Annotated in this window: 43 protein-coding genes and 1 pseudogene; 19 read left to right on the forward strand and 25 right to left on the reverse strand. The window is 71.5% G+C overall.

The window, feature by feature from the left end; translation table 11 throughout:
- From ACFTWP_RS00005 to ACFTWP_RS00015, 3 genes and pseudogenes are all read right to left on the reverse strand, one after another.
- Positions 1-673 (reverse strand): substrate-binding domain-containing protein (locus tag ACFTWP_RS00005; protein WP_380260868.1); only part of this gene is annotated, 673 nt, incomplete at its 3' end.
- 123 nt (positions 674-796) lie between these two features.
- Positions 797-1,852: an ABC transporter permease gene (locus tag ACFTWP_RS00010; RefSeq protein ID WP_380260870.1), complete on the reverse strand. Its 1,056-nt coding sequence runs from the start codon at positions 1,850-1,852 to the stop codon at positions 797-799.
- Between the two features lie 149 nt (positions 1,853-2,001).
- A pseudogene (locus tag ACFTWP_RS00015) lies at positions 2,002-2,745 on the reverse strand (ATP-binding cassette domain-containing protein); the annotation flags it as partial.
- Positions 2,746-3,033: 288 nt separating this feature from the next.
- Between ACFTWP_RS00015 and ACFTWP_RS00020 the strand changes: the two are divergent.
- Positions 3,034-6,156, forward strand: a complete 3,123-nt coding sequence (locus tag ACFTWP_RS00020) for a GH92 family glycosyl hydrolase (RefSeq protein ID WP_380260872.1) — start codon at positions 3,034-3,036, stop codon at positions 6,154-6,156.
- Between the two features lie 189 nt (positions 6,157-6,345).
- Here ACFTWP_RS00020 and ACFTWP_RS00025 read toward each other — a convergent pair whose 3' ends face one another.
- Together ACFTWP_RS00025 and ACFTWP_RS00030 are read right to left on the reverse strand one after the other, a co-directional pair.
- Positions 6,346-6,951: an HAAS signaling domain-containing protein gene (locus ACFTWP_RS00025; protein ID WP_380260874.1), complete on the reverse strand. Its 606-nt coding sequence runs from the start codon at positions 6,949-6,951 to the stop codon at positions 6,346-6,348.
- Entirely contained in the window at positions 6,948-7,316 is a 369-nt protein-coding gene (locus ACFTWP_RS00030; protein ID WP_380260876.1) for a PadR family transcriptional regulator, read from the reverse strand. Before ACFTWP_RS00030 ends, ACFTWP_RS00025 begins: the two co-directional genes overlap by 4 nt.
- A 94-nt stretch (positions 7,317-7,410) precedes the next feature.
- Between ACFTWP_RS00030 and ACFTWP_RS00035 the strand changes: the two genes are divergently transcribed.
- A complete protein-coding gene (locus ACFTWP_RS00035) occupies positions 7,411-7,980 on the forward strand; it encodes a GNAT family N-acetyltransferase (RefSeq protein WP_380260878.1) in 570 nt (189 codons plus the stop codon).
- A 69-nt stretch (positions 7,981-8,049) separates the two neighbouring features.
- Here ACFTWP_RS00035 and ACFTWP_RS00040 read toward each other — a convergent pair whose 3' ends face one another.
- Positions 8,050-10,206 carry a SpoIIE family protein phosphatase gene (locus tag ACFTWP_RS00040; RefSeq protein ID WP_380260880.1) on the reverse strand — a complete coding sequence of 719 codons (2,157 nt, stop codon included), beginning with the start codon at positions 10,204-10,206 and terminating at the stop codon, positions 8,050-8,052.
- 172 nt (positions 10,207-10,378) lie between these two features.
- Positions 10,379-10,783, reverse strand: a complete 405-nt coding sequence (locus tag ACFTWP_RS00045; RefSeq protein WP_380260882.1) for a hypothetical protein — start codon at positions 10,781-10,783, stop codon at positions 10,379-10,381.
- A gap of 188 nt (positions 10,784-10,971) precedes the next feature.
- On the opposite strand from ACFTWP_RS00045, the gene ACFTWP_RS00050 reads away from it, so the two are divergent.
- A complete protein-coding gene (locus tag ACFTWP_RS00050) occupies positions 10,972-11,781 on the forward strand; it encodes an aminoglycoside adenylyltransferase domain-containing protein (protein WP_380260884.1) in 810 nt (269 codons plus the stop codon).
- Positions 11,782-11,824: 43 nt separating this feature from the next.
- Here the strand turns inward: ACFTWP_RS00050 and ACFTWP_RS00055 are convergent, their stop codons facing one another.
- Together ACFTWP_RS00055 and ACFTWP_RS00060 are read right to left on the reverse strand one after the other, a co-directional pair.
- Complete coding sequence (locus tag ACFTWP_RS00055; protein WP_380260886.1) at positions 11,825-13,264, reverse strand: hypothetical protein; 1,440 nt, start codon at positions 13,262-13,264, stop codon at positions 11,825-11,827.
- A 149-nt stretch (positions 13,265-13,413) separates the two neighbouring features.
- Positions 13,414-14,214 (reverse strand): alpha/beta fold hydrolase, encoded by an 801-nt coding sequence (locus ACFTWP_RS00060; protein WP_380260888.1) that lies wholly within the window; start codon positions 14,212-14,214, stop codon positions 13,414-13,416.
- Between the two features lie 410 nt (positions 14,215-14,624).
- Here ACFTWP_RS00060 and ACFTWP_RS00065 point away from each other — a divergent pair, with 410 nt between their 5' ends.
- Positions 14,625-15,488, forward strand: coding sequence for a hypothetical protein (locus ACFTWP_RS00065; RefSeq protein WP_380260890.1), 864 nt, complete (start codon positions 14,625-14,627; stop codon positions 15,486-15,488).
- A gap of 74 nt (positions 15,489-15,562) precedes the next feature.
- The gene (locus tag ACFTWP_RS00070) at positions 15,563-15,991 is read left to right on the forward strand and encodes a hypothetical protein (protein WP_380260892.1); all 429 of its coding nucleotides are present in this window, start codon (positions 15,563-15,565) and stop codon (positions 15,989-15,991) included.
- Positions 15,992-16,058: 67 nt separating this feature from the next.
- Here the strand turns inward: ACFTWP_RS00070 and ACFTWP_RS00075 are convergent, their stop codons facing one another.
- Positions 16,059-18,170: an N-acetylmuramoyl-L-alanine amidase gene (locus tag ACFTWP_RS00075; protein WP_380260894.1), complete on the reverse strand. Its 2,112-nt coding sequence runs from the start codon at positions 18,168-18,170 to the stop codon at positions 16,059-16,061.
- 217 nt (positions 18,171-18,387) lie between these two features.
- On the opposite strand from ACFTWP_RS00075, the gene ACFTWP_RS00080 reads away from it, so the two are divergent.
- Positions 18,388-19,320, forward strand: coding sequence for a GNAT family N-acetyltransferase (locus ACFTWP_RS00080; protein WP_380260896.1), 933 nt, complete (start codon positions 18,388-18,390; stop codon positions 19,318-19,320).
- Between the two features lie 182 nt (positions 19,321-19,502).
- On the opposite strand, the gene ACFTWP_RS00085 is transcribed toward ACFTWP_RS00080, so the two are convergent.
- The 4 genes from ACFTWP_RS00085 to ACFTWP_RS00100 form a co-directional block, all read right to left on the reverse strand.
- Positions 19,503-20,048 carry an SMI1/KNR4 family protein gene (locus ACFTWP_RS00085; protein ID WP_380260898.1) on the reverse strand — a complete coding sequence of 182 codons (546 nt, stop codon included), beginning with the start codon at positions 20,046-20,048 and terminating at the stop codon, positions 19,503-19,505.
- A 467-nt stretch (positions 20,049-20,515) separates the two neighbouring features.
- Positions 20,516-20,872 carry a hypothetical protein gene (locus tag ACFTWP_RS00090; protein ID WP_380260900.1) on the reverse strand — a complete coding sequence of 119 codons (357 nt, stop codon included), beginning with the start codon at positions 20,870-20,872 and terminating at the stop codon, positions 20,516-20,518.
- Positions 20,873-21,243: 371 nt separating this feature from the next.
- On the reverse strand, positions 21,244-21,564 hold the full coding sequence (locus ACFTWP_RS00095) for a hypothetical protein (protein ID WP_380260902.1): 321 nt from the start codon (positions 21,562-21,564) through the stop codon (positions 21,244-21,246).
- Between the two features lie 12 nt (positions 21,565-21,576).
- Entirely contained in the window at positions 21,577-28,818 is a 7,242-nt protein-coding gene (locus ACFTWP_RS00100) for an RHS repeat-associated core domain-containing protein (RefSeq protein WP_380260904.1), read from the reverse strand.
- A 361-nt stretch (positions 28,819-29,179) separates the two neighbouring features.
- On the opposite strand from ACFTWP_RS00100, the gene ACFTWP_RS00105 reads away from it, so the two are divergent.
- The gene (locus ACFTWP_RS00105; RefSeq protein WP_380260906.1) at positions 29,180-32,953 is read left to right on the forward strand and encodes a ricin-type beta-trefoil lectin domain protein; all 3,774 of its coding nucleotides are present in this window, start codon (positions 29,180-29,182) and stop codon (positions 32,951-32,953) included.
- Positions 32,954-33,378: 425 nt separating this feature from the next.
- On the opposite strand, the gene ACFTWP_RS00110 is transcribed toward ACFTWP_RS00105, so the two are convergent.
- A complete protein-coding gene (locus ACFTWP_RS00110) occupies positions 33,379-34,146 on the reverse strand; it encodes a TetR/AcrR family transcriptional regulator (protein ID WP_380260908.1) in 768 nt (255 codons plus the stop codon).
- 156 nt (positions 34,147-34,302) lie between these two features.
- On the opposite strand from ACFTWP_RS00110, the gene ACFTWP_RS00115 reads away from it, so the two are divergent.
- Complete coding sequence (locus ACFTWP_RS00115; RefSeq protein WP_380260910.1) at positions 34,303-35,826, forward strand: FAD-dependent monooxygenase; 1,524 nt, start codon at positions 34,303-34,305, stop codon at positions 35,824-35,826.
- Positions 35,827-36,499: 673 nt separating this feature from the next.
- On the opposite strand, the gene ACFTWP_RS00120 is transcribed toward ACFTWP_RS00115, so the two are convergent.
- The gene (locus tag ACFTWP_RS00120; RefSeq protein ID WP_380260912.1) at positions 36,500-36,919 is read right to left on the reverse strand and encodes a hypothetical protein; all 420 of its coding nucleotides are present in this window, start codon (positions 36,917-36,919) and stop codon (positions 36,500-36,502) included.
- Positions 36,920-37,390: 471 nt separating this feature from the next.
- On the opposite strand from ACFTWP_RS00120, the gene ACFTWP_RS00125 reads away from it, so the two are divergent.
- The 3 genes from ACFTWP_RS00125 to ACFTWP_RS00135 are packed head-to-tail and all read left to right on the forward strand — an operon-like array spanning position 37,391 to position 40,979.
- Positions 37,391-37,873 carry a (2Fe-2S)-binding protein gene (locus ACFTWP_RS00125; protein ID WP_380260914.1) on the forward strand — a complete coding sequence of 161 codons (483 nt, stop codon included), beginning with the start codon at positions 37,391-37,393 and terminating at the stop codon, positions 37,871-37,873.
- Positions 37,870-38,865, forward strand: a complete 996-nt coding sequence (locus ACFTWP_RS00130) for an FAD binding domain-containing protein (protein ID WP_380260916.1) — start codon at positions 37,870-37,872, stop codon at positions 38,863-38,865. Before ACFTWP_RS00125 ends, ACFTWP_RS00130 begins: the two co-directional genes overlap by 4 nt.
- Positions 38,862-40,979 carry a xanthine dehydrogenase family protein molybdopterin-binding subunit gene (locus ACFTWP_RS00135; RefSeq protein ID WP_380260918.1) on the forward strand — a complete coding sequence of 706 codons (2,118 nt, stop codon included), beginning with the start codon at positions 38,862-38,864 and terminating at the stop codon, positions 40,977-40,979. The genes ACFTWP_RS00130 and ACFTWP_RS00135 overlap by 4 nt, the downstream gene beginning before the upstream one ends.
- 105 nt (positions 40,980-41,084) lie before the next feature.
- On the opposite strand, the gene ACFTWP_RS00140 is transcribed toward ACFTWP_RS00135, so the two are convergent.
- Entirely contained in the window at positions 41,085-41,408 is a 324-nt protein-coding gene (locus tag ACFTWP_RS00140) for a DUF3040 domain-containing protein (RefSeq protein WP_380260920.1), read from the reverse strand.
- 82 nt (positions 41,409-41,490) lie between these two features.
- The gene (locus ACFTWP_RS00145; protein ID WP_380260922.1) at positions 41,491-42,459 is read right to left on the reverse strand and encodes an NmrA/HSCARG family protein; all 969 of its coding nucleotides are present in this window, start codon (positions 42,457-42,459) and stop codon (positions 41,491-41,493) included.
- Positions 42,460-42,788: 329 nt separating this feature from the next.
- Between ACFTWP_RS00145 and ACFTWP_RS00150 the strand changes: the two genes are divergently transcribed.
- Both ACFTWP_RS00150 and katG read left to right on the forward strand, forming a co-directional pair.
- Positions 42,789-43,160 carry a hypothetical protein gene (locus tag ACFTWP_RS00150; protein ID WP_380260924.1) on the forward strand — a complete coding sequence of 124 codons (372 nt, stop codon included), beginning with the start codon at positions 42,789-42,791 and terminating at the stop codon, positions 43,158-43,160.
- A gap of 219 nt (positions 43,161-43,379) precedes the next feature.
- Entirely contained in the window at positions 43,380-45,569 is a 2,190-nt protein-coding gene (gene katG, locus ACFTWP_RS00155; protein ID WP_380260926.1) for a catalase/peroxidase HPI, read from the forward strand.
- A 238-nt stretch (positions 45,570-45,807) separates the two neighbouring features.
- Here the strand turns inward: katG and ACFTWP_RS00160 are convergent, their stop codons facing one another.
- The gene (locus ACFTWP_RS00160) at positions 45,808-46,164 is read right to left on the reverse strand and encodes a PRC-barrel domain-containing protein (protein WP_380260927.1); all 357 of its coding nucleotides are present in this window, start codon (positions 46,162-46,164) and stop codon (positions 45,808-45,810) included.
- 433 nt (positions 46,165-46,597) lie between these two features.
- Here ACFTWP_RS00160 and ACFTWP_RS00165 point away from each other — a divergent pair, with 433 nt between their 5' ends.
- Positions 46,598-47,083, forward strand: coding sequence for a cysteine/serine endopeptidase inhibitor (locus ACFTWP_RS00165; protein WP_380260929.1), 486 nt, complete (start codon positions 46,598-46,600; stop codon positions 47,081-47,083).
- Between the two features lie 293 nt (positions 47,084-47,376).
- Complete coding sequence (locus tag ACFTWP_RS00170; protein WP_380261582.1) at positions 47,377-48,369, forward strand: endonuclease/exonuclease/phosphatase family protein; 993 nt, start codon at positions 47,377-47,379, stop codon at positions 48,367-48,369.
- Between the two features lie 28 nt (positions 48,370-48,397).
- On the opposite strand, the gene ACFTWP_RS00175 is transcribed toward ACFTWP_RS00170, so the two are convergent.
- Positions 48,398-49,249, reverse strand: coding sequence for an aldo/keto reductase (locus tag ACFTWP_RS00175; RefSeq protein WP_380260931.1), 852 nt, complete (start codon positions 49,247-49,249; stop codon positions 48,398-48,400).
- A 210-nt stretch (positions 49,250-49,459) separates the two neighbouring features.
- Complete coding sequence (locus ACFTWP_RS00180) at positions 49,460-50,350, reverse strand: helix-turn-helix transcriptional regulator (RefSeq protein ID WP_380260933.1); 891 nt, start codon at positions 50,348-50,350, stop codon at positions 49,460-49,462.
- Positions 50,351-50,642: 292 nt separating this feature from the next.
- Here ACFTWP_RS00180 and ACFTWP_RS00185 point away from each other — a divergent pair, with 292 nt between their 5' ends.
- Both ACFTWP_RS00185 and ACFTWP_RS00190 read left to right on the forward strand, forming a co-directional pair.
- Positions 50,643-51,863, forward strand: coding sequence for a cation:proton antiporter (locus tag ACFTWP_RS00185; RefSeq protein ID WP_380260935.1), 1,221 nt, complete (start codon positions 50,643-50,645; stop codon positions 51,861-51,863).
- A gap of 190 nt (positions 51,864-52,053) precedes the next feature.
- Positions 52,054-52,389 carry a hypothetical protein gene (locus ACFTWP_RS00190; RefSeq protein WP_380260937.1) on the forward strand — a complete coding sequence of 112 codons (336 nt, stop codon included), beginning with the start codon at positions 52,054-52,056 and terminating at the stop codon, positions 52,387-52,389.
- A gap of 16 nt (positions 52,390-52,405) precedes the next feature.
- Here the strand turns inward: ACFTWP_RS00190 and ACFTWP_RS00195 are convergent, their stop codons facing one another.
- Both ACFTWP_RS00195 and ACFTWP_RS00200 read right to left on the reverse strand, forming a co-directional pair.
- Positions 52,406-53,227 (reverse strand): helix-turn-helix domain-containing protein, encoded by an 822-nt coding sequence (locus tag ACFTWP_RS00195; RefSeq protein WP_380260939.1) that lies wholly within the window; start codon positions 53,225-53,227, stop codon positions 52,406-52,408.
- A 6-nt stretch (positions 53,228-53,233) separates the two neighbouring features.
- Positions 53,234-53,494 (reverse strand): hypothetical protein, encoded by a 261-nt coding sequence (locus tag ACFTWP_RS00200; RefSeq protein ID WP_380260941.1) that lies wholly within the window; start codon positions 53,492-53,494, stop codon positions 53,234-53,236.
- Positions 53,495-54,528: 1,034 nt separating this feature from the next.
- Between ACFTWP_RS00200 and ACFTWP_RS00205 the strand changes: the two genes are divergently transcribed.
- The gene (locus tag ACFTWP_RS00205) at positions 54,529-55,782 is read left to right on the forward strand and encodes a ricin-type beta-trefoil lectin domain protein (protein WP_380260943.1); all 1,254 of its coding nucleotides are present in this window, start codon (positions 54,529-54,531) and stop codon (positions 55,780-55,782) included.
- 346 nt (positions 55,783-56,128) lie between these two features.
- Positions 56,129-56,680 (forward strand): hypothetical protein, encoded by a 552-nt coding sequence (locus ACFTWP_RS00210; RefSeq protein ID WP_380260945.1) that lies wholly within the window; start codon positions 56,129-56,131, stop codon positions 56,678-56,680.
- 120 nt (positions 56,681-56,800) lie between these two features.
- Here the strand turns inward: ACFTWP_RS00210 and ACFTWP_RS00215 are convergent, their stop codons facing one another.
- Together ACFTWP_RS00215 and ACFTWP_RS00220 are read right to left on the reverse strand one after the other, a co-directional pair.
- A complete protein-coding gene (locus tag ACFTWP_RS00215; RefSeq protein WP_380260947.1) occupies positions 56,801-57,220 on the reverse strand; it encodes an ArsR/SmtB family transcription factor in 420 nt (139 codons plus the stop codon).
- Complete coding sequence (locus ACFTWP_RS00220; RefSeq protein WP_380260949.1) at positions 57,220-57,591, reverse strand: hypothetical protein; 372 nt, start codon at positions 57,589-57,591, stop codon at positions 57,220-57,222. Before ACFTWP_RS00220 ends, ACFTWP_RS00215 begins: the two co-directional genes overlap by 1 nt.
- Positions 57,592-57,671: the final 80 nt, after the last annotated feature.

Genomic DNA, 57,671 nt, shown 5'->3' on the forward strand with positions numbered 1-57,671 from the left:
CGGGGTGGGCGGCCAGGGTGGCCTGGATCTGGGAGGCGGCGGTGGCGGGCAGGTCGTTGTCGTAGAGGACGGGGAGCAGGGTGATGGCGGGGTGGTTGGCCTTCATCTCCTCGGTGAAGCCCTTGATCCGGGCGTCGGTGGTGGACACGCCGGGCTTGACGCTGATCACGATCGCCGAGCCCTTGTCACCCATCAGTTCGGCCAAGGCCTTTGCCGCGGTGCGGCCACCGGCCTCGTTGTCGGAGGAGATCCTGGAGACGCCGACGGAGTTGTCGCTGACGGTGGTGTCGACCAGGACGACCTTGGTGCCGGCGCCCTGCAGCTGTGTCAGGGACGGGGTGAGGGCCGCGGTGTCCACGGGGGAGATCAGCAGGCCGTCGGGGCGGGTGGCGGCGACCGAGTCGACGATGGGCCGCTGCACGGCGACGTCCCACTGCGCCGAGCCGTCGACGGTGAGCTTCACTCCCCGCTTCTTGGCCTGCTCCTGCGCGGCGCAGGCCATGGTGATGTAGAACGGGTCGCTCTTCACCCCGGTGATGAGCTTCAGCGTGGTGGTCTTGGAGGTGGCCGGGCCGCTGCCGCCGCCACTGCCGCAGCCGGCGGTGCCGGCCACCACCAGGGCGAGGACGGCGCAGCCGCGGGCGAGGGTTCTGGCTCCGCTGGATTCGAGCATGGTGAACTTCCTTCTGCGGGAGGGTTCCTGGGAGGGTTCCCGGGATGGGGACGGGATGGGGACTGGGTGGGTCCTGGGGTGGGTCCTGGGAGGTCCCGGGGAGGGGGCGGTGGGAGGGTTGGTTCAGCCGCGTTCGCGGCCACGTCTGCGGAACTGGTCCAGGTAGACCGCTGCGACCAGGACGACGCCGATCGCGACGTCCTGCCAGTACTGTTGGACGTCCATGATGATCAGCCCGGTGGTGAGCACCGCCGGGATGAAGACGCCGATGACCGTGCCGAGTACGCTGCCGCGCCCGCCGAACAGGCTGGCTCCGCCGAGCACGACGGCGGTGATGACCTTCAGGTTGTCGGTGGAGTGCCCGGCGATCGAGGTGGTGCCGAAGTAGGCGAGCCACATGACGCTGCCGAGTCCGGAGAGTAGGCCGGTCAGGGCGTAGATCTTGACCAGGTGGCGGTCCACGTCGATGCCGACCCGGCGGGCGGCCTCCGGGTTGGAGCCGATGGCGTAGGTGTAGCGGCCGAACCGGGTGAAGGCGAGGATCAGGCCGAAGACGACGGTGGTGGCGAACGCGATGACCACCAGCCAGGGGATCTGGCCGAAGAGCTTGCCGAAGCCGACGCGGTGCTGGAGTTCGCCGGAGACGGCGCCGGTCGGGTCCTGGCCACCGGTGATGATCTGTGCGATGCCCAGGGCCGCGCCGAAACCGCCGAGGGTGACGATCAGCGGCGGCACCTTCGCCTTCGCCACCAGCCAGCCCTGCAGGGCGCCCCAGAGCACTCCGGTGACCAGGGCGATCAGGGTGGACACCGCGATGGTGCCCCAGCCGGACTCCGCGCCGCCGTGGTGGATGGTGTACTCGGCGGACAGCACGGCGGACAGCACCAGGACGGAGCCCACGGACAGGTCGATGCCGGCGACGATGATCACGAAGGTCATGCCGACGCCGAGCACCAGGTAGATGGCCGCGTTGGTGGCGATCTGGGTGATGTCGTAGCGGGTCAGGAAGGTGTCCGGGCGGGCCGCGGTGAAGAACGCGACGAGCAGGGCCAGGACGCCGAAGGTCCAGGTCTCGTTCAGCGCGGCGATCCGGCGCACCCAGCCGGGTACGGCGCGCCCGGGCCGCGGCGGGGTGGGCGCGGCGGCCCGGTCGACCTCGCGGGGTACGTGCGTGCTCACACGGCACCGTCCTTTCCGGGGGTGGGCTGCGCGGACGTCCCCACCGAGGAGCCTGGTTCAGCGGAGCCGGGTTCAGCGGAGCCTGGTGCTCCAGGGTCGGGTGCTCCGGTGCCGGGTGTTGCAGGGTCGGGTGGCGCGGGCGCCGGGTCGAGCGCGCCGGTCATCGCCCCGACGAGTTCCTCCACCGAGGTGTGCGCGGCCTCGAAGACCGCCACCCGCCGCCCCAGCCGCAGGACTTCGACCCGGTCCGCCACCGAGAGCACCTCGGGCATGTTGTGGCTGATGAGCACCACGGAGATCCCCCGGTCGCGGACCCGCCTGATGGTCTCCAGCACCCGGCCGCGCTGGACCACGCCGAGTGCGGCGGTCGGTTCGTCCATGAAGATGACGCGGTTGGCGAAGGCCACCGCGCGGGCGACCGCGACCGACTGCCGCTGCCCGCCGGACAGGGACGCCACCGGTACGCCCACATCCCGCAGGTCGACGCCGAGTTCGGCGAAGGCGGTGACGGCCGAACGGCGCATCGCCGCGCGGTCCAGGATGCCGAGCCGGCCGAGGAGTCCGGGCCGGTACAGCTCCCGGCCCAGGTGCAGGTTGGCCGCCGCGTCCAGGTCCGGTGCGAGCGCGAGGTCCTGGTAGACGGTCTCCACCCCGTGGCGCCTGGCGTCGAGCGGGCTGCCCAGTTCGACGGGCACGCCGTCCACCAGGATCTGCCCGCCGTCCGGCCCGACGGTGCCGGACAGGGTCTTGACCAGCGTGCTCTTTCCGGCGCCGTTGTCGCCGATCAGCGCGACCACCTCACCGGGGTACACGGTGAAGTCGGCACCCTGGAGGGCGTGCACCCGCCCGTAGCGCTTGCTCAACTTCCGGGCTTCCAGAAGGGGTTCTGTCATCAGGCCGGCCTCCGCACCCGTCTTGGTAACGTTCACGCAAGTGACCGGGAGTCTGCTGCTGCGGACGACGGCCTGTCAATAGTCGCGCAACGATCCAGTGACCCATCAACTCGCCCAAATAGCTGGCAGTTGATGTTGTGTCATGGTCTTGACGAGTGATTCGCCACGTCGGAACAATTGCGTCTCGCTTGATAACGTTCCCATCCCGTCCGGAGCAATGACCGTACCCCTGAGGCGTCTTGCCGCTGATCCCCGCGGCGGTCCGTCTCCACTCGAAGGTGGTCCCCCGTGCTCTCAACCGTCCTCAGGTCCCGCGCCGCCGCGGTGGTCAGCAGCGTCCTGCTGGCCGCCTTCGGCGCCGGCGGACTCGCCACGGCCCCGGCCCACGCCGCGGCACCCAACCTCACCCAGTACGTCGACCCGTTCATCGGCACCGACGACAGCAACGCGCCGAACCCCGTCGGCGGCGGCGCGGGCGGCTCCACCTACCCGGGAGCCGTGGTGCCCTTCGGCGGGGTGCAGTTCAGCCCCGACACGCCGACCGCCTCGCCGTCCGGCTACCGCAACTCCGACACCTCGATCGAGGACTTCAGCCTCACCCACTTCGACGGGGCCGGCTGTCCCAACAACGAGGACCTGCCGCTGCTGCCGGTGACCGGCGCCCTCGGCGCCTCGCCCGGCACCAACTGGACCGGCTACGCCTCGGGTTACACCAAGTCCAACGAGTCCGCCTCGCCCGGCTTCTACAAGAACCGGCTCGACCGGTACGCCACCGACGTCGAGCTGACCGCCACCACCCGTACCGGCATGGGCCGCCTCACCTACCCGTCCCAGGCCGCCTCGCAGCTGCTGATCAACACCAGCCGCAGCGCCACCGGCAACCGCAGCGGCTCGGTCAAGGTGAACGGTTCGGAGGTGACCGGCAGCGTCACCGCCGGCGGCTTCTGCGGCTCCTCCAAGACCTACCAGATCTACTTCGACATCCGCTTCGACCGCGCCCCCACCAGCTTCGGCACCTGGGCCGGCGGCACGGTCAGCGCCGGCTCGGCCAGCACCTCCGGCACCAACACCGGCGCCTACGTCACCTTCGACACCACCGGCTCCCAGACGGTGCAGTTCAAGGTGGCCCTGAGCTACGTGAGCATCGCCAACGCCCAGGCCGACCTCGTCGCCGAGAACAACGGCTGGGACTTCGCCGCCGTCCGCTCCGCGGCCGACACCTCCTGGAACCAGATCCTCGACCGGGCCCGGGTCACCGGCGGCTCCGCCACCGACCTCAAGAAGTTCTACACCTCCCTGTACCACGTCTTCCAGAGCCCCAACATCGCCAGTGACGTCAACGGCGACTACCGGGGCTTCGACGGCGCGGTGCACAACTCCGCCCGGCCGGTCTACCAGAACTACTCCGGTTGGGACATCTACCGCTCCTGGGCGGCGCTGATCGCACTCATCGCCCCCACCGAGGCCTCCGACATCGCCAAGTCGATGGTCCTGGACGGCCAACAGGGCGGCCTGCTGCCCAAATGGTCGCAGCAGACCAACGAGGACTTCGTGATGACCGGCGACCCCGGGCCCATCATCGTCGGCAGCATGTACGCCTTCGGGGCACGGGGATTCGACACCGCGGCCGCACTGACCCTGATGAAGAAGGCCTCCGAGGGCGGCACCGCCCAGGGCTCGCCGATCCGCGGCAACCAAGGCACCTACACCGCCCTGCACTACCTGCCCGGCGCCCCCTCGGACTCGCTGGAGTACTCGGCCTCCGACTTCGCCGTCGCCCAGTTCGCCAAGGCCCTCGGTAACACCGCTGACTACTCCACCTACATGACCCGGGCGCAGTGGTGGCGCAACACCTTCAGCCCCGAGTCGGGCTACACCCAGCCGCGCAACTCCGACGGCAGCTGGAAGTGGCCGCTCGACCCCGCCGCGCAGGCCGACTTCACCGAGGGCAACGCCGCCCAGTACACCTGGATGGTCCCCTACGACTTCGCCGACCTGATCAACGACATGGGCGGCCGGCAGACCGCAGTACAACGGCTCGACCACCACTTCACCCAGGTCAACGCCGGCCAGAGCCTGCCCTACTACTACATCGGCAACGAACCCGAGCACGGCGTGCCGTGGGCCTACAACTACGCCCGCAACCCCGCCGGCGCCTCCACCGCGGTCCGCAAGGTGATGACCGAGTCCTTCACCACCGGCGCCGGCGGACTGCCCGGCAACGACGACCTGGGCGCCACCTCGGCCTGGTACGTCTGGGCGGCCCTCGGCCTCTACCCCTCCACGCCCGGCGCGGACACCCTGGCCGTGCACGGCCCGTCCTTCCCCTCCGTCCTGATCCAGCGTCCGGGCGGGAACATCACCATCAACTCCACCGGCAGCGGCTCCTACGTCCAGGGGCTGAAGGTCAACGGGACGGCCACCAGCCACAACTACCTGCGCTACCCCGACGTCGCGGCCGGCGCCACCCTGGACTTCACCATGGGCGCCGCACCGAGCACGAGTTGGGGCACCGGCGCCGCGGACGTACCGCCCTCCTTCCAGGACGGCGCGACGCCCGTACCCGCCGCCCCGGAGCTCGGCACCAACCTCGCCCAGGGCAGGGCGACCACTGCCTCGACCCCCTGCGCCGCGGCGGAGTCGAGTGACAAGGCGGTCGACTCCACCCTCAGGAACAACAGCAAGTGGTGCTCGCTGACGGCGAGCCCCTCGCTCCAGGTCGACCTGGGGTCCGCACAGACGGTCGCCTCGGTGGTCGTCAAGCACGCCGGGCTCGGCGGCGAGAACACCGCCTGGAACACCGGCGCCTTCCAGATCCAGACCAGTACCGACGGCACCAACTGGACCACCGCCGCCACCGTCACCAACTCCCGTTCCAGCCGCACCTACACCCCGTTCGCGGCGCGCACCGCACGCTACGTCCGGGTGGTGGTCTCGACTCCGTCCAACACCGGCGGCAACACGGCCACCCGGATCTACGAACTGGAGGCCTACGCCTCCGGTCCCGCCGCGCCGGGCACCCAGGCCGGGCCGATCACCTCGGGCCTGAACGCCGGGAAGTGCCTGGACGACTACACCTCGTCCACCACCTCCGGCAACGCGATCGTCCTGTGGGACTGCAACGGCAGCGGCGCCCAGGCCTGGACGCCGACCGACGGGGCCCTTCAGGTCCTCGGCAAGTGCCTGGACGTCACCTCGTCGGGCACCGCCAACGGCACCCTGGTCCAGCTCTGGGACTGCAACGGGTCGGGCGCCCAGCAGTGGCAGGCCGTCAACGGCACGCTGGTGAACCCCAACTCCGGCCGCTGCCTCGACCTCCCCGCCTCCGACACCACCAACGGCACCCGACTCGACATCTGGGACTGCAACGGTGGTGCCAACCAGAAGTGGAACCTGACCGCCTCCGTGTAGGAGCGGCGGCCCAGCCCGGTACCGCCCACCCGCTCCGGGGGTGGGCGGTACCGGGCACCGGCATTCGTGCGCCACGGCGACCGGCACGGCCTCGTACCCGTCCGGGTCGGTGGCCGGTGGTGTGGGGCTGGCGGGGCGGGGTGTCGCGGGTGGTTCGGGCGAGGGCTGCCGCTCCGACGAGCCGACGTGCTACGAGCCGTGCCCGACCCGCCGCCGGAGCCGTCCGGCCGACCGGCCGAGCCGCACCGCGGCGACCGCCGGCAGGGCGGCGGACAGCAGGAGGGCGGCCAGCAGGACCGCCGGGGTCAGCCCGCCGAGCGCGAGGGAGAGGACGGCCGCGAGCGCGGGGGCGGTGACGACGGGTGCGAGCGTCAGCAGCGTCGCCTGCCGCTTCTCGCTCCGCGACCACTGGGCGGAGTTCCAGAGCCGTACGAGTGCGGCAACGGCCGCGACCGGCGCGAGCAGCAGTCCGATCCCGGGGACGAGGGCGGCGGGGAGGGCGAGGACGATCAGACCGAGCGTGACCGCGGTGCTCCCGCCGCTCTCCGGCGCCGGGGGGCTGTCGGCCTCCTCCGCCAGGGCCGCCGCCGCGATCTCCCCCGGCGCTCCCAGCCGGCCCAGGACCTGACGGACGCTCTCCTGCTCGGTGGCGCCGGAGTCCGCCAGGGCCACCTCGATGTGCTCCCGGAGGTCCGCCAGCAGCTCCTGGCGGCGGTCGTCGGGCAGGGCCGCGGTCAGCTCCGCGACGGAGGACAGGTAGGACCGGACGAGGGGGTGGGCGAGGGTGTCGTTCACGGTGTCTCTCCAGGGGCGAGGAAGTGGTCGACGGCGTCGCGGAAGGAGGGCCAGCTGGTGGTGAACTCCTCCAGCGCGCTCCGGCCGGCGTCGGTCAGCGTGTAGTACCTGCGCGGCGGCCCGCTCTCGGACTCCCTCAGGTGGGTGTCGGCGAGCCCGGTCCGCCTCAGCCGCGAGAGCAGCGGGTAGATGGTGCCCTGACTGGTGGCCATCACCTCGACCCGGGCGAGCTCCGCCAGCAGTTCGACCCCGTAACGGGGGCCGTCCCGCAGCAGCGCCAGCACGCAGTACTCCAGCACCCCCTTGCGGAGCTGGCTCGCCACCCGGCCGTCCGCCCCCGGGATGCTTGCATAACCTTCTACCATGTAAAGCAAGGTAGCACGCAGGGCCGCGCCGCCAAGCCGTCCGTACTCGGAAAACCCTTTGCCCGCCGGGGCCGCCGAGCCCGATCCTCCTGTCATGGACCTCCCGCAGCAGGTGATCGAACTGGACGGCGGCCTCACGTTGCGCCGCTTCGACCCCGAGACGGACCTCCCGGAGCTCTTCCGGGTCATCGAGGAGTCGTTGGAGCACCTGCGCCCCTGGATGCACTGGGTTTCCGAGCACAGCCTCGCCAGCACCACCGAGTTCCTGGCCCGCCGCCCGGAGCTCTGGGCGAGCGGGGACGAGTTCACCTACGCGATCGTCCTCGACGGCGCGATCGTCGGCGCCTGCGGGCTGTTCCGGCGGGCTGACACCGAGGCCGGCGGCCGTGAGATCGGCTACTGGCTGCACCCCGCCGCCACCGGCCGGGGTGTGGCCACCCGGACCGCCCGCGCGCTCACCGAGCAGGCCTTCCGCCTCCACGGCGTCGACTTCGTGGAGATCATCCACGACCCGGCGAACCTCGCCAGCGGCGCCGTCCCGGCCAGGCTCGGCTTCACCGAACACCTCCGCCGCCCCGCCGAGTGGGGCGCCCCGGCCGAGACGGGCGAGGACCAGGTCTGGCGGCTGCACCGCACACCCGGGACGGCCCCGGCCACCCCCTGACCGACACCCGCCGCCCCGCAGCAACCCCTACCCCGGCTCCCGGCCGCACACCCCCGGCCGAGCCGGCCGCTACGCCCCGAACTCGGTCTCGGTCCAGACCGTCTTGCCCTCCGCCGACCAGCGCACGCCCCAGCTGTCGGACAGCTCCCCGGAGATGAACAGGCCCCGCCCGCCCTCGTCGCCCGCGCGGGCATGGCGCAGGTGCGGCGCGGCCGGGCTCGCGTCGGAGATCTCGCAGGTCAGCGTGCGGGCGGTGGGATTGCGGACGAGGCGCAGCCGGATCGGGGGCGTGCCGTGGCGGATGGCGTTGGTGACGAGCTCGCTGACGGTCAGCTCCGCGGCGAACTCCAGCTCCTTCAGGCCCCAGTGGGCGAGTTGTCCGATGGCGAGGCGGCGCGCGGCGGCCACGGCGGTGAGTTCGGGGTCGATGTCCCAGGTCGCCACGTCCGCGGGGTCGAGCGCGCGGGTGCGGGCGAGGAGGACGGCGGCCTGGTCGGCGGGCAGCCGGTCGAGGACGTCCCGCGCCGCCGCCGGCCGGTCCGACAGGTCGGCGCGCAGCTGCCGCAGGGTGCCGGGGTCGGCCGGATCGGGGCCGGACAGCAGGACGATCGTGCTGTCGGGCGGGAAGGGGAACTCTTCGGCGGCGAAGGGCGGGCCGTCCTCGCCCAGGGGGGAGGTCTCCGGAAGCGGGCGGTCGTTCCAGGTGCCGTCGGGCAGCAGGAGGACCAGGCTCTGCCGGCCGGCGCGGGCGACGGTGCAGCGCTGCGCGACGGGGTCGTGGACGGCGTAGGCGCAGGTGGCGGTCAGCTTGCGCGGGTCCCCGACGGCCTGGCGTTCGGCCGCCAGCCGGCGGGTGGTGTCGTGCAGGCGGGCGAGCAGGTCGTGCGGGTCGAGGTCGAGGCCGGCGAGCGCGTGGATGGCGGAGCGCAGCTGGCCCATCACCGCGGTGGCCTCCGGCCCGCCGCCGTGCACCTGGCCGACCGTGAGCGCCACCCGCGCGCCCGAGAGCGGGATGATGTCGAACCAGGCTCCCGCGCCCTGACCGGTCGGGAGGTAGCGCTGCGCGGTCTCGACCGCGCCGCGGCCCGCGGGCAGCGAGCCGGGGTCGCTGCCGTGCAGGGCGAGGGCCGTGGCGTGGGCGCGTTCGTAGTGCTGCGCGTTGTCGATGCACAGGGCGGTGTACGCGGCGATGTCGGCCACCAGCCGGACACCGGCCTCGTCGAAGGGACGCCGCGGGTGCAGGTGCCGGAGGCGGACCACGCCCAGCAGGGCGTCCCGGACCAGGAGCGGCACGGTGAGCACCCGGTCGCCGGCGACCGGGCGGTCGACGTGCGGGACGCGGTCGGTCAGGGCCGGGGCGAACTGCTCGGGGTCGAGGGCGGCGCCCACCGCGGGCGTGTCCTCGCCGGCCCCGATGGCGGCCACGCAGCGCAGGCCGGGCAGGCCGGCGGCGTCCGCGGGCTGCACGGCGGAGTCGAAGAGCGCGACGAACGCGGCGCCGGCCAGTTCGGGCACCGCGACCTCGACCAGTTCGCGTGCGCAGCGGGCGGCGTCCAGGCTGTGCCCGATGTGTTCGTGGGCGCGGTGGAGCAGTGCGAGGCGCTCACGGTTCCGCTCCCGCGGGGTGACGTCGACCGCCTCCGCCACCACGCTCATGGTGTGGGTGTCGGTGTTCTCCAGGCGGAACAGCGAGATGGCGAACGCGTGCTCCTGGCTCGGGTCGGCCGGCGGAGTGCCCCGGACCAGCAGGTCGAGGACGGGCTCGCCGGTGGTCAGGACCTCGCGGACGGCCCGCTCGACCAACGCCGGTTCGTAGCGGGCGAAGACCTCCCGCACCGGGCTGCCGAGGATGTCGTCCTCCGGCAGGCCCCGCATGGCGCAGGCCGCCCGGTTGACGCGCAGGATCCGCAGGTCGGCGCCGATCAGGTGCAGTCCGATCGGGGACTGGCTGAAGGCGGCGTCCACCGCGGGGCGGGCCCGGACGGCGGAACCGTCCGGGGGCCACACCCCCCAGCGCCGCCGGTCGCCGCCGGGCAGGGTCCCGACGGTCAGGCCGCCGCTCAGGGCCTCGGTCAGGGGTCCGGAACCGGCGGCGGCCAGGAGGTCGGACACGGGCCGACCGAGGGCTTCGGCCTCGGACAGCCCGGTGAGGCGCTGGGCCGCACGGCTCCAGGCAACGACCGTTCCCTGCTCGTCGAGAGCAGCGATGGGGCTCGGCTGGGACATGGTCCGCTCCTTCACACCCGTCCGGTCACATCGTCCCAGCTGATGGTCCGGGTGGCCCGCCCGGCGGCGGTTTCGGCTGCTCGGGCCCGTACCCGGGGGCCGGGGTGCCCTCGCCGGTACGCCGGGTGCCCTGGCCGGTACGCCGGGTTCCCTGGGGCCTGTCCGGCGGACCCTAGGAGCCGCGAAGGGCCCGGTGCACGCCGTAGGCCTCGATGAAGGTCTGGATCGTCTGCATGTCCGCCGAAAAGGATCGGGACCGCCACTTCTCCTTCCGGCCGTCGTGGTATTCGAGATCGAGCCAGACGTTGAGGGTCACCATGGAACTGTCGGAGAAGCTCTGTCCGGTCACTCTCAGCGTCAGGCCCGCCAGATCGAGGAAGTTCACGATCGCCAGCGGCTTGCCCTCGTCCGTGTACTCGACGGCGCCGTACGGCGTGATGACCAGCAGCGGGTCCGGATCGTGCGACGTCCCGTGGAGGAAGCCGGAGATCCTGCCCCGGCTCTTGGTGAAGACCTTCCAGTCGCCCGGTACCGGGCCCTGGCGCGCCTGTCCGAGGACCGTTCGTGGATCGGTCATGTCACCTCCGGTGTCTGTCGCCGACGGGCGGGCGTCGCCGTAGGGAGGAGGGCGAGCCGGTCGGGCGCGGTTCCTGCCGCGCACGAACGGATCCCGGCCGGAACCGGGAGGGCCGGGCCAAGTGGGATTCTCCGACGACCCGCGGGCGGACGCCAGTCCGGTACCGCGCGACGGTGGAGACTGACCGGATGAACCGCATGACCCGGGACGCTGAGGGCCCGCCGCCGCTCCCCGCCCACGTCGGTCCGTACCTGCGGGAACTCGTGCGGCGTACCCGCGGGGTGTGCGGGGCCGATCTGGTCAGTGTCCTGGCGGTCGGCTCGCTCGCCCTCGGGGACTACCGGCCGGGGCGCAGCGACGTCGACGTGACCGTGGTGGTGGAACCGTCCGTGCCCGGGCCGGTGCTGCGCGAGCTGGCCGGGGCGCTCGCCCACCCTCGGCTGCCCTGCCCCGCCGCCGGGCTGGAGCTGGTGGTGTACGACCGCGACTTCGCCGGCCGGGCCTCGGGCCTGGCCGGGTACCTGCTGGACCTCAACACCGGCCCGCTGCTGCCCGGGCGGGCGAGCTTCGACCCCGCGCGGGCCCCGGCGTTCTGGTACGTCATCGACCGGTCCGTGGCCCACCGGGCGGGGGTGGTCCTGTTCGGCCGGCCGGCGCGGGAGGTGATCGCGCCCCCGGCGGCGGCCGACGTGCTCGCGGCCGTCCGGGCGTCCGTGCGCGAGCACACCGAGGGCACGGGGCATCTGGCGGACAACCGCGTCCTCAACGGCTGCCGGTCGGTCGTGTTCTGCCGTACCGGCCGCTGGACGGCCAAGCGCGTGGCGGCCCGGGAGATCGCCGCCGGCGAGCCCGGCTTCAGAGCGCTCGTCGAGGCGGCGCTGGCCGGTTTCGAGCGCCCGCGGGCCGAGGCGGTCGAGCTGCCGGCCGCCGAGGTGCGGGGCTTCCTGACCTGGGTGCGCGAACGCGTGGACGAGGCCGCGGGGGCCGTCGAACGCTGAGGCGGGCGCCCGCGGCTCGGCGGGGGGGCAGATCGGCGTCACCTCACCGGCCCTCCAGCACCCAACCGGCGTGGTACGGGTCGGACAGCGCCAGCAGGGCGCCGGGCCGCACCGGGATCCCGTCGGCCGGGGCGGCCGGCGGCTCGGCCGTCAGCCGCCCTACGCTGCGCAGCTCCTCGGAGAGCACGTCGACGGTGATGGGCATCGGGTGTCCGGCGAGATGGATCAGCCGCAGGTCGGCCGCGGGACCGCTCCAGCGCACCAGGGTGCTCCCCGAGCTCTCCCTCCGCAGGGCGAAGGCGCGCACGGAGTCGAGCGGGGTGACCTGCAGCCGCCACTGCCCCCAGGCGAGGACGCGGATCAGCTCGGGCGCTGTGCCCGCGCCGATCAGGGCGCCGTGGCAGCTGCGGCCGAACGTGCCCGTCTTCAGCCGCCAGTCGTACCGGCCCGGGCCCCAGCCCGTCACCTCGGCGACGTTGTGCTCCCCGACGTGGGCGACGGAGAGGACCGCGGGCGGGCCCTCGTAGCGCAGTACCTCGGCTCCGTTGCCCGCGGCCGCCCAGCGCAGCGGCCGGGCGTGCTCGACGTCGGTGAGCCGCAGTTCCCACTCCCGGTCCGGCCCGTCGACCCGGATCCGCAGGCTGCGCAGGCCCGCCGTCCGCTCGTCGGCCCCGAGCAGGAAGCGGTGGTCCGGGCTGAAGCCGAGGCCCGGGTGGTACTCGCGCCGCAGCCCGTCGTCGTCCAGCACCTCCAGGCTGGGGGCCAGCTGGCGCCCCCGCCCCTCGTAGTGGAAGTCGAGCAGGACGGGGCCGTCCGCGGAGGGCCGCTCGAACAGCGTCGTCGCGGTGCCGACCCAGCGCCGTACGGGCGAGCGCGGATCGGGCGCGTCGACGGGCGTGACGCTGATCGACCAGTCCTGCCCCTGCTCCACCGCGAGCAGCGTCGGCCCGTCCAGCGGGACGACGTACTGCCAGGTCGGCTCCGCCCCGGTGTCCGTTCCGGGTACCGGCCCGAGGCCCTCCAGCAGGTGCGGGACGGACTTCAGGACGACCCGGTCCCGGTCGGGGCCCTTGGGGTGGGCCGCCAGGACGAACCGCTCGCGGGTGGCACGGTGGGTGATCGTCGCCCACCCGGCCGGTCCCCGGTAGTCCAGCACCTCCGGGCCCGTTCCCCCGACCTCGTGGGTGAAGGTCCGCGCGGTGGGGATCTCGCGCACCCGCAGCGACCAGTGGCCCTCGGTCTCCACCCACAGCTTCTGGTGCCGCCCCTGGCGGTCCCGGGGGAGCAGCACCAGCGCCGCGGAGTCCTCGGCCTCGAACCGTCCGACGAAGTGGCCGCGGCGGCCGGTGGGGCGCACGGTGAAGAGGTCCATCAGCGCGCCGCGCTGCTTGCGGACGTCGAGCAGCACGGCGCGTTCGGGTTTCGGGAACTCCAGCCGCGCCCGCCCCTGGCCCTTGCCCCGGCTGAACACGTGAGCCGCCACCGTCGCTCCCCTCCCCCGCCGCCGTGGGCACGTCCACGCGTGCGGCACGTACGGCACCCACAGCACGGTACGGCCGGGGCGGCGCCGGCGTCATGGCGTTGCACCGATCGGTGCCGCGTCCCCTCCGCCGCCGGCCCGCGGGGGGCTGCTCAGAGGGTGGCCAGGAAGGCGCCGACCGCGGCGGCGAACGCCTCGGGCGCGCCCGTGCAGACGAGGTGGTCGGCGTCCAGCTCCACCGGCACCGTACCCGGACGGCGCTCGACCATGGCGGCCAGCTGCTCGGGCGGGATGATCCCCCTGGTGCCGTGGATGAGCAGGGCCGGGCAGGTCGTGGCCGTCCAGTCGCCCCAGTGGTCACCGTGTACCCGGTCCTCGGACCGGTACATGTCCTCGGGGTGGAAGGGCAGCCGCCAGGTGCCGTCGGCGTCCTGCCGCAGCCGGTCGGAGAAGTACGGCGCTGCCGGGCCGAAGCCCGCGAGCAGTGCGTCCCGGTCGGGAGCCCGGTAGGGCAGGTTCAGCAGGAACCCGAAGGGATTCGACCCGTCCAGTCCGAGCGATGCGGCGCCCTCCGCGTTGACGAGTGCGCTGACGCGCTCGGGGTGGCGGGCGGCGAACTGGTAGGCGTTGATCGCTCCCAGCGAGTGCCCGAGCAGCACCACCCGGTCCAGCCCCAGGTGGTCGAGGAGGGCCAGGACGTCGGCGAGGTAGCCGTCCCGCGAGTAGTCGGCGGCGCGGTCGGACTCCCCGTGGCCGCGCTGGTCGGGGGCGATCAGCCGCCATTCGGGGCCGAGCGCCGCGGCGAGGCGGGCGAAGGTGGCGCCCTCGGACAGGTGCCCGTGCAGCGCGACCAGCGGGCGGCCCGCACCGCCGAAGTCGAGGTAGGACAACCGGCGGCCCTCGATGGAGAGTTCGGCGCGGGTGGCGGTGTCGGTCGCGGTCAGGTCGTTCATGGCGGGATCCCCCTCGTTCGGCGGTTCGGCTTGACGGGATGAACCCTACCGAGGATTTGTACGCTCGTGCAAGACATTTGAGTAAGACGTACGTATGACCAGATGGGCTCGCCGGTGGACGCCGAGAGGGTGGCCGACAACGCGCCGGCGTGGACGTTCACCCGCCGGCGGCGGCCCCCTGGCGCAGGGCCTGCGTGCCGACGGCAGAACCGTGCAGCAGTGCATGTCCGCCGCCCTGTCCCGGCTGCGCGAGGCCGGGCTGTCGGTTCCGTTCTGATCGCCGTCCTCGGTTCCTCTCGGACGGCGATCACGACCTCCCGTCACATCGCCGGCTGCCCCGCACGGGCGGGGCGGCGCCCGATCTGCTTGATCACCAGCGTGGTTGAGCGCTTCCGGTCATACTGACGGGCATGATCGGGTGGCTGCTGTTCACGGGGGTCCTGGTCCTGTTCGTGCTGGCCCTCACCGCCGAGGCGGACGCCGCCGGGACGGAGGCGGACACGGCACAGGCGCAGCGCGAGGCGGACGCGTGGCGTGCGGCGCGCATCGAGTCCGATGCCGACGTCCGGCTCGGATCCGTCCTGTACGCGTTCCTGATCGCGGACCGCCGCGAGCCGGGCGCCCTCGCCACGGCCGCCGGCGCCCTGGTGGCGGGCGGTGCGCTGCAGGTGCGCTCGCGCGGCTCGCACGGCGCCCGGCTGACCGCCACCGGACTGCCCCTGCCCGCCGGCTGCGGCACGGTGGAGGAGCGGTTGCTGCGCGCCGTGGAGAGCGCCGGGGACGTCGGCAACGTGCACGACCTCCCCGGGGTGCGCGAGCTGACGGCGGGCCTGGACGACTCGCCCCTCACCTGCCTCTACCTGAGCCCGCACCAGGAGTTCCCGACCGAGGCCCGCCGACGGACCCGGTGGGGGCCGGTGGTCGCGGCGACGGCCGTTCCCGTCGCCGTCGCCGCGGTGGTCCTGCAGGCCTGGATCCCGGCCGCGCTGACGCTCGCCCTCGGCGCCTTCCTGCTGCGCCGCCCGAGCGGGACCGCGACCGTGCGGCGAGCGCCCCGGCGGACGGCCGCCGCCCGCCTGGTCCAACTTCAGGCCCAGGAGCGGCACAAGCAGCTCGATCCCGGGCTGCGCGACCCCGGCCGCCGCTACACCGCGGCCGAGGCCGGCTGGGCCGTCGCCGTCTTCGGCGAGCCGGCCCTCGCCCTCGTCGATCCGCTGCTGCCCCGCGTCGCCCTGCCCCCGCAGTACGACCCGCCCATGGGGCCCGGCGAGTAGGGACCGTGGGGCAGCGGACGGCCCACCGCTTCCACAGGGCATGATGCTGGGTCGGGCAGGAGGGAGAGCGGGCGATGGAGTACGACAAGGCGTTCGAGAACGAGGTGCTGGCCTCCGCACTGGGCGCACTGGCCGGAGCGGGCCGGCGGGGAGCCGAATGGATGGCGCGGCTGCTGCCGACGCACCTCCACGAGGCGGAGATCGGGCTGTCCCTGCCGTTCGCCGACGCCGTCTCGAAGGCCGAGGTCGTGCTGCGCGGCCTCGGCCGCCCGGTCGGCCCGATGCGGCCCGAACTCCAGGACGGACTACGGATGTTCCGGGTGCTCACCGGGGGCGGATCGCTCAATCTCAACCCGGTGCTCGTGACCGCCGTGCTGGTGGCGGCGCCCCCCGGCAGCCGGCTCCACCTGCGGGTGGCCGCCAAGGAGGGCCTGGTCCGCCAGCGCGCGGCCGAGCGGACCGGGCGCCAGGTGGAGAGCCTGCTGCGGACCGCCCTGGACTGACCCGACCCGCGGCCGGCGGGAACCGGTCGGGCGTGCCCGCTACCGCCACGGTCCGTCCCGGCGGGCCTCAGCCGCCCGCCGGAACGGGCGGAGCGGACTCCAGCAGGACGTCCTCGGCGTCCACGAACATGAAGCGCTGGCCGAACTGGACCTGGTAGTACGCCTTCCGGCCCCGCACCACGGCGTGCGAGGCCAGGTCGAAGGTCCTGGCGTAGTAGTACTCCCCGAGGACCCTGGGGCCCGCGGTGTAGCGCTGGCCCGGGAGCAGTTCGTACGGCAGCGGGGAGAGCGGCTGTACGGGGATCTCGGGCGGGTAGGCGGCGGCCTCCGGGTAGGCGCGGCCGTAGACCGGCACGGATGCCCGGCCGGGCCTGGTGGTCACGGTCATGGCCCGGGCCGGGAGAGCGGTGGGCGCACTCGCGGGGTTGCGGAACCACCCCTTCTGGCCCAGGTACCAGACGGCCGTCCAGTCGCCGCTGCGCCCGGCGACGGCGTACTGCTGGCCGGTGCTGACCCGCGCGGCGGAGTCCCGGATCGCCCAGGTGCCGGGGGTCGGGCGGATGCCGACGTCGGTGAGCAGCGCCGCGTCGTCACGGGGTTCGGTGCGCAGGGTGACGGAGGCCGAGCCGTGGACGGGGCACAGTTGCCGCGCCTCACCCTCGCCGCCTTGGTCCGCGCCCGCGCCCGCGCGCTCGCCCTCGCCCTCGCAGGAGTAGGGCTCGGTGTTGGCCTCGAAGTCCGGAGCGATGGTGACCACGCCCGCCGTCCCCGCGTCGCCCTCGGCCGCGAAGGGCCGGCCCAGCAGCGCGAAGTAGTGCGCCCAGTCCCAGTAAGGGCCGGGGTCCGAGTGCATGGTGGGCACCGAGGCGGTCACCGGGCCGGGTACGCCGTCGTGCCCGACGATGTGGGCCCGGTCGATCGGTACCCCGTACCGGGCCGCGAGGTGCCGGACCAGTTTCGCCGAACTCCGGTACAGGGCCTCGGTGTACCACTGGCCGGTGGCGAGGAAGCCCTCGTGCTCGATGCCCACCGACCTGGCGTTGACGTACCAGTTCGCGGCGTGCCGACCGATGTCCCTCACCCTCAGGTGGTTGGCCACGTGGCCGTCGCCGGAGCGGATGGTGTAGTGCCAGGAGGCGTAGGCGGGGTCGGTGACCAGGTTGAGCGTGGTCGACCAGCTCTCCTCGGTGTCGTGCACGACGATGTAGTCGATCGGCTGGTCGGCCGGCCGGTCGGCGAGGTCGTGGTTGCCGAAGTCGCCCGGCTGATCGGAGAGTTGCCGGTAGGGCGCGGGCAGCCACTCGCAGTCGAGGTCGGACGGGCAGTCCGGGCCCTGCTCCTCGTCCGAGGCCCTGGACTGGTGCCCCCGCACCTCCCGTCCGCCACGTCTGGGGGTGATCTTCGCGGCGGGGAGCCGAACGGTGCCGCCCGCACCGTCGGTGACCCGGGACGGGCCCTCGGCGATCACCGCGAACACCTCCTCGGCGAACTGCCGCCCCGCCGAACCCAAGTCGTCCCCGGCCCGGGCCCCGGCCCCGCTCCCCGCCCCGACACCGATCCCGCCCCCGACCCCGACCCCGACCACCGCCTCGCCGTAGCGGGCCACCGCGCCGTACCAGTCGGCGGGATCGCCCGTACGGGCCTCCCCGAGTGCCGCCTGATGCGCTGCCAGGAGCGCCGCCCCACCGGCGATGTTGGCCGCCGGGTCCGACCTCAGCAGCTCCGGGGGCAGGCCGGTGAGCCGGGCGGCCTCGTCGACGGTCTGCGCCCCCGCGGGCGGAGCGCCCGCCGGCGCCGTCCGACGTACGGTCGGCGGCGACGCCTCCTCCCCGTGACCGACGGCCGCCGCGCCACCGCCACCTGGGTGCAGGCGGGACGCGGCTGCCAGCGCCCGGCGGGCGTCGGTCAGATGCATGGGCCCGTAGCCCGCGTCCCTGCTGGGCGCGCCGCCGTGGGCGTCCCAACGGCTCTCCAGGTAGGAGACACCGAGCAGCACGGCCGGCGGCACCCCGTAGCGCGCGGCCGCGACCGCGAAGGCCGCCGCCCGGCCGCCCCCGCCGGACACCTCCGCCACCGCCCGGGGCACCACCACCGCCGCCGGCAGCAGTCCGAGCACGAGAACGAGCGCCACGCGGGCCCGGGCGCCCGCCGGTCGCGGAAGGAATGCAGGTCTGGGCATGCCGTAGTGCTCCCTCGGGCGTGACGACCCGACACCCCGTGGAGCGAAGATCACCCGGCGGCAGCAACAGGAGCGGAGCACCCGGTGCCCCTCCGGGCGGAAGGCGGGTAATTCGGTTGATCCCACCCCGGGCCGGGGGCAGACTCTCCCGGTTGAGCAGACGCGCCTGAGTGCCCGCCGCAGGCCGTGCCGAGTCGCCGCCCGGGGAGTGCCCACCATGCCGGTTCCGCACCCAGCACTGCCGTCGGGCTATCGGGCCCGCCCGACGACCGCCGAGGACGTCGACACCGTCCACCGCCTGGTGGGAGCCTGCGAGCGCGAGCTGTACGGCCGGGCACAGACCGACCCCGGCCGGATCGCCGCCGATCTCGCCCGACCGGGCCTCGTCCCCGAGCTGGACACCCTGCTGATCCACGACCGGACGGGAGCCCCCGCCGCCCGAGCCTGGGTCGACCGGCGCTCCGAGATCGACGTCCACCCCGACCACCGGGGCCGCGGCCTGGGCGCCGCCCTCCTGGACTGGGCCGAGGCCCGGGCCCGCAAGGTGGGCGGCGCCCAGATCGTCCAGACGATCCCGGACGGCGACCCGCACGCCGTCGCCCTGCTGCGGTCCCGCGACTACCGGCCGATGGTCACCGAATGGCTGCTGGAGTTCGCCATGCCCGACGAACCGGCGGTGCCCGAACCGCCCGCCGGCGTCACCGTCCGACCGTTCCGCCCCGGCGACAAGCACGCCGCGCACCAGCTGATCGAGGACGCCTTCGACGAGTGGCAGCAGCGGCGCAGGAGCTACCCCGAGTGGGCCCGGGCCACCGTCGAGCGCCCCGCCTTCGCCCCCGCGATGTCCACGGTGGCCCTCGCCGACGGCCGACTGATCGGCGCCGCCATCGCCCTGGACCTCCCCGACACCGGCGAGGGCTACATCGAGCAGCTCGCCGTCCACCCCGACCACCGCGGCCGGGGCATCGCCCGCATCCTGCTGCGCCACACCTTCCGCGCCTTCCACCGCGAGGGCCGGCGCACCTGCACCCTCGGAACGCACTCGCAGACCGGCGCGCTCGCCCTGTACCTCCGGGTGGGCATGGCCGTCCGGCACAGCTCCACCGTCCACCGCAAGGAGCTCCGCCCGGACGAGGGCCTCGGCCGGTAGCCCGCCGCCGGCCTCGGTCGTCCTCCGAGCCGCCCGACGCGGACACGCAGGTCCGGCCGCAGATCGGGGCCCCAACGGCCGGACGGCGACCCGGCACGGCACCTCCTGCCGCTCGACCTGCCCGAGGGAGAGTGGAACCTCACCCCCGGCGGCAGCTCGACCGTCAGGCGTCGGGCCCGCTGCTACCCGGCCCGCCAGTGGACGAAGCGGGGCGGTCGGTCGCCCCACGTGACGACGGCGCCGACGGGACTCGGGCTGATCTCCCCCGAGACCACGCCGTGGAGAAACGCGACCACACCCGTCTCGAAGACCCGCGGCGCACCGCCATCGCGGCTCAGGACGAGGACCGGCCACTCATCGGGGTCGTCCCCAACCGTCAGCCACCCCAGGGTGTCACCGGTACAGGATCCTCCCCACGCGATGATCTGCTCGGCGGACCGCACCTCGTCGGTGGGCTCGCCGTCTTCCTCGAACAGCCATCGTGCCTCCTCCGTCATACCGCGCATGCCCGGCTGCGGGGCGTCCGGCGGCATCAGCTCGTCGGGGGCAATCACGGCGAGGGACCGGTCGATCTCTCCCTGCCCGTACCGCGTCACGAACTCGACGTAGTCGCTCGGGAACCGGAACCCCCACGCCGACTCGACCGCCGCCCAGTCACCGGCCTCGCCGGCCCCCGGAGGCGGGGGCATGAGTTCCAGGAGCCTGCTGATCTCGACGTCGCGTGCCATCAATCACTCTCACTGAAGTCCGAGATTGCTCGGCAAGGGTCGGGTGCTGGCGCTGTTCGACGGGTGGAGCACGAGGTCGGAACGCGTGTCGCCTGGGCGGGCCAGGTGGCAGCCAGGCCACCTGGATGCCGAGTCGTGGTCGGGGACCACGGAGGTACGACCGGGACCGTCCACGCGACGTGCGCCGGGTTGGGCAAGCTGATGATGCGGCAGTGCCTCTGGACGGCCATGTCATCCAGCGCCTGCTCGACGACGAGGCCGGCGCCGCGCCGGTCACCGGTCGAGCGTAGGCGAGGTCGCGCGCGGGCGGCGGGTGCCGACGAGGCCTGGTAGGCCGTGGTCGACGGTAGGGGTCGATGGGAGATCGAGGTTTCCTGGGGTGTTGGGTGCGGAACGCCCGCCCCGGCCGCAGCGGTCCCAGACTCGGCAGACCGCCGGTGGCGCCAGTCCTGGCATTGGTCGCGTTGCTACCGGGTGCTGGGCGGGTGCGGGTACAGAGGATTGTTAGAGCCAGCCGCCCGCGATGTACTGACGGGGTCGTCGCCGGGGTTCGCGCGGATGCCGTACACGGCCTGGGCGGTGGCCCACAGGACAGTTCGTCCGCGGTGTCCGAGGTGGCGCTCGACCATCGCGGTGAAGTAGTCGGCCGCGTTCGACCGGACGGAGACCGCCTCCTCAGCGGCGTCGAGGTACTCGCGCGTCTCGCCGATGGTGCGGGTGGCGTCGTCGTCCAGCGCGGAGTTCTGGTGGTCGGCGACATTGGAGCGGGCGTCCAGCGATCCGACACGGTCGATCGCCTGCCGCCAGGCGCCCAGGCCGTCCAACGAGCCCCGGAGAGGTAGAGGTGGGCGCCGTTCTAGATCACGTCGCCCGCGACGACCAGCCCGAGGTCGGGGTCGTGCAGGACGCTGGTCGCGGCGGTGTCGGCGTGCCCGGCTGCCACGATGACGAGGATCCGGGACAGCAAGACTTTGCCCCACGACCCGTAGGGCCAGGCCGCTGTGACAACCACATGCAAAACGTTCGACCAGGAATCCCTGGCCGAACGTCTGCACAAAATACTCGTAACCTTGATAGTCGACTGCGTAGTACAGCTATCCTCTAAATCACTCAGGCCCCACCGGCGCTACATCTTCCCAGGGTCGAATAGTCGCCCCGGCAGCACCTTTGCATCAAGCCCTATCGAATTCACGAGTCAAGCTATTCGGAGCCGCTCCACACTGTGGCCACCCACAATGATCCCTTCGATCTGCATATTTGATTGCTCTCCGTCCACATAGATGAGCGTCTGATGGGCCGGGAAATTGATTTCCACTGGATCTCCATAGGAATCGGGCTGGGTTGCGATCTTCACCACTGCCGATCCAATCTTTGCCGTCCAGTAGTCACCGGTATAGTGACTCTCTCGCTGCTCGAAAGCACATCCAAACTGTCGGCCAATGATGGCGGCAACTTCACTTGGCAAACACGCGCGAATGCCAAATAGGGCATGTCGCACCACGGGATCCCCTTCCATCAATGCAAGAGTTTAACCACAGCCGCACAATTGCGCGGGAATGGTGTCAGTACCTCGCGCAACTGCGCTCTCCATATTTGGAAATAGAACGAAGTTTACCGGGCGACCCGCAAGGGCGTCAAGCTGCCCCTTCATCCCCAGAAGCCCTAGGTTTTCGAGCTGCTCTCGGGTCAGCTCAGCCGACCTTGTTCCACCCGAAAACTCGTACACCGTCACCCCCGCTGTCCGCGCCTTCTCGAAGAGATCCGAACCGATTAGATCTATATCATAGTCGCTGTGATCTCCGAACGCGCGGCCAGATTTGTACCCCACACCAGTTACCGAACTTCCACGGAATTGTGCAGTCACACCTGAATATGAGGCGTCGGTAAGACCCTTGCCCATAGTTCCGATGAATCGGTTGTAGTCCTCCTTTCCACCGAAGCCCAGTGGCAGACCACAGTTGTGCACAAGGATCGGCCTGGTACCCGCTAGCACATAGTACGTGTGGAGGTCGGCGATCGTCAGGTCGTACGCAGGTTGGGTCTTCTGGAAGTGTCGGACATCTGTGACCGATAGGGCGCTGCCGTCGGCGGTCAGGACGGACATGCCGGACCTCAGGTCGGCGGCTTCGATCCACCTTCCGGCACTGGGAGACCAGAAGGGGTGATGGTCGGTGGCAGTTATCTGATTTCCATCGCCCTCGAGGGTGATGGTGGTGAAGTCCGTGTCGTTCGGAGTCGCAATAGTGTCCTCAACCGCGCGAACGACTGTTTCCCCGGTCTGGGGATCTGTTGCTAGAACTAGGTCCCCGACAGCGAGCTCATCGATCCGCTTGGTGGTTCCGTCACCGAGGAGGACCAGGGTTCCTTCTGGGAAGCTGTGGCAGGACTTGAGAAACTGCTTGAGCAGAGCGGCGGCTTCTGCAGCACCGCGGGCGGCGGAGACAAGCGACAGGACGTCGGCTAGGGTCTCACCCCCGCTGTAGGCGTCCGAGTTGGTGTCCACTCCGATGCTGGACATGAGGCCGTCGTACTTACCTGCCAGATTGGGGCTACAGTTCTCGATCCAGCATGCGGGGCTTATATTCGGTGCCGAATCGATGGTTGAGGCAATCGACCGGCCCATGCCGGCGATGGTCTCCTTGAATCCGCCTGTTGGCTTTATCGTGGGCCGGGTCGGCCCGTAGTAGTTGCCCTTGGGGTCGGTGTTCCAGCGGCCTGCGATGAATGCGGCGATTTCCATCTCGGCAGCGCCCTTTTGGCAGGAGGCGACTGCGCAGTTGTTGGAGTTATCGCCCACGACGCCATCGGTGTCAAGCGGCGCACCTGCGCAACGACCATCCTTTCCGCCGCCGGGTGCGCCGTGGGCGCACATGAGGCCGTTCGGATCGGCGTTGTTGACGGGGTCGTTGTTGGCGTAGGCGTAGGCGTTCCACTGTTGGGGGTCGCCAGTGTTCAGCAGGGGGTCTGTACTGATGAAGCGGCCGGTAGTGGGGTCGTATTGGCGGGCGCCGAGACTCGTGAGGCCGGTGGTGTCGTCCTTGGCGCCGCCGACGAAGCCCTTCTTGCCGGCCCAGGCGGAAACGGCGGGTTGGGTGCCGCGGGGGTTGCCGAACGGGTCGACGGACCTGCGGGTGACGGGTTGTCCGGTGGTGGTGTTGATTTGGAGGTTGTTGGTGCCGTGGGGGTCGGAGGCTTGGATGAGGACCTTGCCGCCGCCGACGGCTGCAGTGACGCGAGTGTAGGTGAGGCCGCCAGGCGCGCTGATGGAGCGTGTGTTGCTCGTGGAGCCGGTGGCGGTGTCGAGGGTGAGTTCGTCGGTCAGGAGGTTGAGGGTCGTCTGGCCGGGGTTGCGGCGCAGAAGCTGGTTGCCGTCCGCGTCGTACAGGTAGGTGGTGGCACCTGCCTGGCCGGTCTTGATGAGGGAGGTGGGCTTGTCCTCGCCATTCCAGGTGAGAGTGGTGGTACCGCCGGTATCGGTGATGGCGGTGGTGTTGCCCTTGGCGTCGTACTGGTAGCCGATGGCCCTGCTGCCGGAGGGGGAGGTAGTGGTCGAGGTGAGCAGGGCGTGCGGTCCGCCCGTGCCGCCGCCGGTGTTGGTTGCGCTTGTCGGAGTGTTGAAGCTGTTGGCGGGGCCGAAGGTTTGAGTAGTGGTGGTGTCCTGGCTGGTGTTGCCGGTGACGTCGTGCTGGGTTAGGCCGGTGCGGTTTCCAGTGGCGTCGTAGGTGTAGGTGTTCCAGTACGGGGCCGGGCCGCCGATGGTTCGGGCGCCTGGTCCGGTGACGCCGGGTGCGGTGGCGTTGTTGCAACCGCCGATGCCGGGGACGGTTGTGGAGCTCCCTGTGCCGTGTGTTTCACCGGACGAGTCGGTCCAGTCGGCTGTGGTGGAGGTCCCGCCGGTGTCGGTCCAGGCGCCGGTCAGTCTGCCGAGGTAGTCGTACGTGTAGCACTGGGTATCGGTGGCGGCGGCGTCCTGACGGTTGGAGGCGGAGGTGATGCGTCCGGTAGGGGTGTAGGTGTAGGTGGTCTGGTCGACTGAGACGGTGCCCACCTGGCGGTCGACGAAGGAGTTGATGACGCGTCCCGTTGCCCAGTCGTACTGCCGGGTGGAGACGACCTGCTTGCCGTATTCGCCGACGGTTGTGCGGACTGGGCGGCCGAGTGCGTCATAGGCCATGGCGGTGACAATGGGCTTGCTGAGGCTGGCGGAGGTAGTCAGGACACCGGTGACGGTGTAGCCGTAGCTGACCGTCTCGGCAGGTAGGCCTCCTGCGGCGGGCAGGCTCAGTTGCTTGAGGGATCCTAGAACGGGGCTGTAGGTGTTGCTCGTCGTATAAGTACCGGCCAGGCCGCCTTCGGTAGCGGGGATGGTGATTGCGGTGCCGAGTGGCCGATAGGCGGTGTCGTAGCCGGTGACGGCCTTGGTGTAAGCAGTGCCCGTTGCGCCTCCGACGTAGCGGGTGGAGGATGTCGGCTGGTTCTTGACGAGCGTGTCGAAGGTCCACGAAGCAAGCTGGTTCGCCGGGCTCACCACACCGTTGTAGAGACCGGTTTTACGGCCGAGCAGGTCATAGCTATAGGCGAGCGTGTTGCCCTTGGCGTCCGTGGTGTGGTCGATGCGCGAGTTGGCGTCGTAGAAAGTGTTGCTGATCCCGACGTCGGGATCGTTGGCGGAGGTCTGTCTGCCACGCAGGTCATAGGTGTACGACCAGGTGTTGCCAGCCGAGTCGGTGTGGCTCTTGACCTGGCCCGCGGGGGTGAACTTGTAGGTAGTGATGTCTGCGTCAGCCGGGTTGCCGGTGGCGGTGGGTGTCCGGTACTGCCACGTGGCGGTGCTGTTCGAGCGGGCATCGGTGACAGTGGATGTCGGAATCCCGCCCGGAGGTGGGGTGACATCGGTGCGGTCGGCCCCGGCGTACGCCGTGCTGGTCGCCCACTGCAGGTTGCCGTAGGAACGGAATTCCGCCCGGACCGCTCGACCTTGGCCGTCGTAGCTCGTCCATGTCTGTGCGGGGACCTGGCCGTCATTGGCGGGCACGAAGATGCCGGTAGTGGGAAGGCTGTTCTGCTCGTAGTACGGAGCGGATACCTTGATTGCCCAGCCATGGGAGTCGTATGCAGTGTCGGTGATCAGTCGCCCGGTAGGTTTGGCGTCGCTGGTCCGTTGGGTCTGGCGGGGACGGCCCAGTCCGTCGACGATGTCGACCTGCGCGGAGTAGGTCTGGCCTCCTTCCTGGAGCCATTCGGTGGTCGTGGTGGACGGTGCGGAGGAACCGTTGACGGCGTAGCTGAACTTCTGCCCTGGCTTTTCGCTCGTCGGTCGGTCTGGTGACCACACGTCCGTAAGCCGGCCGAGCGCGTCGTAGTGGAGCGTGGTGGTCCGCCCGTTCACGTCCTGCGTTGTCAGCGGAACGCCGCGCCCGGGGTCCTGGGTGACGGTGGACGTCCATCCCGCGCCCAGGGGTCCGGTGGTGCGGGACTGCGTTGCCAGGGCACCCACAGCCGGTGTCAGCACCACCGAGCTGGTCGCCGGGGTGACTGATGGGCCGGTCAGCTGACTGCCCGTACTGTCGAATGTTGAACCGTCTGTGGAGGCACTCGTGAGATTGCGGCCGTAGATGTCAAAACTGGCGCTGCCGGTCTGGGTATAGACGGGCTTGTTCGCGATGTCGAACCGGTCCAGTACCTGGGTGCTGGTCGGATTCCCGGTTGATCCGGCCTGGCCGAACGGCAGGCCGTCATAGAGCGTGCGGGTACCGGAGATGGTGTTGGCTGCCGTCGGCGCCGTTCCGCAGGGGCCCTGGATGGTGATCTGCTGAGAGACGAGCGTGAGCAGTTGTGTGTTGGTGCTGGTGGCGTAGTTGGTCGTGGTGCAGGTTTCGGGAGTGGCGGTTGTACCGTCCCCCTTGTCGTTGGTCTCGATCACCCGGTTGCCGTGTCCGGGGTCCGTGGTTGCGCCCGCGGTGGTGGTGCGCCAGGTGTCGTTGGCCAACTTGGCTTTGGAAACGGCCGCGACCGTGGCGTCAGGGTAACGGGCGTAGATCTTGGGAGCTCCCGCTGTCTGCACATGCGTGGCGGTCACCTGCTGCCCGCTGTAAGTGCTGCCGGTGATTGCGCGGACGCTGCCGCCGGCCTGGTCGAAGACCTCAGTGGCGACGACGCGGCCCGCTAGCCAGTCACTGTCGGTGAGGTTGGCGCCGCCGAGGGGGTTGGGGACTGTAACCGACGGCTGAGTTCCGTTGGCCTTGTAGTCGCCGTCCATACCGCGAAGGTAAGTGACCCTCTGCTGGGTCTTCGGAGCTTCACCGGCAGAGGCGCTTCCGGTGGTGGTGGTCACCGACTGGTAGCCGCGGAAGTCGCTCCACGTGCGGGTCTTGGGGTCGGTGAACTCGGCGTCATTGCGGTGCCAGGCCGCGCCACCGTTGTAGGTGTATTCGGTGACCTTGTTGACGGATGGGCTGGTGACGAGGTCTTGCTCGGTGACCGTCCTGACGATCGGCTTGTTGAACCAGTCGTTGACCGGGTCCGGGGACGACTGCCCTGGGAGGTACCACTTGACGGGCATGCAGGCCATCGTGTTGCTGTCCTCGGAGGACGGCATGTGATTTGCAACTCGCGAGCATTCCGGTGCGGAGTAGATGACGTTGATCCGCCCACCGGTCTCGGTGCCGATCTCCTTGATGCGGGGGCGGTTGAACATCGGTGCGGCGGGAACCAGGCCGTCGACGCGGTTGGCCATCATGTTGTAGCCGAATGTCACGGCGGGCAAGGTGATAGGTGTCTGACCGTTGGATCCGGTCCGGGTGACCGAGTTGAGCTGGAGGGTGCGCTTTGTGCCGTCGCCCGGGTCTTCCAGGCTTTGGGACAGGGCCCAGCTGTCGACCGTGGTGAAGGCGGAGTTGGCGAGGACCTGGGTGGTGATGGCAGTGAGCCGTTTGGTGGTGAAGAACGTGGGGGCAGAGGTTGTGCACGTTGCGGTGCAGATCTGGTCGATGGGTACGTCCGGCCAGGCGTCGGCGTTGGCGGCAGTGCGCTGGCTCTCGTCGCAGGTGATCGCACCTGCGGCCTTGCAGCGTTCAGTGGTGGTGAAGAGAACCTTGGCAGCGGGGTTGAGAGTGCCCTTGGCGGTCCTCTGCTCGTCCAGGCGCTGGCCGTAGCCGATCTCGGTGAGGTAGTCGGCGCGCTGGTAGTCGGCGGTGGTGCCGTTGCCGTGGCTCTGAGCGCCGCCGCGGCTGTACTTGTTCCCCTCAGTGGCGTAATTGTACGTGATGAGGTTGCCGTGGGTGTCGACGACGTAGTCGAGCTGCCAGCGCCAGGCCATCTGGCACCAGGAGCTGGTGCCAGTAGCCGAGTTGTAGCAGGGGTCGGGAGTGGCTCCACCGGTCGGGGAGTAGACGGGAACAGTGAGGACGGAGTTGGCCGCCTGGTCCGTTCCGTCACCGCCGGGTAGGTGGTTGCGTCCGAAGTAGTACTCGATGCCGTCAGGGGTGGTGATCCGCCAGTACTCCATGTCCCGGTAGTCCTGGTCACCGAGCCCGCGCGGAGCGCCGGTGAGCTTTTCGACCTTTGTCCCGTCGTCGTCCTGAAGGTGCCAGGTGCCGAGGGCATCGTCGCGCACGAGGGTGCCGGAGTGCCCTGCGAGGGACAAGCTGGCGTTCTGACCGCCCCAGCACAGGTCTGCGGAGCCGGTGATGCCGGCCTTGTCGCAGTTCTTGTAGGAGCGTTCGACGAAGCCTGGCTCGTAGTTCCAACCGTCACCGATCCACGAGGACTGCGAGTTGGTCGCGGACGTCTTGCCGTCCACTGCGGCGGAGTTGTAGCCGAGCGAGATGGTGGGGGCCGAGCCACCAAGGGCCGCCGGTACCTGAATCGGATAGCTGTAGTTGAAGTTGCCGGCGTTGGAGCCACTACTCCATGCCGTCGAGGGAGCCAGGGAAGTCGCGGCGTAGCTTCCGCCTGCCCCGGAAGGTGACGGCTCGGCCGACAGGACCATCGGCGCGCCCGTGCTGCCGGCCGAGGCCTGGCGCAGCAGCGATGCGCCAGTCGTCGTGTACGAGGTCTTGACCGCAGTGGCTGCGGTGCTGCTCTGGGTGGCCGGGCCTGAAGCCTGCGATGCAGCGCCGCTGGGTAGGGTGATGTCGGCCGTGATGTGGCCGGCAGCGTCGACGGTGGAGACTACGGGGGTTTTGGTTCGGCATTCGGGAAGTTGCGGGGTAGTGAGCGAGCAGGCAGGAAGAGCCACGAGGCGTGCCCGGTCAGCCCATCCGGCAGCCTGGAGGCTCTTCAAGTCGATGGTGACTGTGGCCTGACGCCCGATCCCGTCCGCACTGCTCTCGGCGTCAGAGAGCGCGACAAGGGGGCCACTCGCGCCGGCAGCCTGGCCCTTGGCCGGGTCGGTCACCTCGACAGTGACCTCCTGGGCGGCCACGCCCTTCTCAGGTGCCGGGGCGACCGCGACAGGCAGCGTTCCCGCCTGAGTGAGGGTGTTTCCTCCGGAGGCCGAGGAGGCGCCGCCGGTCGCGTTACGGGCGGCCCTGGCCTCGGTTCCATTGATTCCGAGTTGGACGGTCGCCGTGCCCGGTGTGACGGGTGCAGCGAGCTTCGGTGTCCATTCCGACGCCTGAGCCGTGGCGTTGTTGGTGGGTGGGGCGACGTCGGTGCCCTTGACGGACGGGGTGCCGTCGCCGAGCGGCGTGTTGGAGGGCGCCCAGATCTCGCCCTCGGGCTGGGGGAACACCCACGCCGCAGCGGGCGGCACCGCGACGCCCGTCATCGCCAGGGCAAGTGTTACTGCTACGAGCGGGGACCATCGACGGCCCCCTGTTGATCTCCAGGCCCGCTTCCGGGCAGGGCGAAGCCCCACTGCTTCTCCTCACATCAATGACAGACAGTCATATGTCGACAACTGTCCGATTATTACCGGTGACACTAGGTGGAGGATTGATCCGAGCGCCATCTAAATCTTCAGCCGCCCAAGTGACCTTCGTTACATTCCAGGGAGAATCCCGCCAGCGATCTGGACATATGCGCATATGCCGATAAGGCGTTTGACGTAGGACAGTTGACGCACCATCGTTCCGATCCGAAGGCCCGTCCATCGGGGACGGACCAACGGGAGGACTGACATCACAGCCATGCTGAACACCGCACCAAAATCAGGTGATATAAGCCCCTCCGATACCCCACGTCGACACATCGGTCGAATCGGGGCAATCGGCCTGAGTGCCGCCCTGAGCCTGAGTCTGCTCACCGCGCCCGCTGCCCTCGCAGTCGACGCCGGCAACGCCCACGGACCCAGGAACGGGATCCTCTCGCCAGCCCCGAGCGGCCAGTACCCGGAGCGGACCGGCCTGCAACAGGCCATGCTCGACGCTCTCGCTTTGGCTAAGTCGACCGGGAGCCCCGTCGTCGTGGAGGCAATGACCACCGAGGGCTCCCGGACGATCGCCAACGCGAACGGAACTCTCACCACCACCGATAATGCACAGGCCGTCCGGACCAAGCACAACGGCTCATGGGCCGACCTCGACACCACACTGCGGACCAACACCGACGGCACGATCAGCCCGACCGTCGCCTCCACCGCCCTCACGCTCTCGGGCGGCGGATCCGGCCCGATGGCGAGCGTGACCACCGAGGACGGCAAGAAGCTTGCCCTCGGCGCGCCGTTCACACTCCCCAAGCCAGCCCTTGACGGCGCCACCGCCACCTACGCCGACGTCCTGCCTGGCATCGACCTACAGCTCACTGCGCTGTCTGTCGGAGGCTGGCGCGACGTCATCGTCGTCCACACCGCTGAGGCTGCCGCCAACCCGGCCCTGAAGACTCTCCGCTTCCCCGTCACCGCACAGGGCCTCAATGTCACGGCGGACACGGCAGGTGCCATCGACGTCAAGGACGACAGCGGAACAGTTCGCTTCCGCTCGCCCGCACCCCTCCAATGGGACTCCTCGACCACGCGCGCAGGAACCACTGCACCCGTCGCACCCTCCAAGTTGGCAGCAAAGTCGCTGGCAGCCGCACCGGCCGAGGCCGGCCCTGGCGTAGCCTCAACTCCAGAGGAACCCGGCGACGGCGCAATCGTCTCCGCCATCACCACCAAAGTGTCCAGCAGCGCAATTGAATTGACGCCAAATCAGGATGCACTGGGCAGCGGAACAGGCCCCTGGTACATCGATCCATCGCTCACAGCCGTCACCAGCTACAGCCAGGGTTCCGTCGAAGTCCAGGAAAACCACAAAACAGCCGAGAACTACAACCAAAAGACGAACCTCGCAACTGGCTACTGCGGCTACAAGAGCTCCGACCCCAACCTGGACTGCGGTGACCTGGGCCGCCAGCGCGCCTACTTCCAATTCGGAATCAACCCCGCCATCTACACCGTCCCTGGTGGGGCAGAAGGCCCCCCGACCGTCTTCGCCTCCACGCTCAACGCCCAGGTGACGGCCGCATCCAGCCCGAGCACCAACACGCCGTTCGTCGCGTATTGGACGCCACCGATCAACGCACACACCAACTGGAACAGCCAGCCCTGCGGCACCGACGGCAACACAGTCATGCAGGGCTGCCCTGCCATCGACGGACAGTGGCTCACCGGCACCGGCCCACTAGCCATCAACGTCACCGCCACCATGCAGCGCGCCGCAGCCGAGAAGTGGACCAACTGGACGGTCGGGATCGCCCCTCAAACCAGCGAGTGGGAGAAGCTCTACCGGCACTACATCGCAAGCAACCCCAGTATTACCACCACGTACGACATCACGCCCACCATCTGGGACCCGCGCACAAGCCCTACTCCGGGGTTCGCCGGCAACAACACCAGCGCTCGCTGCACCAGCGGCGGCGCCCAGCCGTGGGACAACCCCGGCTGGGTCGGCAACAACCAGAGCATCTACCTGACCGCCAACAGCTTCTCCCCCGCCGGACAGTCCCTCTACACCGGCTTCCAAATGTGGGACGACAACGACCCCAACTTCAGTGCCGTCCCCGGAGGCTGGGACGGAAGTTACAACAATCCGGGGCACACCTCCGAAGTCGGATCGCTGACCGACGGCCACCAGTACGGATGGCTGGCCCGCTCTACCGACACGATCCTCACCTCACCCTCCAGCGCCTGGTGCTACTTCCGCGTCGACAAGACCAACCCCCGTGTCAGCCTCAGTTCCACGGACTTCCCGCCGTCCGGGACCCCCAACGAGAACCCCACGGCCTGGGCCGGCACCGCCGGCAGCTTTACTGTCCGAGGTGAGGACCAGGCCCCCGCTGGTGGGCAGGCCTCCGGGGTCGCCTGCGTCCGGGTCAGCTCCGACCCGACCCCGGTGGTGGGCTGGCGCTGCGGCGGCCCCGACACCTACACCACCGACTCCTCGGGGTCTGCCAACGTCCCCTTCACCCCGCGCAACTGGGGCACCAACCTGCTGTACGCCTGGGCCATGGACAATGCCAGCAACTACAGCCAGCCCGCCGTCTACACCTTCTATGCGCCCTGGAAGCCCGGCACCCAGCCGCTTTTCGGCGACGTCGACAACGACCAGAAGCCCGACATCGTCATCTCCGACAGTAAGGGTGACTTGCGCATCATCGGCGGCGGCACCGACCCGTCCCGCTCCGTCGCCGCACCCGCCGCGGCCGCACCTGGCCACGACGCCAGCCACAACCCCACCTGGAGCGACTACCAGATCACCCACCGCGGGACGCTCAACTACGGTCAGGCCGTCGACCAGCTCATCGCCCACAACACCAAGGACCCCGACCTCAAGAAGCTCCTCTATCTCGTCACCAACGACGGCACCGGACGCTACGACAGCCTCACCGCCGGAGTCATCAGCCGACCCGCGACCTGCCAAACGCAGGGCACCAACGCACCCTGCCCCGGCTACAACCCGCTCGTCTGGTCCGACGTCACGCAGGTCGTAGCCATCGGTACCCCCGAAGGCGAAGCCATAGGCGCCGACCCGGTCACACCGTCCAAGAGCATCACCATGACCCGCACCTCGTTCCTGACCGTGGAGAACGGCAAGCTCTACCTCTTCTCCCCCGGAATGACGGACGACGTCGACGGCACCGCCAAGCTGATCCCCACCCTCGATGGCGACTCCTGGGACAACTACGACCTCATCAACCCCGGTGCGGCCAACGGCCCCACGGCAGTCCCCGACGTCGGCAACGCCTTCCAGGCCACCGTCTGGGCCCGCAAGCGCGACAACGGCAACATCTACGCCTACGCCATCACCGGCGCCGCCACCGAGCCCGACTACACCACACTCACCACACCGAGCTCCGGAACACTGCTTCTCCCCGGCTTCGGCACTTCCAGCACCCATCCCCTGATCGGCTCCTCCGGCGACCTCAACAGTGACGGCTACGCAGACCTGTGGGTCATCGACAACACCGGATCACTCGCTGTCTTCCCCGGTAAGAGCAGCAACGGCACCACCCACAAGGTTGACGGCTTCGCCCCCTACACCGTCATGGGCAAAGCCGACGCCAGCGTCTCCATCCACTCCAACCTCGTCGACTGGCTCTGCGCTGACGCCGAAGGCGGGGCCAATAGCGGATCCGCACTCGCCGCCTACGCCTGCTGGGACACCCCCAACCAAAAGTTCAACTTCGCCGCCGACGGCACCATCCGCCAAGGCAGCTACTGCCTCTCCACCAAGGACAACGCCCTTGGCAACGGCACGCAGCTGATCCTCGCCCGCTGCGAAGCCAAGGCAGGTCAGAAATGGGCGACGCGGCCCGACGGTCGCATCTACAACACCGCAACCGCCACCAGCGGCACCCCCGACGGCAAGTGCATCGAACTCCCCGGCTGGGCAACGACCCAAGGGACACGCCTGGGAATCTGGGACTGCCCCAGCCTCCAGGCCAACCAGCAATGGACGCTCAAGCCCGAACGCACCACCTGACCCCACCACCACACCGGGCCTGAGGATCCACGTGGGGGTGCCTGATCGAAAGACACCGTCGGGCACCCCCACTACACGCACTACAGGCGCTACGCACGACGATCGGTGACACCGGGCCTTGCCCTGCTGCCCGACGAGCTCTTCGAGCTGCCGGGCGGCCGGACGGTCGCCCGCTGGGTCGATCCCGCGGAACACGTCGAGCTGCTGCTGACCCCATACGATCCCGACCTCGACCCCGAGGACTGGGAGCTGCTGACCGACTGCCGTGCAGCGGTCTGGCGGATCAACGCCGACGGCACTGGCCTGCTGCAGGTGCTGTGGTGCCCGCTCGATCACGACGACGAGGACTGCCTGCCCCGTACCGAACCGCGCTGGCGGAGGCCGGGAGCGGGTACCGTGCGGCGGCGCGCCCGAGACGGGCGGGGTCAGCCGGTTCCGGGGTGGTCGCCGGGTGACCCGGGCGGGCGGCCGGCGGTGATGCCGGCGAGGATCAGGCCGATGCCGGCGAGGAACTGCTCGCGGTCCTCGTGCTCGCGCATCTGATCGGCGATGTCGTGGAGGAACGGGTAGTCGTCGGGGTCCAGGTCCTGCCATGCCCTGGACGCAGCGTCGAGGAATTCCGAGCGATCTTCCGCCGCCCCCGAAAGCGCGCCGTCGCCGGTGGCGTCCGGGCTCTGGGCGTTCTGGGCGGTGGCGCCGAGGATGTAGTGGACCAGGGTCGAGGTCGTGACGAACCAGTCCCGGCGCGGTACCTCCAGCGCACGCACCTGTCGGCCGATGCTCTCGAAGATTCGGGGGGTCACTGCTCCCCACGGGCTGCGGGTGAGCTGCGCGGCGAGCTGGGCCGCAAGCCAGGGGTGTTCGACCGCGGCGTCGAAGAGGCCCAGTGCCACGGCGCGGATCGCGTCCTCGGGTGAGCCCGTGGATGCGGGGGTCTGCGGAGAGTCGGCGGAGCTGCGCAGCGGCGGCAGGGCGCCGGCGACGACACTGCCGGTCGCGGCCTGCAGCAACTCGCCCATGTTACCGACGTGGTGGTAGATCGCCCCGGATCCGGTCGACAGTCGCTCGGCCAGTGCCCGAACGGTCAGAGCGCCCTCCCCCTCCGCATCCAGTAGCTCGACGGCCGTCTCGACGATGCGCTCACGGGAGAGGACCTGCCTGCGGCGTTGTGACTGGCGTGTCTGTGTGGCCATGCCCTCATCCTCCCAGATTTGGAGCACTGCTCCAAAATGGAGTACGGTTCCAATATTGGAGCACTGCTCCAAACCTGCTGCCCGGCTCCGCCGGACACGCCCCGGCCCGGTAAGCCCCGGGGCAGAGCAGGGGATTCGAACCGGAGGAGGTTCCACATGTACGACGTGGTGATCGTGGGGGCCGGCCCGGTGGGCCTGTTCCTCGCCGCCGAGCTCGCGCTGGCCGACCGCTCGGTCCTGGTGCTGGAACGGGACCGGGAACCGGACTCGCCGTTCAAGGCGCTCCCGCTGGGCATGCGGGGCCTGAACGCCGGATCGGTCGAGGTGTTCTACCGCCGGGGCATGCTGCCCGAACTGCTGAAGGCCTCGGGTGTCGACGCGGCGCGGGTCGAAGCCGCCCCCGACGCGCGGAGGCCGACCGCCCCACGCGACGTGAGCCACTTCGCGGGAATGCGCCTCGACGCGGCCGCCATCGACACCTCCGCCTTCTCGCTCCGGCTGCCCGGCCCGGCGATGGAGGGCATCATGACCAGCCTCGACGCGGTCGGCGCGGTTCTGGCGGAGCGGGCCAGTGGGCTCGGTGTGCAGATCCTGCGGGGTGCCGGGCCGGAGACCCTCGCCCAGGACGACGACGGCGTCGTCGTGCAGGCCGACGGACGCGAACACCGGGCGCGCTGGCTGGTGGGATGCGATGGCGGACGCAGCACGGTGCGCCGACTGGCCGGCTTCGACTTCGTCGGCACGCCGCCGATGTTCACCGGCTACGTCGCCCGCGTCACCTTCGACGACCCGCGGAAACTGGAGCTCGGCTTCCACCTGACGTCGACCGGCATGTATCTGCGCACCCCCTTCGAAGGACACCTGGGCATGATGGACTTCGACGGCGGCGCCTTCGACCGCTCGCAGCCACTGACCCGTGAACACCTCCAGACGGTCCTGCGCCGGATCTCCGGCACCGACGTCGCGCTGAACGAGGTCCACCTCGCCTCCAGCTTCACCGACCGCGCCATGCAGGCCACGACATACCGCAAGGGCCGCGTCCTGCTGGCCGGCGATGCCGCCCACATCCACTCCCCGCTCGGCGGCCAGGGGCTCAACCTCGGCATCGGCGACGCCGTGAACCTCGGTTGGAAACTCGCCGCCACCCTCAGGGGGACCGCCCCCGCGGGCCTGCTCGACACCTACACAGTCGAACGCCACCCCGTCGGTGCCACCATCCTCGACTGGTCCCGGGCCCAGGTGGCCACGATGAACCCCGGCCCCAACGCCCCGGCCCTGCGCAAGCTGCTCCGCGACCTGCTCGACACCCCCGACGGCACCACCCACGTCTTCCGCAACACCTCAGGGCTGTCCCACCGCTACGACCTGGGTGGCGACCAGCCGCTCGTCGGTCGGACCGCCCCGGACTTCTGCTTCCGCGACGGCACCCGCCTCGGCGACCTGCTGCGCGAAGGACGGGGCGTCGCACTCGACTTCACCGCCGACCGGCGGTTGCGCGCTGCGGCCGGAAGTTGGGAGGGCCTGATCCGCTACGCGGCCGGGCCGGTGAGCGACGACCTCGGATTCGGCGCCCTGCTGATCAGGCCCGACGGCATCGTCGCCTGGGCCGACGGCCACCACCCCGGCACCGAGCAATTCCGTCAGGCAGCCGCCCGCTGGTTCGGCGCCCCCACCTCCTGACGGGGCCTCGCGAGCCGTCCGGTGCACGGCCGACCGTGCCGCGTCGCCGACCCTCGGCGCTCCTGATCCGCACCGACTCCGATCGCCCCTGCACGAAGGAAACCCCTCATATCGAATGAGCACCCCACCCGGGCCGAACTGAACAAGGACGTGATCCGCCGTTGCTACGAAGCCATCCTCCGGGTACCCGGCGGCCCGGACTTCGCCACAGCCGGGGAGCTGGCCGACGAGCAGAAGGTCGAACTCAACTGAGGCCACCCCGACAGCGGCGTCCACAAGGGGCCGCCATCGGGCCGACACGGCACAGGATGCACCTGCTGGCAGTACGGCTGCCGAGCTGTCCGGCCACCGCTGCCACTACCTACCCCTTGTTCATGATTCGTCCTGGCCCCCAGATCCGAGGAGGCGCTCAAGGCGCTCTGGGTCGAGAGCCACGGAAGCCGCAACGGCCGCAGTCGGCACACGGCACCAGACGGTGACCGGCGCCTCGGTGTCCACGACCGGCGGAGCCGTCCCTGCCCGGCGCCAGGGTCAGGCCGGGGCGGGCTCACGCTGTTGCTGGTGGGGCCGTGGACTTGTCCCGGGACGTCGGTCAGATGTCGCGGAAGATCTCGATCTGCGGCCTGCTCGGTAGCGAACCACCGGGCAGGCCGCCGCGCGGCGCCGCGGGCGGTCAGTTCCCGGTGATGTGCATGTCCCGGCCGGACATGTAGACCCGGGCGTTGTCCGAGGCCGTACCGTGCATCTCCACCCGAGGGCCGGCGGCCTCCTCGGAGGACTCCGGGCGCAGCTCGGCCAGGAGGGCGCGCAGGGCGCCGGCCAGGGCCGGGTCGGCGGCCAGCAGGCGGCGCAGCCTGGTCCGCCACTCGGCCGTCAGGTCCTGCTCGGCCTGGGTGTCGCCCGCCTGGCGGGCGGTCAGCAGTTCGGCGCGGGCCTCGACCAGTTCGGCCTCCACGGTGTCGGCCTGATCGGGCCGGGCGCGGCGCCACAGCCGGCCGACCGCCTGCTTGACCTGCTCCCAGCCGTCCGTCGCCAGCAACCCGACCATCGTGGTCGCGGCCGACGACGCCAGCACCACCAGTTCCGATTCCATTCCAACCCCCTCCGGTCCAGCCTTCATTGTGACGGGTGAGGTGACCGTTCGTCAGCTCGACGGGCAGGGCGGCGTGTACGGAACCTGCCGGACGTGGCGCTGCCACCGTGCTTCGTCCAGGGCGCCGGCGCTGCTCGTGCAGATCCGCCGGACGGCCGCGTCGACGTCGAGGTTCCACCGGCGACCCCCTGGTCGGTGGTGGCGGCCGGCGTGTGGGCGTCCGGACTGTAGGCCACCGTGCCGGCGGAGCCGGACGAGCCTGGCAGGAGGGTCGCCAGCGGCGTGTTCTCCGGGCTCAGCGGCCCGGCGGCCCCTCCTCGCTCGGCCCCGGAGCGTCCCGACGGGCGCGCCCGGTGGATGGCCGAACCGGTGATCGGCGCCCCGCGCAGGTGTCGGCGCGGGGATCCGGTGGGACGGATGCCCTCCGGGTGGCGCCTTCCGCGGCCCGGCCGGGCGACGAAAGCGACACGCATGATCACCACCCACACGACCCGCGTCACCGTCGAGGTGAACGGCGCGGGCAGGGAACTCCTGCTGGACAACCGCTGCACCCTGCTGGACGTGCTGCGGGAGCAGCTGGCGCTGACCGGCACCAAGAAGGGCTGCGACCACGGGCAGTGCGGTGCCTGCACCGTGCTGCTGGACGGCCGGCGGGTGAACAGCTGCCTCGTCCTCGCCGTCACCGCGGACGGCTCCGCGGTGACCACCGTCGAGGGCCTGGCCGCCGGCGGCGACCTGCACCCCGTCCAGCGGGCCTTCCTCGACCACGACGCCTTCCAGTGCGGGTTCTGCACCCCCGGGCAGCTCTGTTCCGCGGTGGGGCTGCTCGCCGAGGCCGCGGCCGCGGGCGAGGTGCTGGACGAGCCCGCGGTGCGGGAGGGGATGAGCGGCAACATCTGCCGCTGCGGCGCCTATCCGCACATCGTGCGGGCCGTGGTGGAGGTCGCGTCGTGAGGGAGTTCGCCTACCTGCGGCCGACCGACGCTGCGCAGGCCGTGCAACTGCTCGCCGGCGGCCCCGAGGCCCGGTACCTGGCGGGTGGCACCAACCTGGTCGATCTGATGAAGCTGGGCGTGGAGCGGCCCCGGCTGCTCGTCGACCTGGGCCGGCTGCCGCTGGGCGGGGTGGCCCCCCTCGACGGCGGCGGCCTGCGGGTCGGCGCGCTGGTGACCAACGCCGACCTGGCGGCCGACCCGCGCGTGCGCACGGCGTACCCGGTGCTGTCGCAGGCGCTGCTCGCGGGGGCGTCCGGGCAGCTGCGCAACCGGGCGACCACCGCCGGCAACCTGCTGCAGCGCACCCGCTGCCCGTACTTCCAGGACACCGCCAAGCCGTGCAACAAGCGCCGGCCCGGCACCGGCTGCCCCGCCCGGGAGGGCGTGCACCGCGACCTGGCGGTGCTGGGCGCCTCCGAGCACTGCATCGCCACCCACCCCTCGGACCTCGCGGTCGCCCTCTCCGCGCTCGACGCCGACGTGGAGCTGCTCGGCCCGGACGGCGCCCGCACCCTGCACGTGACCGACCTGTACCGGCTGCCCGGCGACCGGCCGCACGAGGAGCACCGGCTGCTGCCCGGCGAGCTGATCACCGCCGTCCGGCTGCCGCCGCCGGTGCCGGGCGCGGTGTCCGCCTACCGCAAGGTCCGCGACCGTGCGTCGTACGCCTTCGCGCTGGCCTCGGCCGCGGGTGTGCTGGCGGTGCGCGACGGCCGGGTGACCCACCTGCGGGTGGCGTTCGGCGGGCTCGCGCCGAAGCCCTGGCGCGCCCTGACCGCCGAACGGCTGCTCCTCGGGGCCGCCGCGGACGAGGCGTCGTTCGCGGCGGCGCTGGAGGCGGAGCTCGCGGACGCCCGGCCGCTGCGCGACAACGCCTACAAGGTGCCGCTGGCCCGCAACCTGGGTGTCCGGCTGCTGTGCGACCTCGCCGCGCAGGGAGCGGCCCGATGAACGGCCCGATGGGCGGCCCGACCAGCAGCCCGACCAGCGGCCCGTCGGGCGGCCACCCACGCCTGGAGGGGCGGGAGAAGGTCACCGGCGCCGCCCGCTACGCCGACGACCTGCGGCCGGCCGGCTGCCTGTACGCCTGCCCGGTGCCCGCCACGGTGGCCCGCGGCGCGGTCACCGCGATCGACACCTCGGCGGCCCTGGCCGACCCGCGGGTGCTGGCGGTGCTCACCCACCTGGACGCGCCGCGCCTCGCGCAGGCGGAGGACCCGACGCTGGCGGTGCTGCAGGGCCCCCGGGTCGCGTACCGCGGGCAGTACGTGGCGCTGGCCGTCGCCGAGAGCGTCGAGGCCGCCGAACAGGCCGCCGCCGAGGTGCGCGTGCGGTACGCGGCGGAGCCGCACGACGTCGTACTCGTCGAGGACCACCCGGGCGTCTACGCCCCGGCGGAGGCCAACGGCGGCCACCCGGCCGACCGGGCGCGCGGCGACCTCGGGGCCGCCTGGGCCGGGGCGGACGTCCGGATCGACGCCACCTACCGCACGCCGCCGCTGCACAACCACCCGATGGAGCCGCACGCCGCGACGGCCTGGTGGGACGGCGGGCGCCTGACGGTGTACGACTCCAGCCAGGGCACCGGGGAGGTGCAGCGGGTGCTGGCCGCGCTGTTCGGGCTGGAGCGCGCACAGGTGCTGGCGGTGAGCGAGCACGTCGGCGGCGGCTTCGGCTGCAAGGGCACCCCCCGGCCGCACGTGGTGCTCGCCGCGATGGCGGCCCGGGTGGTCGGGCGGCCGGTGCGCCTGGCGCTGCCGCGCGCGCAGCTCGCCGCCGTGGTGGGCCACCGGGCGCCGACCGTGCAGCGGGTGCGGCTGGCGGCACGCGCCGACGGGCGGATCGAGGGGCTCGCGCAGGAGATCCTGACCCGCTGTTCGACACTGAAGGAGTTCGTGGAGCAGGCCGCCGTGCCGGCCCGGGTGATGTACCGCTCCCCGGCCTCGCTGACCACGCACCGGGTGGTGCGGCAGGACGTGCCGGCGCCGTCCTGGATGCGGGCCCCGGGCGAGGCCACCGGCATGTTCGCGCTGGAGTCCGCGATGGACGAGCTGGCGCTGGCCTGCGGCCTCGACCCGGTGGAGCTGCGACTGCGCAACGAGCCGGACACCGAGCCCGACAGCGGCCGGCCCTTCTCCAGCCGGCACCTGGCGCAGTGCCTGCGCGAGGGGGCGCGTCGCTTCGGCTGGGAGCGGCGCGGTCCGGTCGGGCGCTCCGAGGGCCGGCTGCTGGTGGGGACGGGCGTGGCGGCCTCCACCTATCCGGTGCTGATCGGGTCGGCGGCGGCCGAGGTACGGGCGGAGCCGGACGGCACGTTCGTGGTGCGGGTCAACGCCACCGACATCGGGACGGGGGCCCGGACGGTGCTGGCGGTGGTCGCCGCCGAGGTGCTGGCCGTACCGCTGGAGCGCGTCCGGGCCGAGATCGGGCGCAGCGACCTGCCGCGCGGCGGGGTCGCGGGCGGCTCCAGCGGCACCTCGTCGTGGGGGTGGGCGGTCCACGCGGCGGCGTCGGAGCTGGCGCGGCGGCTGGCGGAGGGGGTCCCGGTGCCCCCGGAGGGCCTGTCGGCGGGCGCCGACACCCGGGAGCTGGTCCAGCGGGGCACGGAGTTCGCCCGGCACGCGTTCGGCGCGCAGTTCGCCGAGGTGCAGGTCGACCGGGACACGGGCGAGGTGCGGTTGCGGCGACTGCTCGGGGTGTTCGCCGCGGGGCGGATCCTGAACCCGCGCACGGCCCGCTCGCAGCTGCTCGGCGGCATGGTGATGGGCGCGTCGATGGCGCTGCTGGAGGAGTCGACGATGGACCCGGAGTTCGGGGACCACGCGGAGCGGGACCTCGCCTCGTACCACGTCGCGGTGAACGCCGACGTGCCGGACGTGCAGGCCCACTGGATCGACGAGGAGGACCTGCACGTCAGCCCGATGGGTTCGAAGGGCATCGGCGAGATCGGCATCGTCGGCACGGCCGCGGCGGTCGCCAACGCGGTGCACCACGCGACCGGCGTACGGGTCCGGGAGCTGCCGATCGGTGCGCGCGCCCTGCTGGGGCGCCTCGGCGGGCCCTGAACCCGGGCGGGGACCGCGCCGAGGGCCGAGGCGGTGGGGCGGGCGTCGTGGCCACCCTCGCGGCGGGCCGGCGACCGCGGGCGTCGCCGGTCCGGGACGCCCTGCTCAGCGGCTTCGGCGCGGACGACGACGGGTGCGGCGGCGGCGTGCGAACGCCTCGGCGGCCAGCCAGAGACAGCTCGGCACGACCCCGACCAGGAGGACGACGGCCAGTACGGCCCCGACCCCGTGCGCGGCGACCGAGGCGAGGACGAGCGCGGCACCCGCCGCGAGCAGCAGGCCGTACCCGGCGATCCGCCGGAGGTGCCCGCTGTGCTCCCGCCCGGGCAGCGGCCGGGCGAGGGCGCGGGCGAACTCGGGGTCCTCCGCGGTGACCCGACGTTCGATGTCGGCGAGTGCTCGGCGCTCGCGGATCGTCAGGTGGGACATCACCGTCACCTCATCAGGCCGGAACCGCCTCCGACCGCCATTGTCCCGCCGCTGGTCCCGGCCCGCAGCGGCCGACCGGCGATCACCCGGGGGCGCCCGCCCCCCAGGCGGCGCGCAGCTCGTCCCGGTGGGCCGCCAGCCAGGTGGCGAAGGTCTGGAGTTCCGGGTTGAGCTCCCGGGCCTCCGCCAGGTCGCGCGCTCCGGTGAACCGCTCCTCGCAGTCGGCGTAGTACTGGAACATGTTCCCGGCCTCGTCCGCGCCGGGGAAGCCGAACGCACGGAAGGCGTCCGGGGTCGGGGGGAGGTAGGTCACCGGCTCGCCGACGGCCTCGGTGAGGGCCGCCGCCATGTCGGCGAGCCGCAGGTGCTCGCCGGCGATGCTGACGGTGGCGCCGATGAGGTCGGTGCCGCGCTTGAAGACGGCGAGCGCGGTCTTGCCGATGTCCTCCACGGCGATGCCCGACAGCCGGTGGTCGCCCATCGGGAAGGTGATCCGGATGACGCCGTCCTCCCCGCGCTGCGGCGCGAAGGCGCCGAGCAGGTTCTCCCAGTAGAAGGTGGTGCGCAGGAAGGTCGTCGGCGCGCCGGCGTCGGTGAAGTAGTGGTCGGCCTCGGCCTTGCCGTCGAAGTGCGGCACCTTGTAGGAACCCTGCAGGGTGGGCATCCGGTCGTCGTCGAGCGGAATGCACTCGCGGGTGTCCTCCAGCGTGGACCAGACGGCGTGCTGCACACCCGCGTGCCCCACGGCCGTGGCGAGGGCCGCGGCCTGGGCCTTCTCCCGCTCGGCGGACATGTGCTCCCAGAAGTCGGTGACGAGGTACGCGCCGTACGCTCCCGCCAGGGCGGGGCCGAGGGTGTCGGCGTCGTCCATGTCGGCCCGGACCACCTCGGCCCCCAGCCGCTCCAGGGCCTTCGCCCGGTCCGAGTCCGGGTTCCGGGTCACCGCGCGGACGGCGAACTCGCCGTCGGGGTCCGCCAGGATCGCGCGCACCAGTCCTCCGCCCTGGGAGCCGGTCGCGCCGAACACCGTGATGATCTTCTTTTCGGCCATGGCCGCCGTCTCCTCGCCTACGCTCCGTGTCCGGGTCAACGCCTCAAGCGCACCCCATGCCGCGACTCCCGGCAAGCCGAGCGGAGCCGGGCCCGCGCGTGCCGGCCGCGCGGGCGGTACCTCCGGCCGGCGGTCACCGGGGCCGGGCGCACGCGGCGGACGGTGCGCCGGTCCGTCCGCATCACCCCGCCATTCGCGCCGTGATGCCGCCGACGCCGCCGGAAGCGATCCTGAAGGTGCCGGGCGGCGCATCGGCCGCGAGTTCGTGCGCCCTCCGGGCAGTCGGCACATGCGGGCCGGTCTGTAGGCCAGGAGAGATTGGTGTCGCCTTGCCCTCCAACGAGTACGTGATGGTCCACCTCAACGGCGGCACGAAGGAGACGGCGCTCGACGTCCACCGTGCCCTGGGTGGCGCGTTCGTCCCCCAGCCGAACACCGACGTCTTCCTCGCTCCCGGGGACGCGATCGCCGCGGCGGAACCCCCGCACGCCTGGGTCCGGGGCTTCCGGGTCGACGGCCCGGGGCGTCGGATCGGTGCGGAGCACCGGCTGCTCGGGGAGATCACCGCGGAGATCGTCGGCCCGCGCGAGCGCGTCGACCACGTCGTGGCGGCCCTGCGGGGCTTCGCCGACGTGGGAGAGCCGCACACCGAGGTACGGGGCGCTGAGGTCAGGACCGTGGTCCACCTCGGTCCGGCATGACCCGGGCCGGCCGCCGGGCCGGGGCGAAACGGTGACTCGGGAGGACCGGAGGAATCGGAAGTCTCGGGGGATCACACGTCACGCAATCCACCACGCTCGAAAATCACTCCCCCACCGCCGAGAGGCGGCGCCCTGCGTGTTCTTCCCGTCATACGGTCCACGGCGAGGGACCATACCGGCGAAGGGGCAGAAAAACCGAGCGAGGAAGAAGGGGCGGACGTGTCCGGCAGCGAAAGCGAAAACCCAGTAATTCCCTCCCCCACCCCCACATCGACCCGTCCCAGGTCGAACCGGGACTGGTGGCCCACCCAGCTGGACCTCCAGGTGCTGCACCAGCACTCGCCCCGTTCCAACCCGATGGACGAGGACTTCGACTACGCGGCGGAGTTCGCCGACCTCGACGTCGACGCGCTGAAGCGGGACGTCGTCGAGCTGATGACGACGTCGCAGGACTGGTGGCCCGCCGACTACGGCCACTACGGGCCGCTGTTCATCCGGATGAGCTGGCACGCCGCCGGCACCTACCGCACCGCCGACGGCCGGGGCGGCGGCGGCAGCGGCGCCCAGCGCTTCGCGCCGCTCAACAGCTGGCCGGACAACGCCAGCCTGGACAAGGCGCGGCGGCTGCTGTGGCCGGTCAAGCAGAAGTACGGCCGGAAGATCTCCTGGGCCGACCTCCTCGTGTTCGCCGGAAACTGCGCCATGGAATCCATGGGCTTCAGGACGTTCGGCTTCGGTTTCGGACGCGAGGACATCTGGGAGCCCGAGGAGATCTTCTGGGGCTCCGAGGACACCTGGCTCGGCGACGAGCGCTACAGCGGCGACCGTGAACTCGCGAATCCCTTCGGCGCCGTGCAGATGGGGCTGATCTACGTGAATCCGGAGGGCCCCAACGGCAATCCGGACCCGCTGGCCGCCGCCCGCGACATCCGGGAGACCTTCGGGCGGATGGCCATGAACGACGAGGAGACCGTCGCACTCATCATCGGCGGCCACACCTTCGGCAAGTGCCACGGCGCCGTCGACCCGTCCTACCTCGGCCCGGAGCCCGAGGCCGCCCCCCTCGAGCAGCAGGGCCTGGGCTGGCACAACACGTACGGCAGCGGCAAGGGCGCCGACACGCTCACCAGCGGTCTGGAGGGCGCGTGGACCAGCGCGCCGACGCGGTGGGACAACGGCTACCTGGACAACCTGTTCCGGTACGACTGGGAGCTGACCACCAGTCCCGCCGGAGCCAAGCAGTGGACGCCCACCGACCCCGCCGCGCAGGACACCGTGCCGGACGCGCACGACCCGGCGAAGCGGCACGCCCCGATGATGCTGACGACGGACCTCGCACTGCGGCAGGACCCGGTCTACGAGCCGATCTGCAGGCGCTTCCACGAGCACCCGGACCAGCTCGCCGAGGCGTTCGCCAAGGCCTGGTACAAGCTGCTGCACCGCGACATGGGCCCGGTGTCCCGCTACCTCGGGCCGTGGGTCCCCGAACCGCAGCTGTGGCAGGACGCCGTCCCCGCGGTCGATCACGAGCTGGTCGGGGACGCGGACGTCGCCGCCCTCAAGGAGCGGATCATCGACTCCGGCCTGAGCGTCTCGCAGCTGGTCACCACGGCGTGGGCGGCGGCGGCGAGCTTCCGCGGCACCGACAAGCGCGGCGGGGCCAACGGGGCGCGGCTGCGGCTGGCGCCGCAGAAGGACTGGGAGGTCAACGACCAGCCCGAGGTGGTCGAGACGGTGCGGCGGCTGGAGGAGATCCAGCGGGACTTCAACGGCGCGCAGAGCGGCGGCAAGAAGATCTCGCTCGCCGACCTGATCGTCCTGGGCGGCTGCGCGGCGGTCCAGCAGGCCGCGCGGAACGCCGGGCACGCCGTCACCGTCCCGTTCGCGCCGGGGCGCACGGACGCCTCGCAGGAGCAGACCGACGCGGAGACGTTCGCCGTGCTCGAACCGCGGGCGGACGGGTTCCGGAACTACCTGCGGGCCGGGGAGAAGCTGTCGCCGGAGACCCTGCTGCTCGACCGGGCGAACCTGCTGACGCTGACCGCACCCGAGATGACCGTCCTGGTCGGCGGCATGCGGGCGCTGAACACCGGCTTCCGGGGCTCCGTGCACGGCGTCCTCACGCAGCGTCCTGAGGCGCTGACCAAGGACTTCTTCGACAACCTGCTCGACATGGCCACGGTGTGGAAGACCTCGGAGTCGGACGCCGACGTCTTCGAGGGGCGGGACCGTACGACGGGCGGGACGAAGTGGACGGCCACCGCCGTCGACCTCGTCTTCGGCTCGCACTCCCAGCTGCGGGCCATTGCCGAGGTCTACGCCGCCGGGGACGCGGACGAGAAGTTCGTGCGCGACTTCGTGGCGGCGTGGGACAAGGTGATGAACCTCGACCGGTTCGACCTGCGCTGACCGGCCGAGCAGCGCGCCGGCCGGGCCGCGGTGCCCCGGCGGGCCCCCGGGCCCGCTCCTGCTAGCAGTGCCGGAGTTCTGAGCAGTCCCGGAGGCCGCCACCCGAGCAGGGTGGCGGCCTCCGGCGCGCGCGAGGGGCGCCGTACCGGACCGCTCCGCGCGGCATGGGTGCCGGTGCGGCGGCGGCATGGGGACGTCCGAGCCGGTGGGCCACCTTCGGGGGCGGGCCGGGCTCGGCTCAGGGGCGGGCCAGCCTACGTTCCCCACCGGCGCCCGGCTTGTAGTCGAGGCCGTAGTGCTTGAAGACCGCCGCCTCGTCCTCGGCCGGGAGGATGTCGTCGGTACCGATCGCGGGGCAGGCCTTCACCAGGGACCTGTCGTAGGCGACCTTCACGTAGCCGGGGCCGACGACGGCGCGGTCGAGGGGCACGAAGACGAGGCGGTGGCGGGTGGGGAGGCCGACCTGCACGGTGGCCATCGACGGCGCGTCCGTGCCGGTGTCGACGTAGATCGCCTCCAGGGTGCCGATCTTGTGGCCGCCCGGATCGACGACGGCGTGGGTGCGCCATTCGCGGATGTCGCCTACCTGGATCACTGGTAGCTCCTTCTCGTGGGGCCCGGGCCGCGCAGCCCGGGTGACCTGCACCGTGCCCTCCCAGCGTGCCCCGGTCCCGGCCCGGCCACCACCACAGCCCCGCGGTGACCGGCGCGACGCGGGCCCGGAGGATCCCCGCCCGCCGTGGCCGACTCCGGCGCTCGGGCGGCGCCCTGCCCCGCTGCCGCCGGCGGCGGGCAGCACGCGCCGGCCGCCCGCGCCGGCGCGCATGGTCCTCCCCTCCACCCTTCTTGGTAAAGCATCCTGCCTTGTGTCCATGACAACATGCCAAAGGTATGGACCTCCGTTCACCCCCCGCATAGGTTCCTCCCGGGCAAGCCGTACGGGACGTCAACTCATCACCCCCACGGCCCATGTGACCGCCCCTCGGCCCGTTGCCCGGCCATGCCGCCGACACACACCGGAGGACACCGTGCGCATCACCAGGAACCTCAGGATCTGGGCGGGCGCCCCGCTCGCCGCCGCCGCGCTGATCGCCCTCGGTGCGGGCACCGCCAGCGCCGCGATCCCGATCAACAAGCCGATGACCGGCAAGGCGACCTACTACACCGACGCCGGCTACGGCGCCTGCGGCACCCAGATCAACGCCTCCACCCAACTGCTGGTGGCCGTCTCGCACACCTGGTGGACCACCGCCAACCCCAACAACGACCCGCTCTGTAAGGGGATCGCCGTCAAGGTGACGTACCAGGGCAGGACCATCACCGTGCCCGTCAAGGACAAGTGTCCGTCCTGCGACTCCACCCACATCGACCTCAGCCAGCCCGCCTTCGCCACCTTCGCCCCTCTCGGGCAAGGCGTGATCAACGGTCTCAGCTGGCAGTTCGTCAAGACCGGCCTCGCCGGCCGGACCATCCCGCTCACCGACCCCATCACCGGCTCGACGATCGGCCGCTGAGACCCGACGGGGCCAGGACCGCGTCGACGGCGCCAGCCCCGCAGAGCGGCGCTGACCGGGACGGATCGGCAGGCCGGCGATGCCGCGGCAGGCCTGGTGGACCTCCCCGCGGAACGGGTACGGCCGCAGTGCTGCGATGGTTGCCCACGTACGCAGGCCGACCACCCAGGATCCGAGGCGCAGCAGTGACCGGCATCGAACGAGGACAGGCGACGACGCGGGTCGACACCGCGGAGACCGGACCGGGCGGCGCCGGCCGTCCGGAGACCGGCGCCGGTACCTGGCGGGCGCGCATCCGCCGGGCAGTGCCGTCCCGGCCAGGGCCCTGGAAGCGCGGCCCGGTGCTGACGGCGCTCGCACTGCTGCTCGGCCTGCTCATGCTGCTGCACGCCCGGCTCCCGAACCGGATCGGGAACCTCGGCAGCCTGGTGGAGAACCTCCTGCCGTGGTTCGGCCTGTCCATCCCGATCCTGCTGCCCCTGGCCCTGCGGCGCCGCTCCGCCTCCGCGGTGGTCGCGCTGCTGCTGCCGGCCGCGGTGTGGCTGAACCTCTTCGGCGGGCTGCTCGCCGACCGGTCCCGGCCGGGCGGCGACCTCACCGTGGCCACCCACAACGTCGGCGCGGACAACCCCGACCCGGCCGGCACCGCCCGCGACCTGGCCGCCTCCGGCGCGGACGTGCTGGCCCTGGAGGAGATCACCCCGCAGGTGAGACCGCTGTACGAGAGGGACCTGGCGACGGCGTACCCGTTCCACACGGTGCAGGGCACGGTCGGACTGTGGAGCAGGCTGCCGCTGGCCGACACCCGGCCGGTCGACCTGAGGATGGACGCCGGGCCGCTGGGGGACGCCAAGCCGGCCGAGACCAAGATGCCCTACAACCGGGCGCTGCGCACGACGGTGGCCACGGCCCACGGTCCCCTGGCGGTGTACGTGGCCCACCTGGGGTCGGTACGGGTCAATCCCAGGGCGGGGTTCTGGACGGAGAGCCGGAACAGGGGCGCGCAGGCGCTCGCCGAGGCCGTCGCGGCCGAGGAGAACCAGCGGGTGGTACTGCTGGGCGACCTGAACGGCACCACGGACGACCGGGCGTTCGCCGACATCACCTCGCAGCTGCGCTCGACCCAGGCCGCGGCCGGGAGCGGCTTCGGCTTCAGCTTTCCGGCGACGTTCCCGGTGGCACGGATCGACCAGATCCTGGTCCGCGGCGTGCAGCCGACGAGCTCGTGGGTGCTGCCCGCCACCGGCAGCGACCACCTGCCGGTGGCGGCCCGACTCACCTGGTGAATCCCGCAGCCCTCCGGGTGGTGCCTGCTCAGCCCTCCAGACGGCGCCGGCTCAGCCAGGCGACCATCTCGGGGTCGCGGTGGTCGAAGAACAGCGTCGTGCCGGTGTCGAGAGCGGCGATCCGGGTCATCTGCTCCTGCGTCAGCTCGAAGTCGAAGACGTCGAAGTTCTCCGCCATCCGCTCGGGGCGGACCGACTTGGGTATCGTGACGACGCCCCGCTGGACCAGCCAGCGGAGCACGACCTGCGCCACGGACTTGCCGTGGGCCCGGCCGATCTCGCCGAGGCCGGGGTGGGTGAACAGGTCGTTCTTGCCTTCGGCGAAGCCGCCCCAGGACTGGTGCCGGACACCGTGCTCGCGCATCAGGTCCTGCTCGGCGGCGCGCTGGAAGAACGGGTGGGTCTCGATCTGGTTGACCGCGGGCGTGATCTCGTTGTTGAAGATCAGGTCCAGCAGCCGGTCCGGATGGAAGTTGGCGACGCCGATCGCCCTGACCAGGCCCTCGCGGTTCACGGCCTCCATGGCGCGCCACTGGCCGTACACGTCGCCGAAGGGCTGGTGCATCAGGTACAGGTCGAGGTGGTCCAGGCCCAGCTTGTCCAGGGACTTCTCCACGGCGCGCCGGGTGTTCGCCTCGGCGGGGGCGTCCTGGACCCACAGCTTGGTGGTGACGAACAGCTCCCGGCGCGGGATGCCGCTGTTCTTGACGGCCCGGCCGACGGCCTCCTCGTTGCCGTAGGCGGCGGCGGTGTCGAGCAGCCGGTAGCCGGCCGCGAGGGCCTCGGTGACGGCCTGCTCGGTCTGCTCCGGCGGGATCTGGTAGACGCCGAAGCCGAGGATCGGCATCTCGACGCCGTTGTTGAGGGTGACGGTCTGCATGAGGGATTCCTTGTCGTACGGGGTGGAGGGACGGCCGGTCGGCACGGTGAGCGAACTGCGGCCGGCACGGTGAGCGGCTGCGGCCGGCCCGGGTGTGCGCCGCAAACCACTCTGGCGCCTTTCCGCGTCCGCAGGCAGGCCGGGCTGTTCGGGGTAGTGACAGGACCCCCCACGGCCCCGGCAACCGGGTCGGCGGCGGGGCCAGGTCGGTCACCGCGTCTGCTCGGACGACCGGCTGGGTCGGGTGTCGGGGGCGGTCATGTCGAGCAGGAGCATGGCGTCGTGGTCGGGCGTGCCGGGTTCGGCCGTGTAGATGCCCATCCGGTGGCCCGGGGTGCCTTCGAGGGCCATGCCCTGGAAGTCGAGGGTGATGGTGCCGACCTGGGGGTGGTGGAAGGTCTTGGTGGTGTGCCTGCGGCCGGTGACCTCGTAGCGCTCCCACAGGCCGGCGAAGTCGGGGCTCTTGAGGAGGAGTTCGCCGACGAGTTGGGTGAGGTCGGGCGCGTCGGGGTCGGTGCCGGCCAGGGCGCGCAGCCGGGCGACGCAGCCGCGGATCTGGTTCGCCCGGTCGGGGAACACCTCGCGGGCGACCGGATGGAGGAAGAGGTAGCGGGCGATGTTGCGCCGGGCGGCGGGCCAGTCGGTCATGCCGGCGTAGAGGGCGAGGCCCCCCGGGTTGTGGGCGAGGACGTCCATGCTGCGACTGGCGACGTACGCCGGGTTCGGGCGTACGGTCTCCAGCAGCAGCCTCACCTGGGGACGCACGGTGCGGCTGGGCACCGGAGCGGGCTGCGGCAGGTAGCGGGCGGCGCGGACGGCCAGCTCGCGCAGGTGCAGGTGCTCGGCGTCGTCGAGCCGGAGGGCACGGGCGAGGGCGTCGACCACGGCGGGGCTGGGACGGGTCTCCTTGCCGCGTTCCAGGCGGGTGTAGTAGTCGATGCTGACCCCGGCGAGGGTGGCCAGCTCCTCGCGGCGCAGCCCGGGCGTACGGCGCAAGCCCGGCCCGGGGGTGAGGCCGGCCGACTGCGGGCTGGTCTGGGTGCGGCGGGCGCGCAGGAAGCGCCCCAGCTCCTCGCCGCTGCTCTGCTGCTCGGGTGCCATGCTGCAAGTGTCCTGCCGCCGAACGCGTGACACGCCCGCCGAGAGGGGCCCTGCCACACCCCCGCTGGCCACTCCCCGGCAGACCTCGGCCCGTCTGCCCGTCTGCCCGTCTGCCCGTCTGCCTGCCGTGGACGCGAGGGGGCGGGCAGGGCCTGTGCTCCGGCCTCTCACGCCCTCGACCCCGCGGACCGCGACACGCTGGGATCGCTGCGCCGCGCACCCGGGGCCCGCCCGTACGATCGGAATCGCTGTGGCACCACGCGGTCACGCTCCGGAGAGGGCAGGTGCACGGGTGATCGCCCTGGTCGTCACCATGGGGACCTTGTTCGCCTGGGCCCTGGTGGCCGGGCGGCTGGCCCGCTGGAGCGTCACGGCGCCGGTGGCGATGACGGCCGCGGGGGTCGTGCTCACCGTCGGACCGCACCCGGTGGTACGGATCAGCCTCACCACCTCCGACGCCGAACGGGCCGTCGAGATCATCCTCGCCATTCTGCTGTTCTCCGACGCCACCCACGTGCCGGCCCGGGCCGTGCGCGGACGGCGGCGGCTGCTGGCCCGGTTGCTGGTCCTCGCGCTGCCGATGACCCTGGCCGCCGGGGCCCTGGCCGGGAGCCTGCTGTTCCCCGCCGGCGGCTGGTGGCTCGCCGCCCTGTTCGCCGCGGTGACCGTGCCCGTCGACCTGTCCCCGGCCGGTGAGCTGATCGGCGACTCCCGCCTGCCGTCGTGGCTGCGCGGCGTGCTCACGGTGGAGGGCGGCCTGAACGACGGGCTCGTCGCCCCGGTCTTCCTGCTCTGCCTCGCCGGCGTGGAGGCCCACGGCGCCGGCCCGGGATCGGCCTCCGACGCGGTGGGCGCCGCGGTGAACGCCCTGCTCTGGGCCGTCCTCGCGGGTGTGCTGGTCGGCAAGCCCGGCGGTGTGCTGCTGCAGCGCGCCTGGCTGGCCGGCTGGACCAGGCCCGCGGCCGTCCGGCTCGCCGTCCTCGCCCTGCCGCTGACGGCGTACGCGCTGGCCATCGTCCTGGACGGGAACGGCTTCGTCGCCGCGTTCGTGGCGGGGCTCTGCTTCACCCCGCACTGCCGGCGACTGCCGCCCAAGGCGCTGCACCTGGTCGAGGACACCGGGACGCTGCTCTCGTTGGCACTCTGGTTCGTCTTCGGGGAGCTCGTCACCCAGGCGTTCACCGGGGACTTCGACGGCCGCGTGGTGGCCTACGCGGCGCTCTCGCTGACGGTCGTCCGCGTCGTCCCCGTCCTGCTCAGCCTCATGGGGAGCGGCCTGGACGGCGCGGACCGCCTGCTGCTGGCCTGGCTCGGCCCGCGGGGCATGGCCTCCATCGTCTTCGGCCTGCTCGCCTTCATCGACCTCGCCCCCACCGACCCGCACGCCGCCGACCTGATCGGCCAGGTGATGACCATGACGGTACTGATGAGCCTGCTCCTGCACGGGCTCACCTACGGTCCGCTGGCCGCCCGGTACTCCGCCGCCCGCCCACGGCCCGACGAGGACGGATGACGGCGTACCGGGTGACGGGCCGCGGATCACGGGTCCACCGGCCGGGTGCGGTGCCCCGACGCCCGGCCGGGCGTGCGCCCGGATCGTCCTCGTACTGGGCCGTACTCCGGCATTCGGGCGTGCGTTCAGGCGGGGTGCCCGGCGTCGCGCGCCCGGCGGGAATCGCCAGACACGGCCTAAGATCGACACCATGCCGGACGCCCTGCCGATCCCCGACGATCTGCTGGAGCTGGAACGCGCCCGCCTGGTGGCCCTGGAGGCCGTCGTCGACTGCGTCCACGAGCTGCTCGCCGCCCACCGTCGACGCCACCCCGGCCCCAGCCGCACCGGCCCAGCGCCGACCGACGAACCCGGGCTGTGGAGCGAAGCCGACGAGACCCGCCTGGACGCGCTGCGGACGGCGTTCGGCGAGGCCAGCGCCCGGGTGCGCCGCCACCCGACGATGGTGCGGGCCCTCGCCGAACACCGCTACCGCGAGACCGAGCTGGCGCTGCGCGCCGCCGTGGCCGGGCCCGACCACGGGTAGCGGGCCGTCCCGTCCCTCACCCCCGCGACGTCGTCGCCGCCGACTTCTGGACGGCGATCTGGTCCAGGAACGCCTGCACCCGCAGGCCCTGCTGGTGAGCGCTCTGACGTTCCGCCGTGGAGTGGGCACGCCGGTACCGCAGACGGGCCTGGGCCAGGGCCACCCGCGCCCGGGCCTCGTCCGTGGCCAGGCGTTCGAGGCTGTCGCCGGGGTCGTTGACGGCGACGAACACCTCGCCGCCGGCGATGCGCCGGGGCATCAGCTTGTCCGACGCCCTGGGATGGTTCACCCGGTCCCACGCGTTCAGCCACTCCTGGGTCTCCGTCTTCGACACACCGCAGGCCCGCACGAAGTACTCCAGGACGGTGCGACTGGGTCGTGCCAGGCCGCGCAGCACCATGTTGAGCGTGCTGCGCGGGAGCACGCCGTACCCGTCGGCGCGCCTCTCCAGCTCCCGCAGCGGCGGGCGGCCCACCCGGAGGTAGAGGTGGAGCATGGCCGACCAGAGGTCCCGGGCGTCGCCCACCAGTGTGATGTGCAGCAGCCGTTCGGGCTGGTCCGCGTGGGTGGCCCGGCGGGCGGCGCGCCACAGTTTGCCGATCTCGGCGATGTCCTTGGTTCCGGCCCCGCATCCCCTCGCGTACGCCACCGCCACCGCCAGCGGCGGCACCGAGTCACCACTCGCCGCCCGGGAGAGCCGCGTGGTGGTCATCTCGGTGAGCTCGGCCAGCCTGGCGTAGGAGTGGCCGGCGTGCCGGCGGTGTGCCCGAAGGCGTACCGCCAGCGCCGCCGTCTCCTTGTCGGCGTGAGGGGAGACGGGCCGCTCGGGGCGTCCCATCGTGCGTCAGACGCTCTGGACGGCCGGTGCCGGCAGGCGGTTCGTCCGGATGGAGATGATCATCCGGGTGGCGATCCAGCCGGTGCCGCCGAGCAGGTCGATCACCCCGAAGACCGGCATGCCGGCGTAGCCGAGGGCGGCCGCGATCAGCGTGATCACGATGACGACCCAGAGTTCGGTGCCCGAGATGCCGGCCGGCCTCGCGGGCTGCGATCCGGTCTCGACGCAGGCGACAGCTGCCGCCCGTCGACGGTTGAGGTTGAACATGAAGGACTCCCTGATTCGCGTGCCGCCGTTCGGCCCCTCAGGTCCGGACGGACGGCTGTTGACTCCACCTGGGCGCACGGCCCGATGTCACGCAGAGCTACAAATAGGGCTTGCCGGCCCCTCTCTGATGACAGATCGGATTCTTCCACCATCCGGCACGGGTCCGGATGCGCGGTGTCACCCGAGGAACCCTTTTGATGCAAGGCCGTCCAGCCGCGCAACCGCCGCGAACGCATCGCTTCGGCGCACCGGCGGGCCTTTCCGGCCTCTTCGGGCCTGCTCGACGGCGAGTTGGCGCTTTCTTGGCATTCGGGGCGAAAACCACCCTGACCAGCGGATCCACACCGGGTACGACGGCCACCGGGGACACGGGAGGGGGGACGATAACAGCTGGGTTGGACAACCCACCGGTTTCGCTTCGTTGTTGCAGACCTGTCCAGCTTCCGATTGCGGCCCGAGCGCTCCCCGTGTGACGCTTTCTCTCAGTAAGGCTCTGTTCACAGAGAAGTGCCACTCCCTAGGCGTATACGGACTCCACCGAATCCCCAGGGCACCGAGCGTCGGCGTTGCCGCGCCCCGCTCACCACAGGTGACGTGCAATGACGCACGTCACCTGTTGTGTTGTCAGCCCTGCGACACGCCCCGACGCCGGGGGCCGGGGGCCGCGACCCGTCTCCGCCGCCCGCCCCCAGGGCCCCTCCGGGTGGGCAGGTTGTCGGGGCCCCGCCCCGAGGACTCACCGGCGGCTCGACCCCGGCCGTACGCATCCGCGGAGGTGCGGCCGGGAGCCCGCCACCACGGGACGCCGGCCGGCGGCGGCTCCTCGAACCGGCGCAGGAACGACTCGCCGAACGTGCGGGCACCGACCGGATGGCGGGGCCGCTCGCCACCAACGTTCAGGCCTTCCCGATGCATTGACATGGATTCATCATCAGAGTTCACTTCCTGAAGAAAGGTCTGGACCTCCACGCCTCGACGGAACGACGAGACGTGCCGGTCAGCGTCCCCCACCGCACGGATCGAGGCGATCTCCCATGTCCGCACTCGCACGTCGACGACCCTTCTGGGCCACACTACTTGTGGCCGCCACCATGGTGACCGCCCTCGGTTGGGCACCCGAACCCGTGGCCGCGGCCCCGACCGCCGCGCTGGCGGCCAACTTCGAGGACAACTTCGACGGACCCGCCGGATCGGCGGTCGACGGCGGCAAGTGGCAGATCGAGACCGGCGACAACGTCAACAACCACGAGCGGCAGTACTACACCGCCGGCAACCGCAACGCCGCGCTGGACGGCCAGGGCCACCTCGTGATCACCGCCCGTCGTGAGAACCCGGCCAACTACCAGTGCTGGTACGGCACCTGTCAGTACACCTCGGCGCGGCTCAACACCTCCGGCCGGTTCAGCCAGGCCTACGGCCACGTCGAGACCCGGATGAAGATCCCGCGCGGCCAGGGCATGTGGCCCGCCTTCTGGATGCTCGGCAACGACATCGGGCAGGTCGGCTGGCCCAACAGCGGCGAGATCGACGTGATGGAGAACGTCGGCTTCGAACCCGGCACGGTGCACGGCACCATCCACGGCCCCGGCTACTCCGGCAGCGGCGGCATCGGCGCCGGCTACTCGCTGCCCGGCGGCCAGGCGTTCGCCGACGCCTTCCACACCTTCGCCGTCGACTGGGCACCGGACTCCATCAGTTGGTCCGTGGACGGCACGGTCTACCAGCACCGCACGCCCGCCGACCTCGGCGGCCGGAGCTGGGTCTACAACAAGCCGTTCTTCCTGATCCTCAACCTGGCGGTCGGCGGCTACTGGCCCGGCGACCCGGACGGCTCCACCGCCTTCCCGCAGCAACTCGTCGTCGACTACGTCCGGGTGACCACCTCGAACGGCGGCGGCGGTACCGGCGGCACCCTCACCGGACTCGCCGGCAAGTGCCTGGACGTGGCGGCCGCCGCGACCGCCAACGGCACCAAGGTCCAGATCTACGGCTGCAACGGGACGACCGCCCAGCGCTGGACGGTCGGCAGCGACGGCAGTGTCCAGGCGCTCGGCAAGTGCCTGGACGCCGCCTCCGGCGGGACCGCGGACGGCACCAAGGTGCAGCTCTGGGACTGCAACGGCAGCGGCGCCCAGAAGTGGTCCTACAACGCCGGCACCCACGACCTGGTCAACATCCAGGCCAACAAGTGCCTGGACGTCGCCGGCAACAACCCGGCCGACGCCACCCCGGTCCAGCTGTGGACCTGCACCGGCGCCGGCAACCAGAAGTGGACCCTGAACGCCTGAGCCCCCCGCTACCGCAGTGCTCCGACCCGCACGGGGGCCGGAGCACTGCGCGTTCGCGGCCCCACCGTCCCGCGGTCGGTCCGCCGCGGGCCCGGGTCCGCCGCGGGCCCGGTCCACCCCGGGCGGTCCCGGTTCTCCGCGGGGTGACAGACTTCTCCCGCGGCCCTCCCCGGTGATCTCGGTTCTCGGTTCTCGGCAAGGGTTGTTGGCCCCGGAGGCCGGTCCGTCGCCATAGCCTCCCCGATCGACGCCTCGCCGGGGAGTCGGCGGCGTCGGTCACCGGGGACAGAAACCCACCGCGACTGCCGCCGCGGGTCGACACGCCTCACCACAGCCAAGGGAACCCATGCGCCGGATCACCGCGACCACGACCTGTCTGCTCCTCGCCGTGGTCGCCCTGTCCGGCTGTTCCGGCGGCGGCTCCGGGGACGACAAGGCCTCAACGTCGGCCACGGCCACGGCAACGGCCACAGTCACGGGGCAGACTTCGGCCCCGGCCCCGGCCCCGGCCGCGCCGCCGTCACCTTCCGCCGCAGCCGGCGGGGGCGCCGCACCCGGCGCTGCTGCCACCACCGGCGCTCCCAAGGGGTGGCCCGCGAACTCCGCGCAGTTCACGACCGTGGCCGAGGCCGCGCTCCGGATGGCCACCGTCATCACGAAGGCCCACGGCGACGCGGAGACCGTCGGCAAGGAGTGCGCGATTCTGGCCGGCCGGGTCGGCGGCTTGCAGGCGGAGTCGGCTGCACCGCCGGAGTGGGCGCTGGTCATCGCGGACCTGCAGAAGGCGTCCGCGAGGTGCGATGCGGTTCGATCCGACAAGGCGGGTGCCTACGAGGAGTTGGACAATGCGTTCTTCAGTGCCTGGGGGCATCTCCAGCCCCTGATCGACCACTCCTGATCGACCGTCCCGATCGATCGCCGCTGGACACCCGTCGGTTGTCGGGGCCCGCGCCCGGACCTCGGGCGGGTACGGGCGCGGGCCGGGCGCCGGGGGCGGCCACACGGCCCCCGGCGCCGGCTACTGGGGAACGGAGACGGCGACCGTCCCGATGGTGTCGTCGCCGACGGCGCCGTCGACCGTGTCGTCCACGACGTCGCCCTCGCACGGGTCCGTCTCGCGCAGCTGCTCCAGCACGCCTTCGCGGTCACTGAGCAGGACGGTGAGGATCCGTCGGGCGGAGCGGAGCAGGTCGGCGACGTCCCCGCCGGCGAGGGCGTAGAGGACGACCGGCCCCTCCCGGGTGGACACCACGATGCCCGAGCGTCTGAGCACCGCGAGCTGCTGCGAGAGGTTGGAGGGCTCGACACCGATGTCGGCCAGCAGGGCGCGGACCGGTAGCGGCCCGCCCTGGAGGAGCTCCAGTACGCGGATCCGCACCGGGTGCCCGAGCATCCGGAAGAACTCCGCCTTGACCTGGTAGAGGGGAGGCTGCGGCATCAGACCTCGAGCTCGTGCTCGACCAGCTGCAGCCGCCGACGGGCCATGGCGAGGTTCGCCCGGCTGCGGTCGAGGGCCAGGTAGAGGAAGAGTCCGCTGCCGTTCCGCGAGGTGAGCGGCCGGATCAGGTGGTACTGGTTGGTGAGGGTCACCAGGATGTCCTCGATCGCGCCCTGGAGCCCCAGCATCTCCATGGTGCGCATCTTCGCCCGGACGAGGTCGGTGTTCCCCGCCGCGGCGATCGCCAGGTCGAAGTCCCGGTCCCCGCCCAGGGTGCCCAGGGCCATGCCGCTGGTCATGTCGACGAGGGCGACGCCGAGGGCGCCCTCGATCATCATCGCTTCCTTCAACGCCACGTCTGTGTGTGCCATGAACGCGACGCTAGTCCACGAACTGACTGTGCATCATGTGAATTGCAGAAGTGTGCAATTCACGCATCGGATGGTGTACC

Source organism: Kitasatospora sp. NPDC057015 (genome assembly GCF_042673745.1).
GTDB lineage: Bacteria > Actinomycetota > Actinomycetes > Streptomycetales > Streptomycetaceae > Kitasatospora.

Excerpts from the sequence above, each read along its gene's own strand:
- ACFTWP_RS00085 (WP_380260898.1), bottom strand. The coding sequence starts at position 20,048 with ATGGCACGCGACGTCGAGATCAGCAGGCTCCTGGAACTCATGCCCCCG.
- ACFTWP_RS00210 (WP_380260945.1), top strand. The coding sequence starts at position 56,129 with ATGCGCCGGATCACCGCGACCACGACCTGTCTGCTCCTCGCCGTGGTC.
- ACFTWP_RS00205 (WP_380260943.1), top strand. The coding sequence starts at position 54,529 with ATGTCCGCACTCGCACGTCGACGACCCTTCTGGGCCACACTACTTGTG.
- ACFTWP_RS00105 (WP_380260906.1), top strand. The coding sequence starts at position 29,180 with ATGCTGAACACCGCACCAAAATCAGGTGATATAAGCCCCTCCGATACC.
- ACFTWP_RS00045 (WP_380260882.1), bottom strand. The coding sequence starts at position 10,783 with ATGACCGATCCACGAACGGTCCTCGGACAGGCGCGCCAGGGCCCGGTA.
- ACFTWP_RS00200 (WP_380260941.1), bottom strand. The coding sequence starts at position 53,494 with ATGTTCAACCTCAACCGTCGACGGGCGGCAGCTGTCGCCTGCGTCGAG.
- ACFTWP_RS00035 (WP_380260878.1), top strand. The coding sequence starts at position 7,411 with ATGGACCTCCCGCAGCAGGTGATCGAACTGGACGGCGGCCTCACGTTG.
- ACFTWP_RS00075 (WP_380260894.1), bottom strand. The coding sequence starts at position 18,170 with ATGCCCAGACCTGCATTCCTTCCGCGACCGGCGGGCGCCCGGGCCCGC.
- ACFTWP_RS00190 (WP_380260937.1), top strand. The coding sequence starts at position 52,054 with ATGCCGGACGCCCTGCCGATCCCCGACGATCTGCTGGAGCTGGAACGC.
- ACFTWP_RS00100 (WP_380260904.1), bottom strand. The coding sequence starts at position 28,818 with ATGACGGGCGTCGCGGTGCCGCCCGCTGCGGCGTGGGTGTTCCCCCAG.
- ACFTWP_RS00080 (WP_380260896.1), top strand. The coding sequence starts at position 18,388 with ATGCCGGTTCCGCACCCAGCACTGCCGTCGGGCTATCGGGCCCGCCCG.
- ACFTWP_RS00215 (WP_380260947.1), bottom strand. The coding sequence starts at position 57,220 with ATGCCGCAGCCTCCCCTCTACCAGGTCAAGGCGGAGTTCTTCCGGATG.
- ACFTWP_RS00110 (WP_380260908.1), bottom strand. The coding sequence starts at position 34,146 with ATGGCCACACAGACACGCCAGTCACAACGCCGCAGGCAGGTCCTCTCC.
- ACFTWP_RS00070 (WP_380260892.1), top strand. The coding sequence starts at position 15,563 with ATGGAGTACGACAAGGCGTTCGAGAACGAGGTGCTGGCCTCCGCACTG.
- ACFTWP_RS00095 (WP_380260902.1), bottom strand. The coding sequence starts at position 21,564 with ATGGAAGGGGATCCCGTGGTGCGACATGCCCTATTTGGCATTCGCGCG.
- ACFTWP_RS00180 (WP_380260933.1), bottom strand. The coding sequence starts at position 50,350 with ATGGCACCCGAGCAGCAGAGCAGCGGCGAGGAGCTGGGGCGCTTCCTG.
- ACFTWP_RS00220 (WP_380260949.1), bottom strand. The coding sequence starts at position 57,591 with ATGGCACACACAGACGTGGCGTTGAAGGAAGCGATGATGATCGAGGGC.
- ACFTWP_RS00030 (WP_380260876.1), bottom strand. The coding sequence starts at position 7,316 with ATGGTAGAAGGTTATGCAAGCATCCCGGGGGCGGACGGCCGGGTGGCG.
- ACFTWP_RS00050 (WP_380260884.1), top strand. The coding sequence starts at position 10,972 with ATGAACCGCATGACCCGGGACGCTGAGGGCCCGCCGCCGCTCCCCGCC.
- ACFTWP_RS00135 (WP_380260918.1), top strand. The coding sequence starts at position 38,862 with ATGAACGGCCCGATGGGCGGCCCGACCAGCAGCCCGACCAGCGGCCCG.
- ACFTWP_RS00125 (WP_380260914.1), top strand. The coding sequence starts at position 37,391 with ATGATCACCACCCACACGACCCGCGTCACCGTCGAGGTGAACGGCGCG.
- ACFTWP_RS00145 (WP_380260922.1), bottom strand. The coding sequence starts at position 42,459 with ATGGCCGAAAAGAAGATCATCACGGTGTTCGGCGCGACCGGCTCCCAG.
- ACFTWP_RS00115 (WP_380260910.1), top strand. The coding sequence starts at position 34,303 with ATGTACGACGTGGTGATCGTGGGGGCCGGCCCGGTGGGCCTGTTCCTC.
- ACFTWP_RS00140 (WP_380260920.1), bottom strand. The coding sequence starts at position 41,408 with ATGTCCCACCTGACGATCCGCGAGCGCCGAGCACTCGCCGACATCGAA.
- ACFTWP_RS00175 (WP_380260931.1), bottom strand. The coding sequence starts at position 49,249 with ATGCAGACCGTCACCCTCAACAACGGCGTCGAGATGCCGATCCTCGGC.
- ACFTWP_RS00060 (WP_380260888.1), bottom strand. The coding sequence starts at position 14,214 with ATGAACGACCTGACCGCGACCGACACCGCCACCCGCGCCGAACTCTCC.
- ACFTWP_RS00195 (WP_380260939.1), bottom strand. The coding sequence starts at position 53,227 with ATGGGACGCCCCGAGCGGCCCGTCTCCCCTCACGCCGACAAGGAGACG.
- ACFTWP_RS00040 (WP_380260880.1), bottom strand. The coding sequence starts at position 10,206 with ATGTCCCAGCCGAGCCCCATCGCTGCTCTCGACGAGCAGGGAACGGTC.
- ACFTWP_RS00120 (WP_380260912.1), bottom strand. The coding sequence starts at position 36,919 with ATGGAATCGGAACTGGTGGTGCTGGCGTCGTCGGCCGCGACCACGATG.
- ACFTWP_RS00065 (WP_380260890.1), top strand. The coding sequence starts at position 14,625 with ATGATCGGGTGGCTGCTGTTCACGGGGGTCCTGGTCCTGTTCGTGCTG.